The 55,755-nt window shown below is 66.9% G+C and carries 57 protein-coding genes and 3 pseudogenes (1 of these 60 only partly in view); 20 read left to right on the top strand and 40 right to left on the bottom strand.

The features are described 5' to 3' along the window. From M8859_RS11405 to M8859_RS11390, 4 genes are all read right to left on the bottom strand, one after another. Nucleotides 1-35: the 5' end (the start) of an SDR family oxidoreductase gene (locus M8859_RS11405; protein WP_159929385.1), read on the bottom strand. Its footprint begins 745 nt before the window's first position; only the first 35 of its 780 coding nucleotides appear in the window; its start codon is at nt 33-35; its stop codon lies beyond the left edge, outside the window. Nucleotides 36-223: 188 nt separating this feature from the next. Continuing rightward, complete coding sequence (locus tag M8859_RS11400) at nt 224-1,066, bottom strand: SDR family oxidoreductase (protein WP_195070715.1); 843 nt, start codon at nt 1,064-1,066, stop codon at nt 224-226. A gap of 193 nt (nt 1,067-1,259) precedes the next feature. Beyond that, entirely contained in the window at nt 1,260-2,126 is an 867-nt protein-coding gene (locus tag M8859_RS11395) for a helix-turn-helix transcriptional regulator (protein WP_159929381.1), read from the bottom strand. Beyond that, on the bottom strand, nt 2,123-2,626 hold the full coding sequence (locus M8859_RS11390) for an alcohol dehydrogenase catalytic domain-containing protein (protein WP_195070716.1): 504 nt from the start codon (nt 2,624-2,626) through the stop codon (nt 2,123-2,125). Before M8859_RS11390 ends, M8859_RS11395 begins: the two co-directional genes overlap by 4 nt. 335 nt (nt 2,627-2,961) lie before the next feature. Between M8859_RS11390 and M8859_RS11385 the strand changes: the two genes are divergently transcribed. Then, nucleotides 2,962-3,852: a helix-turn-helix domain-containing protein gene (locus M8859_RS11385; protein ID WP_249644194.1), complete on the top strand. Its 891-nt coding sequence runs from the start codon at nt 2,962-2,964 to the stop codon at nt 3,850-3,852. Nucleotides 3,853-3,883: 31 nt separating this feature from the next. Here M8859_RS11385 and M8859_RS11380 read toward each other — a convergent pair whose 3' ends face one another. The 3 genes from M8859_RS11380 to M8859_RS11370 all read right to left on the bottom strand — a co-directional run bounded on the left by M8859_RS11380 (nt 3,884) and on the right by M8859_RS11370 (nt 7,051). Next, a complete protein-coding gene (locus tag M8859_RS11380) occupies nt 3,884-4,168 on the bottom strand; it encodes an NAD(P)-binding protein (protein WP_195070718.1) in 285 nt (94 codons plus the stop codon). A gap of 93 nt (nt 4,169-4,261) precedes the next feature. Then, a complete protein-coding gene (locus M8859_RS11375) occupies nt 4,262-5,881 on the bottom strand; it encodes an MFS transporter (RefSeq protein ID WP_249644193.1) in 1,620 nt (539 codons plus the stop codon). Between the two features lie 159 nt (nt 5,882-6,040). Beyond that, nucleotides 6,041-7,051: an AurF N-oxygenase family protein gene (locus tag M8859_RS11370; protein ID WP_159930982.1), complete on the bottom strand. Its 1,011-nt coding sequence runs from the start codon at nt 7,049-7,051 to the stop codon at nt 6,041-6,043. 198 nt (nt 7,052-7,249) lie between these two features. On the opposite strand from M8859_RS11370, the gene M8859_RS11365 reads away from it, so the two are divergent. Beyond that, nucleotides 7,250-7,822: a TetR/AcrR family transcriptional regulator gene (locus tag M8859_RS11365; RefSeq protein WP_159930313.1), complete on the top strand. Its 573-nt coding sequence runs from the start codon at nt 7,250-7,252 to the stop codon at nt 7,820-7,822. A 310-nt stretch (nt 7,823-8,132) separates the two neighbouring features. Continuing rightward, nucleotides 8,133-8,324: pseudogene (locus M8859_RS11360) on the top strand (pantetheine-phosphate adenylyltransferase); the annotation flags it as partial. Between the two features lie 342 nt (nt 8,325-8,666). Here M8859_RS11360 and M8859_RS11355 read toward each other — a convergent pair. From M8859_RS11355 to M8859_RS11325, 8 genes are all read right to left on the bottom strand, one after another. Continuing rightward, the gene (locus tag M8859_RS11355) at nt 8,667-9,485 is read right to left on the bottom strand and encodes an S-adenosylmethionine:tRNA ribosyltransferase-isomerase (RefSeq protein ID WP_308221187.1); all 819 of its coding nucleotides are present in this window, start codon (nt 9,483-9,485) and stop codon (nt 8,667-8,669) included. A gap of 13 nt (nt 9,486-9,498) precedes the next feature. After that, nucleotides 9,499-9,729 (bottom strand): S-adenosylmethionine:tRNA ribosyltransferase-isomerase, encoded by a 231-nt coding sequence (locus tag M8859_RS37615; RefSeq protein ID WP_372492902.1) that lies wholly within the window; start codon nt 9,727-9,729, stop codon nt 9,499-9,501. Between the two features lie 153 nt (nt 9,730-9,882). Continuing rightward, a complete protein-coding gene (locus tag M8859_RS11350) occupies nt 9,883-10,035 on the bottom strand; it encodes a hypothetical protein (protein WP_159930310.1) in 153 nt (50 codons plus the stop codon). 487 nt (nt 10,036-10,522) lie between these two features. Then, the gene (locus tag M8859_RS11345; RefSeq protein WP_236565755.1) at nt 10,523-11,986 is read right to left on the bottom strand and encodes a DHA2 family efflux MFS transporter permease subunit; all 1,464 of its coding nucleotides are present in this window, start codon (nt 11,984-11,986) and stop codon (nt 10,523-10,525) included. Between the two features lie 5 nt (nt 11,987-11,991). Then, complete coding sequence (locus M8859_RS11340) at nt 11,992-12,606, bottom strand: NADPH-dependent FMN reductase (protein WP_195070720.1); 615 nt, start codon at nt 12,604-12,606, stop codon at nt 11,992-11,994. Nucleotides 12,607-12,887: 281 nt separating this feature from the next. Then, nucleotides 12,888-14,504 (bottom strand): carboxylesterase/lipase family protein, encoded by a 1,617-nt coding sequence (locus M8859_RS11335; protein ID WP_249644192.1) that lies wholly within the window; start codon nt 14,502-14,504, stop codon nt 12,888-12,890. A gap of 143 nt (nt 14,505-14,647) precedes the next feature. Then, entirely contained in the window at nt 14,648-15,154 is a 507-nt protein-coding gene (locus tag M8859_RS11330) for a MarR family winged helix-turn-helix transcriptional regulator (RefSeq protein WP_249644191.1), read from the bottom strand. Between the two features lie 169 nt (nt 15,155-15,323). Next, nucleotides 15,324-15,755, bottom strand: a complete 432-nt coding sequence (locus M8859_RS11325; protein WP_372492903.1) for a serine hydrolase — start codon at nt 15,753-15,755, stop codon at nt 15,324-15,326. Nucleotides 15,756-16,148: 393 nt separating this feature from the next. On the opposite strand from M8859_RS11325, the gene M8859_RS11320 reads away from it, so the two are divergent. The 4 genes from M8859_RS11320 to M8859_RS11305 are packed head-to-tail and all read left to right on the top strand — an operon-like array spanning nt 16,149 to nt 18,433. Continuing rightward, complete coding sequence (locus M8859_RS11320; RefSeq protein WP_159930305.1) at nt 16,149-16,481, top strand: PadR family transcriptional regulator; 333 nt, start codon at nt 16,149-16,151, stop codon at nt 16,479-16,481. A gap of 2 nt (nt 16,482-16,483) precedes the next feature. After that, nucleotides 16,484-16,843: a DUF1048 domain-containing protein gene (locus tag M8859_RS11315; protein WP_159930304.1), complete on the top strand. Its 360-nt coding sequence runs from the start codon at nt 16,484-16,486 to the stop codon at nt 16,841-16,843. Between the two features lie 10 nt (nt 16,844-16,853). Continuing rightward, on the top strand, nt 16,854-17,660 hold the full coding sequence (locus M8859_RS11310; protein ID WP_159930303.1) for an ABC transporter ATP-binding protein: 807 nt from the start codon (nt 16,854-16,856) through the stop codon (nt 17,658-17,660). Nucleotides 17,661-17,671: 11 nt separating this feature from the next. Next, complete coding sequence (locus M8859_RS11305; RefSeq protein WP_159930302.1) at nt 17,672-18,433, top strand: ABC transporter permease; 762 nt, start codon at nt 17,672-17,674, stop codon at nt 18,431-18,433. Between the two features lie 107 nt (nt 18,434-18,540). Here the strand turns inward: M8859_RS11305 and M8859_RS11300 are convergent, their stop codons facing one another. After that, nucleotides 18,541-19,251, bottom strand: a complete 711-nt coding sequence (locus M8859_RS11300) for a cation efflux transmembrane domain-containing protein (protein ID WP_159930297.1) — start codon at nt 19,249-19,251, stop codon at nt 18,541-18,543. Further along, a complete protein-coding gene (locus tag M8859_RS11295; RefSeq protein WP_159930296.1) occupies nt 19,251-19,580 on the bottom strand; it encodes an ArsR/SmtB family transcription factor in 330 nt (109 codons plus the stop codon). Before M8859_RS11295 ends, M8859_RS11300 begins: the two co-directional genes overlap by 1 nt. Before the next feature lie 274 nt (nt 19,581-19,854). Here M8859_RS11295 and M8859_RS11290 point away from each other — a divergent pair, with 274 nt between their 5' ends. From M8859_RS11290 to M8859_RS11280, 3 genes are all read left to right on the top strand, one after another. Further along, the gene (locus tag M8859_RS11290) at nt 19,855-20,688 is read left to right on the top strand and encodes an alpha/beta fold hydrolase (protein ID WP_195070725.1); all 834 of its coding nucleotides are present in this window, start codon (nt 19,855-19,857) and stop codon (nt 20,686-20,688) included. Nucleotides 20,689-20,838: 150 nt separating this feature from the next. Next, the gene (locus tag M8859_RS11285; RefSeq protein ID WP_249644189.1) at nt 20,839-21,177 is read left to right on the top strand and encodes a hypothetical protein; all 339 of its coding nucleotides are present in this window, start codon (nt 20,839-20,841) and stop codon (nt 21,175-21,177) included. Between the two features lie 204 nt (nt 21,178-21,381). Continuing rightward, nucleotides 21,382-22,413, top strand: a complete 1,032-nt coding sequence (locus M8859_RS11280) for a DUF2293 domain-containing protein (protein WP_249644188.1) — start codon at nt 21,382-21,384, stop codon at nt 22,411-22,413. Between the two features lie 12 nt (nt 22,414-22,425). On the opposite strand, the gene M8859_RS11275 is transcribed toward M8859_RS11280, so the two are convergent. Then, nucleotides 22,426-25,752 (bottom strand): protein kinase domain-containing protein, encoded by a 3,327-nt coding sequence (locus tag M8859_RS11275; protein ID WP_195070726.1) that lies wholly within the window; start codon nt 25,750-25,752, stop codon nt 22,426-22,428. A gap of 327 nt (nt 25,753-26,079) precedes the next feature. Between M8859_RS11275 and M8859_RS37610 the strand changes: the two are divergent. Further along, a pseudogene (locus M8859_RS37610) lies at nt 26,080-26,199 on the top strand (three-helix bundle dimerization domain-containing protein); the annotation flags it as partial. 27 nt (nt 26,200-26,226) lie between these two features. Here the strand turns inward: M8859_RS37610 and M8859_RS11270 are convergent. Then, complete coding sequence (locus M8859_RS11270) at nt 26,227-26,628, bottom strand: hypothetical protein (RefSeq protein ID WP_159930290.1); 402 nt, start codon at nt 26,626-26,628, stop codon at nt 26,227-26,229. Nucleotides 26,629-26,692: 64 nt separating this feature from the next. On the opposite strand from M8859_RS11270, the gene M8859_RS11265 reads away from it, so the two are divergent. Then, nucleotides 26,693-27,088 (top strand): DUF3558 domain-containing protein, encoded by a 396-nt coding sequence (locus M8859_RS11265; protein WP_249644187.1) that lies wholly within the window; start codon nt 26,693-26,695, stop codon nt 27,086-27,088. 18 nt (nt 27,089-27,106) lie between these two features. On the opposite strand, the gene M8859_RS11260 is transcribed toward M8859_RS11265, so the two are convergent. Then, nucleotides 27,107-27,460: a cupin domain-containing protein gene (locus tag M8859_RS11260; RefSeq protein WP_159930288.1), complete on the bottom strand. Its 354-nt coding sequence runs from the start codon at nt 27,458-27,460 to the stop codon at nt 27,107-27,109. 120 nt (nt 27,461-27,580) lie between these two features. On the opposite strand from M8859_RS11260, the gene M8859_RS11255 reads away from it, so the two are divergent. Beyond that, the gene (locus tag M8859_RS11255) at nt 27,581-28,579 is read left to right on the top strand and encodes an aldo/keto reductase (protein ID WP_201295399.1); all 999 of its coding nucleotides are present in this window, start codon (nt 27,581-27,583) and stop codon (nt 28,577-28,579) included. 97 nt (nt 28,580-28,676) lie between these two features. Here the strand turns inward: M8859_RS11255 and M8859_RS11250 are convergent, their stop codons facing one another. Further along, nucleotides 28,677-29,918, bottom strand: a complete 1,242-nt coding sequence (locus tag M8859_RS11250) for an oxygenase MpaB family protein (protein ID WP_195070727.1) — start codon at nt 29,916-29,918, stop codon at nt 28,677-28,679. 599 nt (nt 29,919-30,517) lie between these two features. On the opposite strand from M8859_RS11250, the gene M8859_RS11245 reads away from it, so the two are divergent. Beyond that, nucleotides 30,518-30,832 (top strand): hypothetical protein, encoded by a 315-nt coding sequence (locus tag M8859_RS11245; protein WP_249644186.1) that lies wholly within the window; start codon nt 30,518-30,520, stop codon nt 30,830-30,832. A 49-nt stretch (nt 30,833-30,881) separates the two neighbouring features. Here M8859_RS11245 and M8859_RS11240 read toward each other — a convergent pair whose 3' ends face one another. The 5 genes from M8859_RS11240 to M8859_RS11220 all read right to left on the bottom strand — a co-directional run bounded on the left by M8859_RS11240 (nt 30,882) and on the right by M8859_RS11220 (nt 34,239). Next, nucleotides 30,882-31,082 carry a hypothetical protein gene (locus tag M8859_RS11240; protein WP_159930285.1) on the bottom strand — a complete coding sequence of 67 codons (201 nt, stop codon included), beginning with the start codon at nt 31,080-31,082 and terminating at the stop codon, nt 30,882-30,884. Between the two features lie 60 nt (nt 31,083-31,142). Further along, nucleotides 31,143-31,763, bottom strand: a complete 621-nt coding sequence (locus M8859_RS11235) for an AAA family ATPase (RefSeq protein ID WP_249644185.1) — start codon at nt 31,761-31,763, stop codon at nt 31,143-31,145. An 81-nt stretch (nt 31,764-31,844) separates the two neighbouring features. Next, entirely contained in the window at nt 31,845-33,083 is a 1,239-nt protein-coding gene (locus tag M8859_RS11230; protein WP_195070730.1) for a PepSY-associated TM helix domain-containing protein, read from the bottom strand. Between the two features lie 186 nt (nt 33,084-33,269). Further along, nucleotides 33,270-33,476: a hypothetical protein gene (locus M8859_RS11225; RefSeq protein ID WP_223516885.1), complete on the bottom strand. Its 207-nt coding sequence runs from the start codon at nt 33,474-33,476 to the stop codon at nt 33,270-33,272. A 286-nt stretch (nt 33,477-33,762) separates the two neighbouring features. After that, a complete protein-coding gene (locus tag M8859_RS11220; RefSeq protein WP_159930283.1) occupies nt 33,763-34,239 on the bottom strand; it encodes an SRPBCC family protein in 477 nt (158 codons plus the stop codon). A 112-nt stretch (nt 34,240-34,351) separates the two neighbouring features. On the opposite strand from M8859_RS11220, the gene M8859_RS11215 reads away from it, so the two are divergent. From M8859_RS11215 to M8859_RS11200, 4 genes are read left to right on the top strand one after another with little or no spacing between them, the layout of a single operon-like run. Then, nucleotides 34,352-35,104, top strand: a complete 753-nt coding sequence (locus M8859_RS11215; RefSeq protein ID WP_195070731.1) for an SDR family oxidoreductase — start codon at nt 34,352-34,354, stop codon at nt 35,102-35,104. A gap of 44 nt (nt 35,105-35,148) precedes the next feature. Further along, nucleotides 35,149-36,015: a carbohydrate ABC transporter permease gene (locus M8859_RS11210; RefSeq protein WP_159930281.1), complete on the top strand. Its 867-nt coding sequence runs from the start codon at nt 35,149-35,151 to the stop codon at nt 36,013-36,015. Beyond that, nucleotides 36,005-36,826: a carbohydrate ABC transporter permease gene (locus M8859_RS11205; RefSeq protein WP_195070732.1), complete on the top strand. Its 822-nt coding sequence runs from the start codon at nt 36,005-36,007 to the stop codon at nt 36,824-36,826. The genes M8859_RS11210 and M8859_RS11205 overlap by 11 nt, the downstream gene beginning before the upstream one ends. After that, nucleotides 36,823-38,097, top strand: a complete 1,275-nt coding sequence (locus M8859_RS11200; protein WP_159930279.1) for an ABC transporter substrate-binding protein — start codon at nt 36,823-36,825, stop codon at nt 38,095-38,097. The genes M8859_RS11205 and M8859_RS11200 overlap by 4 nt, the downstream gene beginning before the upstream one ends. Nucleotides 38,098-38,152: 55 nt before the next feature. Here the strand turns inward: M8859_RS11200 and M8859_RS11195 are convergent, their stop codons facing one another. The 6 genes from M8859_RS11195 to aztB form a co-directional block, all read right to left on the bottom strand. Continuing rightward, nucleotides 38,153-40,003, bottom strand: a complete 1,851-nt coding sequence (locus M8859_RS11195; protein WP_249644184.1) for a hypothetical protein — start codon at nt 40,001-40,003, stop codon at nt 38,153-38,155. A gap of 59 nt (nt 40,004-40,062) precedes the next feature. After that, nucleotides 40,063-40,743 (bottom strand): hypothetical protein, encoded by a 681-nt coding sequence (locus tag M8859_RS11190; protein WP_159930278.1) that lies wholly within the window; start codon nt 40,741-40,743, stop codon nt 40,063-40,065. A 125-nt stretch (nt 40,744-40,868) separates the two neighbouring features. Further along, nucleotides 40,869-41,774: a class A beta-lactamase gene (gene bla, locus M8859_RS11185; protein WP_159930277.1), complete on the bottom strand. Its 906-nt coding sequence runs from the start codon at nt 41,772-41,774 to the stop codon at nt 40,869-40,871. Nucleotides 41,775-41,841: 67 nt separating this feature from the next. After that, entirely contained in the window at nt 41,842-43,005 is a 1,164-nt protein-coding gene (aztD, locus tag M8859_RS11180) for a zinc metallochaperone AztD (RefSeq protein WP_159930276.1), read from the bottom strand. Between the two features lie 33 nt (nt 43,006-43,038). Then, the gene (gene aztC / locus M8859_RS11175) at nt 43,039-43,956 is read right to left on the bottom strand and encodes a zinc ABC transporter substrate-binding protein AztC (protein ID WP_159930275.1); all 918 of its coding nucleotides are present in this window, start codon (nt 43,954-43,956) and stop codon (nt 43,039-43,041) included. Then, entirely contained in the window at nt 43,953-45,959 is a 2,007-nt protein-coding gene (gene aztB / locus M8859_RS11170; protein ID WP_249644183.1) for a zinc ABC transporter permease AztB, read from the bottom strand. Before aztB ends, aztC begins: the two co-directional genes overlap by 4 nt. 57 nt (nt 45,960-46,016) lie before the next feature. On the opposite strand from aztB, the gene aztA reads away from it, so the two are divergent. Further along, nucleotides 46,017-46,712 carry a zinc ABC transporter ATP-binding protein AztA gene (gene aztA / locus M8859_RS11165; RefSeq protein WP_195070736.1) on the top strand — a complete coding sequence of 232 codons (696 nt, stop codon included), beginning with the start codon at nt 46,017-46,019 and terminating at the stop codon, nt 46,710-46,712. On the opposite strand, the gene M8859_RS11160 is transcribed toward aztA, so the two are convergent. Beyond that, the gene (locus M8859_RS11160) at nt 46,709-47,908 is read right to left on the bottom strand and encodes an MCE family protein (RefSeq protein ID WP_249644182.1); all 1,200 of its coding nucleotides are present in this window, start codon (nt 47,906-47,908) and stop codon (nt 46,709-46,711) included. The genes aztA and M8859_RS11160 overlap by 4 nt on opposite strands. 183 nt (nt 47,909-48,091) lie before the next feature. Between M8859_RS11160 and cyp51 the strand changes: the two genes are divergently transcribed. Then, the gene (gene cyp51 / locus M8859_RS11155) at nt 48,092-49,459 is read left to right on the top strand and encodes a lanosterol 14-alpha demethylase (protein WP_159930272.1); all 1,368 of its coding nucleotides are present in this window, start codon (nt 48,092-48,094) and stop codon (nt 49,457-49,459) included. 52 nt (nt 49,460-49,511) lie between these two features. Here the strand turns inward: cyp51 and M8859_RS11150 are convergent, their stop codons facing one another. From M8859_RS11150 to M8859_RS11120, 7 genes and pseudogenes are all read right to left on the bottom strand, one after another. Further along, nucleotides 49,512-50,738, bottom strand: coding sequence for a cytochrome P450 (locus M8859_RS11150; protein WP_159930271.1), 1,227 nt, complete (start codon nt 50,736-50,738; stop codon nt 49,512-49,514). A gap of 31 nt (nt 50,739-50,769) precedes the next feature. After that, nucleotides 50,770-51,900 (bottom strand): NAD(P)H-dependent amine dehydrogenase family protein, encoded by a 1,131-nt coding sequence (locus tag M8859_RS11145; protein WP_249644181.1) that lies wholly within the window; start codon nt 51,898-51,900, stop codon nt 50,770-50,772. Nucleotide 51,901: 1 nt separating this feature from the next. After that, entirely contained in the window at nt 51,902-53,509 is a 1,608-nt protein-coding gene (locus tag M8859_RS11140; protein WP_195070738.1) for an acyl-CoA synthetase, read from the bottom strand. Between the two features lie 24 nt (nt 53,510-53,533). After that, the gene (locus M8859_RS11135) at nt 53,534-54,784 is read right to left on the bottom strand and encodes a hypothetical protein (protein ID WP_195070739.1); all 1,251 of its coding nucleotides are present in this window, start codon (nt 54,782-54,784) and stop codon (nt 53,534-53,536) included. Between the two features lie 5 nt (nt 54,785-54,789). Further along, the gene (locus M8859_RS11130) at nt 54,790-55,341 is read right to left on the bottom strand and encodes a Cif family virulence factor (RefSeq protein WP_159930267.1); all 552 of its coding nucleotides are present in this window, start codon (nt 55,339-55,341) and stop codon (nt 54,790-54,792) included. Continuing rightward, on the bottom strand, nt 55,341-55,565 hold the full coding sequence (locus M8859_RS11125; protein WP_159930266.1) for a ferredoxin: 225 nt from the start codon (nt 55,563-55,565) through the stop codon (nt 55,341-55,343). The genes M8859_RS11130 and M8859_RS11125 overlap by 1 nt, the downstream gene beginning before the upstream one ends. Nucleotides 55,566-55,626: 61 nt before the next feature. Continuing rightward, a pseudogene (locus M8859_RS11120) lies at nt 55,627-55,755 on the bottom strand (cytochrome P450); the annotation flags it as partial.

Here is a 55,755-nt window from a genome sequence, read left to right as displayed (position 1 = left end):
GCCAGCGGGGTTCCTGTGAGCAGAACACTAGTCATGACAAAGACCTTTCGTGTGTGGGGATGGTGCCCGCGTTCAGTGGCGGGCGGGATGGGCTGCGGTTACGGGAGGGTGGCGGCGGCGTTGTCGACGCCGTTCGCGGGATGCCCTCGCAACAGGTGGAGCCGCGGGTGCTGGACAGTGCGTGGTGCGCTGTGGCGGACTCGGGCCTGCTGGACGCCGCTGGTCAGGCCGCGGCGTCGGCGTGCGCGGTGGCGGCGGACTTGGCCCGCCATGGGGCCACGTCCCTCCCGATCTGCTCCAGCTTGGCCTGCAACCGCTCCAGGGTGTCGGGCCCCAGGTACAGGTGCGTAGGCAGGCTGTCCTGGCAGGTGACCTCGTAAATCAGGGCGGCGCCCTTGACCGGGTCGCCCAGCTGGGTGTGGTTGGCGGTGCCAGCCCAGTCGAGGGTCACGTGGGCAGGGGTGCCGTCGTAGGCGGCGATACGGCCTGCGGGCATCGACAGGGAGCTGGCGTCCAGGAAGTCGGTGCGCAGCACGCCCGGCTCGACCACCATCGACTGGATGCCGAACGGTTCCAGCTCCTTCGACAACGCCTCGCTGATGCCCGCGACGGCGAACTTCGAAGCGCAGTACATGCTCACCCCGGGCTCGCCCTCGAACCCTGACCGTGAGCCGATGTGCACGAGCTTGCCCGAACCCTGCCGACGCATGACGGGCAGCACCGCGCGGGTCATGTCGATCACCCCGAAGACGTTGAGGTCGAACAGGGATCGGGCCTCGACGTCGCTGATCTCCTCCAGGGCGCCGAGCAGGCCCCGGCCGGCGTTGTTGACCAACACATCGAGGGTGCCGAACCGGTCGACGGCGGTCTGGACAGCGGCGGGAATGGCCGCGCTGTCGGTGACGTCCAGGGCGACGGTGAGTACGTTGCCGGCCTTGGCCAGGTCGTCCGGCACGCGGGCCGGGTCGCGGACCGCGATGACGACGTTGTCGCCCTGAGCGAGGGCGGTGCGGGCGATCTCGGCGCCCAGGCCTCGGGATGCTCCGGTGATGAACCAGGTGGTCATGACGGTGTCCTTCGTTCCGTTTCGTTTGGCTGACATCTACAGATTGCCGAGGTCAGCGCGGTGGAAGAAGGTCACGACCTTCCTGGGAGTGATGTACCTAGGAACCGGCCCGAGCGGCACGTGGGCGCGCACGAAGAAGAGGCCGGGGCGGTGCCCCGGCCTCTTCAGAGGGTGTCGTGGTCGTGGTCGTCAGTCAGAGGGTTCGGTCGGCGCCTGGTCGGTGTCCTGCGAGTGCCTGCGGAAGCGCATCGTCGGCCCGCGCCCGCAGCCGTTCGAACGCCTGCGCGGTGGGCGTGCCCGGCTCGGCCTGGTAGACCACCAGCTGCTGGTGCGGCGCACCGTTGACGGTGAAGGCCGAGAACAGGATGTGCAGGTCACCCGCATACGGGTGGCGCAGGTGCTTGCCTTCTAGAGTCTTTGGCTTGACGTCATGGCGGCCCCACAGCTCGGCGAATTCGGGACTGTGGGCCGACAGATCCGACACGACTTCGGCGATGCGCGCATTATCGGGGTCGTGACCGTATGCGGCGCGGATCTCCGCCACGCACGAGTGCGCGGCCCGGTCCCACTCCTGATAGAACTCGCGCCCAGCCGGGTCCATGAACACCATGCGGGCCAGGTTGTCGGGCGTGCGGAAGCCTTCGTGCAGCGCTGCGGCCATGCTGTTGCTGGCCAGGATGTCCAGCGCCGGACCGAGAGCGAAGGCGGGCGAGGTGGACCAGCCGTCCATCAGTTGCAGCAGTTGCGGGCTGACCGTGATGTCCTGGGCCCGCGAGGTACGCGACTCCGGCGGCTGCACCAGCCGCCACAAGTGCTCGGTGGCGGCCGCGTCCAGCCGCAGCGCCCGCGCCACCGCGTCGACCACCTGGGGCGAGGGGCTGGACTCGCGGCCCTGCTCGAGGCGCACGTAGTAGTCGCTGCTCATACCGGCCAGCATCGCCACCTCTTCGCGACGAAGACCCTTCACCCGGCGCCGCCCGTACTCGGGCAGCCCGATGTCCTGCGGCTTGAGCGCTTCGCGACGGGCGCGCAGGAACTCGCCCAGCGGGGTTCCGGTCATGCCGTGCCTCCCGCCGGGTCCTTGGCCGAGGCGGCCTGCATGACCGTACCGACCGCGCTTATGCAGGCTGTCATGTCCGTCCTCTCATCGTGCGGAACTGTCAGAAGGCGACGATCACCTTCCCCTGGCTGTGTTGTGCGGCCAAGTCGACGAGTGCCCGGCGGGCGTCGGCGAAAGGGATGAGTGGCGCCGATCATGACCCGTAGGGCGCCGCGCGCCGCCTGCCCGGCGAGGGCGTCCAGGCGCCCCGGCGCGGGAACGGTGCCTGTATAGACGGCCACCCGGGTTACGACGCCGGTGATGTCGACGCCCGGCACGAACGGGTGCGTAATCGGGAAGACCTTGCGCACCGCAACTGTAACCAATTTGATGTCGATCGGGTTCAGCGCTGCGGCCGCGGCGCGGACCAGCACCTGTTCCGGTCCCGGCACAGGAACGGGCACATCGGCGAAAGACAGCTTCTCCGCCGGCCCGTACGCGCGGGAGATCAGCGCCTTCACAGGTTCCTCCTGCCCCCATCGTCTTTGCTGCAGCGTTGCTGATAGGGACGATACCGGCATCGCCGAAGATTGCTCGTCTACGGACTCAACGTCGCCTTCGTGGAATAACTTCCGCTGAGGCGGGTACCGGGCGCCGTTCGAGCGCCTCCGCGGGGGCGCTGTGCTCACGTTCCTGTCGCCGCGCTCGACTTCCAGATATTCACCGCAGACTCGACATCAGCTCGCGCCGCACGTTGCGATCTCGACCTCGGCACGCGACCCGCGCGGTTGCGGCCGTCAGCCTGGGAGTGATGCACCCAGGCAGCATGCCCGGCGTTTGCCTAACTTCGGATGTTATGAACCGTGAGCGCAACGACTTACTGGGGAGGTTTCTGCGAGAGCGCCGCGCGCTCGTGCGGCCGGAGCAAGCCGGGCTGCCCTCAGACGGCAGCCGTCGGGTTCCTGGGCTGCGCCGCGACGAGGTCGCCCACCTAGCTGGCCTCAGTGTCGGCTACTACGCCCGGCTCGAACAGGGCCGCCAGCATCCCACCCGCCAGACCGTGGAAAGCCTGGCCCGGGCACTGCGCCTCGACGAGCAGGCCATGGTGGAGCTGTATCGGCTGGCCCGGCCCACCGCCGGGCGCCGTCGGCCCGGCCTCATCGAGCGGGTCGCGCCCGAGGTGCTGGCCCTGCTGAACGACTGGACGGTGGCACCTGCCTTCATCCTGGGAAGGTCCTGCGACGTGCTGGTCCGCAACCCGCTGGCGAACGTGCTGCACAGCCACTTCGTCCTCGGCGACAACCTGCTGCGCATGATCTTCCTCGACCCGACAGGGCGGCAGTTCTTCCGCGACTGGACCAGCGCCGCCCGTGCGGCCGTGCACGACCTACGCCAAGCCACCGGCCAGAGCCCGGACGCGCGCAACCTGCGCGAACTCGTCGGCGAACTCGCCATCACCAGCCCCGACTTCCGCCGGTTGTGGGCAGCCCCTGAGCCGCGCGGCGCACTCAGCCCCGCCACCCGCTTCCATCACCCCGACGTCGGCGACCTACACCTGCGCACCGAGATCTTTCCCATCGCCAGCACGCCCGGTCTGCGGCTCATCGCCCATCCGGCCGAACCGGGCTCCCCCTCAGCCCGAGCCCTGGCCCTGCTGGGTACCCTGGCAACCGACATTCGAGGTCCCCACCATCACGCCGACACCGTCCGAGCGGGACGCTCGCCTCGGTCCAGACCAGTGCTCTGATCAGGTATTTCGCGAGCCCATGGCCAGCACTTCACGCCGGTTCAACGCCGCCGGGCGCGTGCGTGTACTCAGCTAGCCGAGGCCGCCCCAGTGCTTGACGCGGCGTCGGATCGTGCGGTCGGAGCAGCGCCGTTGCCCTGAATTCCCTGCGGCCCTGCCTGCGAAAGACGTGCGAGCTGCCACCGAGGACCGAGTACCGCTCCAAGAGCAGCACCTGTTGGCCTGCCGCAGCCGAGTAGGCGGCGGCGGTGCTGTCGCCGAAGCCGGATCCTATTACGATGGCATCGAATTGCTTTGCGTTGGTCAGGTTTTCCATGACAGCCCCTTTTTCAGGTCGGCAGGTATTTGTCCCGGCTCGTTGATACGGTGGCAGCCGAGGATTCGCGTTTTACTGCCTGCCGCCCCCTCTTCATGGCTTGGACTTCTCTTTCCAGACGAGGAGCACGGATTCGTCGGCGGGTTTCCATGGCAGGAAGATGGCTATGGCAACCGCGACGATCAGTGAAGCCGAAACCGTCACATACGACGCGAGTCGGAACCCCTCCATGGACGCGGATTTCATCGCGTAGATCAGTTCGGCCTTCTGGGGGGCGAAGGCCGGGTTGGTGGGGCGCTTGACCATTTCCAGGACGGCGATGACGCTTTCGCGGGCGAAGCTCTGCTCGTTCGGGGTCATCAGGAACTCTGGGATGGCATCGATGCGCGGTCCGACCTTGGTCGTGTACACCGACGCCACGATCGATCCCAGCACCGCGACGCCGAGGGTTCCCCCCGCCTCGCGGGTGGTGTCGTTGACCGCCGAACCGGCTCCTGCTTCGTCGAGGGCGACAGAGGACATGATCGATTCGGTCGCCGGGCCCTGCACAATTGCCAGTCCTAGGCCCATCAGCACCATCGAGACGAGCACGGGACCGACATAGGGTGTCTGCACCTCGACCTGCCCGGCGACGAACATTCCGACACTCATCACCACCAGACCGAGGACGATGACCGCGGTGGTGCCGGTCTTCTGGGCGATCAGCGTGGCCACCGGGGCGCCGACGGCAATGGACACGGCGAACGGTAGCGAGTGCAAACCGAACTCCAGCGGCGACAGCTCCATCACTCCCTGGAAATACGCGGTGATCATGAACAAGAACCCGAACATGCAGAAGTAGCCGACCGCGATCGCCAGCGCGGGCAGGGAGAATCGCCGGATCCGGAACAGGTTCATGTTCAGCACGGGTGCCGCAGTGCGCAATTCCCACCGGAGGAACATCACGAAGCAGACCACGGCGAAGACGAAGCCGGTCAGGCTGGCCGGGGAAAGCCAGCCCTGATGCGGGGCCTCGATGATGGTCCACACCAAGGCGGTGATGCTCAGAAGCGACAGGGCTATGCCGATGACGTCGAGCCTGCCGGTGTGTGTGGCCTTCGACTCGGGAACCAGCAGGCGAGTGAGAACCAGGACGACGGTGGCGACGGGAACGTTGACCCAGAAGACCGAGTGCCAGGAGAAGTGCTCGAGTAGCCAGCCGCCGGCGGTCGGCCCGATCGCGATGGCGAAGCCGGCCATCGCCGTCCACGCCGCGATGGCGATGGCCCGTTCCCTGACGTCGGTGAAGATGTTGATGATCAGCGCGAGGGTCGCGGGGAACACCGCGGCGGCGAACACTCCCATCGCGGCGCGGGCGGCGATCACCTGGCCCAGGTCGGTCGCCAATGCGCCACCCAGAGACATCACCGCGACGCCGGCCAGCCCCAGCATCATCACCGTGCGCCGGCCGTAGCGGTCTCCGAGGTGACCGCACGCCAGCAGCAGGCCCGCGAAGGTCAGCGTGTAGGCGTCGACCACCCACTGCAACCCACTGAAGCCGGCACGCAACTGCACACCCAGAGACGGCAACGCGACGTTGACGACGGTGTTGTCGAGCACCACGAGCAGTTCCGCGACGCAGATGACGGCGAGTGCCGGCCACCGACCCCGCACGCTCGGAACTGCGGAGTGCGCTGCCGGTGCGGCGGGTTCCGCGACAGATGGGTGGGGCATAGGAAATCGACTCCTCGTCATTGCGCTGCGGGCTAACTCGGAAAGGGGTGGCCGCCAGCCCGCTCGGGCACGATGGTTGGCCACCGCGGGCCGACAGCCACAGGGGCGCCGGCGGCGGCTCGATTCCGCGACAGCACCGGCTTTTGCAGGAACGCCAGATCAGGCCGCCGCGCGCCGGTGGGGTTCGGAACGGTAGCGGGTGGTGGGTCCATCGATGCCGAGCAGTTTCCATACCCGGCGGGAGATCTGGTTGATCAACCCGATCTCAGCGGCGAGGGTGCGGACGTCTGCGAAGAAGTCGGCGAAGGCCTGTTTCGAGTCCGGCGAGCGGTAGAACACTTCCTTCCGCACCGAGTCCGGGATACCGGCCTCGGAGAAGAACGCCCGCGGTGGGGTGACGATAGCGCGGCCGAGCGCGAACATGATGATCGGCAAGGCCACCGACAAGCCCAGCCTGTGGATCGGATTAGTCTGCGGCACTCTCTGTTTGAGGAATTCATGGGCGAACGAGATGTGGCGCGCCTCCTCGGCCACGTGGATGGCCATCACCGAGCGCATGATCGGATGCACTTCCTCACCGGAACGCAGGATCGCCTTCTGAATGTGATCGATGGGTTCCTCACCGGCCAGTACGCCCATGAAGAACAGATTGGGGAACAACGCTCCGGCGGGCCCGACCACGTATCCCAGCAGCGTTTTCAACCACGGCGTCATCCCGGGCACATCGATACCGATGCGGTTGACCATCTCCTGGAACATCAGGTTGTGGTTGCACTCCTCGATGATTTCGTGTGTGCAGTACCGGAATTCCGGCGAGCCGTTGGGCAGACGGTAGGCGTGCTGGACCATGCCGCTGATCAGCATCAACTCGAACTGCAACCCGACCTTCGCGATATTGGACTGCCGGTACTTACCGATCGCGATCTGACGCTCCCGCGGCAACGCCCGATACCAGGGATGAGGCCCCAGCATCTCACCGGACACGGTGAGGATCCAACGCTCGGGCGCGGTGTCGGCCTCGAAATCCGGGTGCTCCCAGTCGATATCGAGGTAAGGGTCGAAGCGTCGGTGCACCGAACCCTCCGACAGCAGCGACAGCTTGTCCGCGTACGCCCGGGCCTTGTCGACGACATCGTCGCCGGGCCCGGCCTGGTTCACCTCGATCGTCATCGGCCTCTCCTCGCCACGTTTTCTGTTACTACATGTAACGCTAACATCAGGCTAATAGAACGAGTGGTCTATCGCAAGCAGGTTTCTCGGCCGCGCTTCAGGGAATTCCAGAGCTGCGGCTCCATTAAGAGAACCGAATGGTCTACTCCGGCTCGCCGCTAGGCTGGATCGCCTGTACTGAGGGGAAGAGAGAGGCTCATGGCTGCGGATGCGCGACGGCGCTTGATCGAGAGCGCGATCGAGCTGATCCGACGTCGAGGGGTGGCAGGCACCGGGGTGGCCGATCTGCTCGAGCACAGCGGCACCGCACGGCAATCGATCTACAAGCACTTTTCCGGCGGAAAGACCGAGTTGATCGAGGAGTCCGTGCGGACCGCGGGGGCCTGGATCGAGCAGATGATCGAACAGATGGCCGAGACCCTCTCGCCGCAGGAAATGCTGCAGGCTTTCGTCGAGTACTGGAAATGGGTGCTGGTGACCAGCGACTACCAGTCCGGATGCCCGATCGCCGCCGCGGCATACGGCGGAAGCGAAGCACCTGGCGTCCGGGAGTTGGCCAGCCAGGCATTCCGGCACTGGGAGCACCACCTGGCCGAGAAAGCCATCGCACAGGGCATACCCGCCCGTACCGCCCAAGGCCTGGCGACCACGACAATCGCGGCGATCGAGGGCGCAGTCATGATGTCGATCGCAGACCACAGCATCGCACCCCTCAACCGCACCTACGACCAGCTCCGCCACCTGCTCCAGAACCATCTCGAAGCGCCGTGATCACGCCACCATCAAGCGCCTGCGACAAACGTCGGCAAACGGAAAAACGGAACTGGCGCAGCACAGTTCCACCCGAGACGATGACCATGCCCGCGCTGACCCACAAGACCCGTCCGCCCCAAGACCTCACGCACATAACAACGGCACTCCGGCGACGGGAGCCGGTTCTCGAGCACAGCCCGGTCAGCACCTCACCGCCGTCCAGCCCGAACGGTGTTCCTCCTTCCGCCGAGATCCGTCATCGCGATTCGACCGCGAACCAACCCACCAGTCGGACGGAAACCGGCAGCTCCCGGCCCTGCTCTGCGGCGACTTCGACTACGAGCGATCCATGGCACGTATGAACCACCCACTCACCGGCGTGGACACGGTCTTTATCGCCAGCGACCCGGCTTACGGGTTCGTGTCCAGCTCGTTGGTCAAGGAGGTCGCAGCGGCAGATGGCGACCTCACCGGCCTGCTGCCAGCGCAGGTGCGTAGTCGACTGCTGAAGCGGCTGTAGGTTCAGCCGATCGCTACGGAGACCCCCTCCTACCCTTGTCAGTCAGCAGAATCGGAGGTCCAGTCATCAGTGAACGATTGATTGCGGTGTGACACCAATATTACGAATGAACGTGCTTTCGCCTGGCGATGTCGTTCTAGCACTCTCACACGGGGAACGGTTGGAGAGCTGGCGGGACAGCGAGCTCGGCTTTCTGGGCGATGACAACTACGGAGGCTACTGATCTGCGGCACCGAATCGCGAACTCGGAGCTAGTCGGTCGGAGCCAGGACCGCACGCAAGACCGGCAACGACTGCCCGCGCTCGAAGTTGGTCGTGATGTGCGCGGAGTGCGCGATGCGGCTATAAAATCAGCATGCTGTCGCCGAACATGTCGAACTCAAATCCGCCGTTCTCCAAGATCTCGGAGTAGGAGCGCATAACAAGATCTTTGCCGGCGAAAGCGGCAGTTAATACGATATGGCTGGACCGTGGCCGGTGGAGGTTCGTCAGAAGTGCGTCCACGACCTTGAACTGGAATCCGGGATAAATATAGAGATCGGTCCACGCCGCCTGAGGCCGAATAGCGGCCTTGGGCTCGTTGCGGACTGCCAGTGACTCGAGAGTTCGCATGACCGTCGTGCCAACAGCGACGATGCGTCGCTTCTCGGCTAGGGCTCGATTGATTTTCGCGGCGGACTCATCCCCGACCTCGAAGAATTCGGATCTCACGTTGTGGTCCTCGACCTCCTCCGTGCCGATATGACGAACTGCGAGGATTTCAGTGGCCCCTACATGCAGGGTAATGTATGCAAGCTCGACCCCCTTGTCGGCGATGCGATTCAGCAACTCTTCAGAGAAATGAAGGCCCGCCGACGGAATCTCCAGCGAACCAGGTTTCTCGGCGTAAACCGAGCGATAAGCCTCTGGCGTCGTCCGCCAGTATGTCGGGTCCAAGTGAATTGTCTCGTCGATGCGCCGCCCGTATCGATCAAGTGCCTGCGTCAATCGCTCGGCGGACTCGAACTTCACTCTCCAGAGCTGGCCGGGCTGTGATTCGAGTAAGGCACATGTAAGCAGGCTGTCGTCGATTGATGTCAGGGTCATCCCCGGCTCCAATCGTTGCCCGGCCTCCATTTTGACAATGGTCGCGCCGTCAGGCTCATGACCGTAAACGATCACGTCCACAGTTTCGTTACAACCGAAAAGATAGCGTATTGGACATCATATAGCTATCATTCAATACCAGTAGATCACCCGGCCGAAGATAGTTGTAAATAGTCGAAAATACCGTGTACTCGATCGTCGCCGTAGAACGTTCGAGCACGACCATCCTTCCGTCCTCACGACGTTTGCCGCGCAACTCGACAGGATCGGATGGCATAACCCTTTCCCCCGGATCGAAATCAAATTCTGAAGTCTTCATGATTCGTCATCCTCCTAGTGTGCCGTGATTCCGCTTTGCTTACCAAGGGGTTCGTGATTTGGTCGAGTCAGGCGGTGATGCAGGCCAGGTGTGGGTCATCGGAAAAATCCGCGGACGAGATCGAAACCCGCGTCCCTGGAGCGAGACTCAGTACTAGGCATGGTTGTCGACGAGTTTCCGGAAGCTGGCATAGGGAAGAGCCCCTTCGGCCATGATCTCGCCGACGATGTAGCTCCACACGAACGGCACGGCCGTGGCGTTCCATCGGGTGATGCAGTCGCGGATCTGCGTGATCAGCACCTCCACCGGGCTGAAGAATGCCGCAGCGAAGCGACTGCATCCTTGCCCGTAATCAATTGTAGCCCTTCGTGTTTGGTTTCCACTGAGGATCGGCCGAAAATGCGCCGACATGCGCCGACATGCTCGAAGAGCTCAGACGTCGTACGCCACAGAGGATTCGCCACGACAGCATGGCCAGCGTCGACGTAGCTTCCGACGGTCCGCCGCGTCCTCGTAGTCTGAGCAGCGATAACGCGGAACATTCGGCAGCGAAACATATTTCGAGCTCCGCTGCGGCACTGCTGGTCGGCAGAGGCGGCGTTTCCGTGTCTGACTCGAACTACAGCCTCGAAAGCCGGGCTGTCGTCTCACTCGTCAATCGGGTCGTCAGCACAAGCGACTCCGAGGGCAGGACAGATTCCGGACTGGAATCTTACGACCGTCAGCGTGGTGGTCCGACAACGGGTGGCAGCAGTTCGGCCCACGGCGGCAAGATACTCGTCACCGGCGATGATCAGCGACCACAGCCAGCCGACCGGCGCGGTAGCAGCAAGGCCGGAATCAACGCGAGCGCGATCACGACCGGAGCGATCAGATAGGTGTGCTGGAACGCCTCGGCCAGGGCGGGAGCGATCTCGGTGCGCTGCGCCGGAGCCATGCCGTGCAGCGCTTGCAGGCCGCCGGTCACCGGGAGCAGCGCGCCCAGGATGACCGAGGACACCGCGGTGCCGACCGCCAGGGCGGTGGTGCTGATCATGTTCAGCACCGTCGATCCCGCCGGCTGATCCGCCCGGCTCAGCGACCGGGTCGCGGTGGTCATTACCGGCATCATGGTGCCGCCGCCACCGGCGCCCATGAGCAGCATGCTCGCGCCGAGCGCCCAGTACGGCGCGTCCGCGTCCAGCTGGACGATGAACAGCACGAAACCGGTGAGGGTTACCGTGATCGATACCGGTAGGTAGCGGCCGGGCGGAATCCGATCGATCAACCGGCCCGCTACCTGCATGGTCAGACCGGAGGCCAGCGCGAGCGGGATACCCAGGGCGCCTGCCACCAGCGCTGATTCGCCACGAGCCACCTGAAAATACAGGGGCAGCAACAGCATCGAACCGAAGTAGCCGCTCGCGAACAGGGCCAGCAGCAGCGCGGAGGTGCCGCTGATCCGGTTGCCCAGCACCCGCAGATTCAGCAGCGGCTGCGCGGTGGTCAGCGATCGGTGCACGAAGGCGGCGATGAGCCCGACCCCGGCCAGCAGCGGGATCAGCACGGCGGGTGTGGCGAATCCGGCCTGCTCACCCGCCGCGGTCACCCCGTAGATCAGCAGGGCCAGGCCGGGCGACATCAACAGGAGTCCGGGCAGGTCGAGCGCGTGCCGCGGTTCCGGCGGATCGTCGGGCACGATCCGGGCGGCCAGGACCAGCACCAGCGCACCCATCGGCAGATTGATGAAGAACATCCACCGCCACGACACCTCGTCGATCAGGTAGCCGCCGATCACGGGCCCGAGCAGCGGGCCGACCAGAATGGCCAGACCCAGGGTGCTCATCAGCCGTCCGAGCCGATCCGGCCCGGCCGCGCGCAGCAGGATCGTCATCGCGACCGGCATGAGCAGCCCGCCGCTGGCGCCCTGCACGACCCGGAAAGCGAGGAGCGACTCGATGTTCCAGGCGAGCCCAGCCAGCATCGAGCCGGCCGCGAAGGCGGCGATCGCGGTCAGGTACAGCCGTTTGGCGCCGAACCGGCCGACCAGCCACGCCGAGGTCGGCACCACGGCGCCGAGCGCGAGCGAATAGCCGGTCGCCACCCACTGGATGGTGTTCAGGCCCGCGTCGAACTGCGCGGACAGCGCGTTGATCGAGACATTGACGATGGTCTGGTCCAGTGTGGCCATGATCGTACCGAGCACCAACACCAGGACGATCGTCATCGGGTTGCGGGCGGCGACCGGCGACGCGGGAGCCGTTGCGGTAGTGGCCACGGCCCTCACGCCCCGTACGGGTTGGCGGCACGGGCGGCGCGCAATGCCTCACCCCACCAGGTCAATTGCTTCAGCAGGGCCTTGGTGGCGGTGGCCGCGTCGGTCGGTTCGGCCAGCTCACCCGCGTCGTCGAATCGGCGCCACGGGTTCGTGAAGCTGACGGTGTCGCGGAGAGTGACCGCGTGCAGTTCGGCGAAGACCGGCCGCAGGTGTTCCACCGCGCGCAGACCACCGGAGATGCCGCCGTAGGAGACGAAACCCACCGGCTTGGCCTGCCATTCGACGTGATGTTCGTCGATCAGATTCTTCAGTGCCCCCGGGTAGCTGTGGTTGTACTCGGGCGTCACCACCACGAACGCGTCCGCGCGGGAGAGCTTTTCAGCGGTCTCCGCCCGTGACGGGTGATCGGTGACCGCACCGAAGGCGTGCGGCAGCGCGACCTGTCGGGTATCGACGATCTCGACCTCGAGGGTGTCGTGGCGCCGGAGCTGACCGACGAACCAGTCCGCGATGGTCGTGCCGAACCGGCCTTCCCGGGTGCTGCCGACGACGACCGCGACCCGCAGCGGAGCCGGGACCCGACCGTGCGGCCCTCCGGTATCGACGTGCCAGTTGCTCATGAGGCCCCTCCTTTGGACGATCGCACCAGCGTCGGCGCTCTCCACAGCCTCCAACCTCAACCAATCTTCGGGTCAACCCTCCTGTGATCGAGGCCACATCACCCAGAGCTCAACCAGCTGGTGATCGCCCATGTGCTGCCCGAGGCACGAAATCCGCATTGCCGGACCTCCACCTGAATCCCTCCGCAGATACCGACCTGCGCGTCCCAGCCTAGAACTTCGTTGCTTCGTGCCATTGCTACCCGGAGGGCCGGCCGTGAGAAGCCTGAGATCCGGTCACCCTAGCCGATGCGGCTGATGCCCGACCATAGGTCGCAGTGGTGTTGGTGGGCGAAGGAGTCTGCGACAGTGATGTTGTCGCTGCCGAGTTCGAGGGTTGTGTCCGAAGTCGACGGCCATGGGGTGAAGGCTTGCGTTTCGGGGTTGCCGGTGTGGGCGAATTGTGCCCAGCTTTGCTGCATTTGCCGGGAGAGGCGGTCCGCTGCGGGCGGTAGCGGGATGGGCACACCCAACAGTCCTGAGAAGACGTAAGGCACTTCGGCACCGTGAAAGGCCCCGGGCAGGAGCGGGTTTCGCCCCACGAGCGCATCGTTGAACTGGTATTGCCATACTCGAGCACCGCCGCGACGGGCTGCTTGCGTGGTGAACAGCGCTGGACAAGCGAAGAAACCATCGGTGATCACGTGCTGCTTGGCCTCGGCCGCGGTCGCGAAGGCCGATACGGGGTATCGCTGCAGAACGCGATCGGCGTTGCCGGTGAAGAGTTCCTGAGCCCAGCTCACGTAGTCGGCTGAATCCGGCACTGTAGCGCGAGCGTAGTCGAGCAGGGCGAGGAAGGTCGCACCTTCGTCGGCGTTGCTGCCGACGACAAGCGGAATGTCGCGCACGGCCCCATCGGCCAGGGCGTTCTCCGGCGGGGTGGTGACGACGACGTCGTCGCGCACCGGGGTCCATGTGACAGCCATCGTGTGCAGAGTTGTCGTGGGAGAATCCAACATCCGGTCGGCCGGCAATGCCCGCAGGCACGTCAGGCGAGTTGCGGCCTCGGCGCAGCCGAGACCGGCGGCGTACTCGGCTGATCGTTGATAGGCCTGTTCTTTCGAAGCGGGCGCGAGGGGACTGCGTGCGCAGGAACCGCTTTGGATGATGGCTTTGGCATAGAGACCGCGGGCGGTCGGTGACGCCAGTTGCGTGCAGACGCTCATGCCTCCGGCGGATTCGCCGAACAGGGTGATGTTGTCCGAGTCCCCACCGAAGGCAGCGGCGTTGTCGCGGATCCATCGCAATGCCGCTTGCTGATCCAGGGTGCCGTAAGTTCCGGTGACACCACCCTCGCCCGCGGCGAGTTCGGGTAAGGCCAGGAAACCGAACGGACCGAGTCGGTAATTGGGGATCGCGACGATGACCTGGCCATCCCGGACGAGCCGGGCGGGTGAGTCGTACTGGGCATTGGACCCCAGGACGAATCCACCGCCGTAGAACCACACCATGATCGGAAGTTCGCTCGCGGCGGGATGTTCCGGGACATAGACATCGATGGTGAGGCAGTCCTCGCTCGCGGGTTGCACCGCCGGAATCCACGGCAACGGAGATGATTGCGGGCATTGCGGACCATGCGCAGTGGCCGCGAGCACACCCGTCCATGGCGGGGCCGGCTTCGGCGGCGCGAAACGGTTGACGCCCGCGGTGGAGGCCCCGAACGGGACTCCGAGATACTCGATCATCCCGTCGACGCGCGCGCCTCGGATCACTCCACCGGAAACACTCGTAGCCGGCCCTTCGTCGGCGCCGGCCAGACCGGCGGCGGAGCAGCTGACGACACCGAAGATCGAGACCACGACCGCGACCAACCACCGTAATGGGCTCACACGCTGGGATCTCCCGACGCTGAACGGCATGAGAACACTCCTGCACACCTGAGGTCAACGTCTGACACATCGCCGAGGCACCGACCTGAGGTCAATCTACTTTTGTGACAAAAGCAAGTTACTAGGCGGACGTCGAGCGTGGGGAGGAATCGGACGAATCGGATCGCGGACGGCTATTCGGCGTCGGGACCACTCGTCAAAATGGCCAGCAATCGCTGCAACGCGGGCAGTGCGGACGCGATCGCAGCTCGGTCGGAGGCCGGGAGCCCGTCGAGAGCTTCCCGTAGCATCGCGGCGCTGGCTCGGTCATACCGGCCGAGCAACTGCCGTGCCCGAGCGGAGGCCATCAGTCTCGCGCCACGCCGGTCCGAAGACAGCGGCTTGCGATCGAGCAGCCCCGCTTCAGCCATCGCCTTGACAAGGTTGCTGATCGTAGAGGGCGCCATCCGGAGTTCGCTCGCGGCGCGGGTGGGTGTCAGGCCGTCGGTGGCCACCAGCAACCGCAGTAATTCGATTTGAGGTTCCGGCAGGTCCGGCAAACCTTCGGCGGCCCGCGTGCGATGCAGCACCGCACGCCGCAACGGCCCGAGCAGGGCGCTGAGCTGAGCCTCGAAATCGGGCTCCGGCATCGATCGAGCCCGCACGGCGATGGCGTCCATGAACTCATTGTGCACTTGCATCAGACAAGCACCCGCCGGTTCGCTGCTTGGGACAAGTTGCCGATCTGTTCGGCTCGTCGCCGGCACACGGAACGGCCCGGCCGAGTTCAGCGAGCTCGGCCGGGTCCAGTTCGTGTTCTACCTGATGTAGGGCCCGTGACGTGTCCGCGCCGCCGGTGTGCGGCGCTGGCTAGTGCGTCGGCGCGGCCGGGGCGGAAGGCACGGTTCGGCCGTCGCCGAACACCTCGTCGACCAGGCGTTGCGTCGCCTGCTGGAACGGCACCGCCAGTGAGAGCGCGGCATCGTCCACGTAGTTCAGCGCGGTGGTCAGCGTCTTGCTGCCGTCGGGGGTGCTGAACATCATCGCCGCGTGGCCCGCGGCGCCGCCGTTGTGGGTGATAACGGTGCCGCCCAGACCGGTCTTCTGTACGAAGACCCCCAGGCCGTAACCCATGTTCGGGATGGGCGTCGGGTGCGGGGTGCACATCCGGTCGAGCAGCTCCGCAGGCAGGAGCTCGCCGCTCATCAGTGCGGAGATGAACGTGTGCAGGTCACGGGTGGTCGAGATCATGTCACCGCCGCTGGAGATCCAGGAGGGGTTGTGGCGGGTGACATTGGGGATGATCCTTCAGCTGGGCCTTTGCCGCATGCAGACTCGGCGTGCCGAGGCTGGGCTTCCACGTCCGGACTGGGCCCTTCCGCCCGTGGGTCTTGCACGCGGACCGCGCAGTTCGGCGGCGAGCGAGACCGGCGTGTGCCCTACGCCCGCTGAGGGGCGAAGCGGAGCGGGAAGTGCGGGCGTTCCATGCGCTCACTGGGCAGACACAAGTCGGGCTCGGGGGCATCCATACAGAACTGGCTTGCATGTACGTATATGTCTACTTATAGTGGGGATCCGACATGTACGTACACATATACATATATCCGAGTCGTGAGAACGAGGACTTGCTTGACAGCTACTAAGTGTTACTATCTACTAGTACTCAGCAACACTGAGTAGCTGAAGGGAGTGTTCATGGGCAAGCAAGAGACGGAGATGCTCAAGGGAACGCTGGAAGGCATCGTGCTGGCGATCCTTTTCGGCCGCCCCGCGTACGGCTACGAGATCACGGCATGGCTGCGGGAGCAGGGCTTCTCCGATATCGCCGAGGGCACCATCTATGCCCTGCTGGTCAGGATCGAAAAGCGCGGCTTGGTGGATGTGGAGAAGGTTCCCTCGGAGAAGGGGCCCCCGCGCAAGGTGTATTCGCTCAACACGGCCGGACAGGAATATCTCGCCGAGTTCTGGAGGACCTGGAGCTTCCTCGCTGAACGGCTCGAACAGCTCCGCGAAAAAGGAGGCAGATAGTCATGGATATCTCGGATCTCACCTCGAAGGTGGTCGGCGACCTCGGCGACAAGCGGCGGTGGCGGCAATACAAGTCGCGCGCTAAGCAGCTTCCCCCGAGTTATCGCACTGCGGTCGAGGCTTTCGAGCGATACCTGATGTACGGCGGAGCGGGGGGCGGCGGAGTCTCGATGTTCGAAGACCTCGTCGATCTGTTCGAGCAGAGCGCGGCCGATCGAACCCCGATACGCGAGATCGTCGGAGAAGACCCCGTCGAGTTCATCGAGATTTTCGCGCGCAACTACCACGAGGACTCCTGGCTCAACCGGGAACGAGCACGGCTGAACAGCGCCATCGAGCGCGCCGCCGGAGAAGGAAAGTAGGACCCGTCCGATGACGACACAGCAAGCTCCGGCGATCCATGTGCAGGGTCTGGAGAAGTCCTACGACAAGCTGGAGGTGCTGCGCGGCGTCGACTTCGATGTCGAGCGGGGCAGCATCTTCGCCCTGCTCGGCTCGAACGGAGCCGGCAAGACCACCGTCGTGAAAATACTGTCCACGCTGCTCAAAGCCGACGCGGGCACAGCCAGGGTCAACGGCTTCGACGTCGCGGGCCAAGCGGGCAACGTACGGGAATCCATCAGCCTCACCGGGCAATTCGCGGCGGTCGACGAAATACTCAGCGGCCGGGAAAATCTCGTGCTCATCGCCAAGCTGCGGCACCTGAAAGACGCGGACACGATCGCCGATGACCTGCTCGAGCGTTTCTCGCTGACCGACGCGGCCACCCGGAAGGTCTCGACGTACTCCGGTGGCATGCGCCGCCGCCTCGACATCGCCATGAGCCTCATCGGGAACCCGCCGGTCATCTTCCTCGACGAGCCGACCACCGGACTCGACCCCCAGGCCCGCATCGAGGTGTGGCAGGCGGTCAAGGAACTCGCCGAGCACGGCACCACGGTGCTGCTCACAACCCAATATCTGGACGAGGCAGAACAACTCGCCGACCGGATCGCGATTCTGCACAAGGGCCGGATCATCGTCAACGGGACTCTCGCCGAGCTCAAACAACTCCTCCCGCCCGCCGAAATCGAATACGTCGAGAAGCAGCCGAGCCTCGAAGACGTCTTCTTCGCCATCGTCGGTGACGAAGGCAGCGACAGCGCCCCCGGCGACGACCGCAGCGCGGCACGGACCTAGTAAGGAAAACGATGACCACGCATTTCTTCACCGACACCGCCCTGCTGTTGGGCCGGTCCCTGCGCCACATCGCGCGCAGCGCCGACACCATCATCACGACCACGATCATGCCGATCGCGTTCATGCTGTTGTTCGTCTACGTCTTCGGTGGCGCGATCGACTCGGGATCGGATTCCTATGTGCAGTATCTGCTGCCCGGAATTCTGCTCATCACCGTCGCTTCGGGCATCGCCTACACCGCGTTCCGACTCTTCCTGGACATGAAAAGCGGCATCTTCGAACGATTCCAATCCATGCCCATCGCACGTTCGTCGGTTCTCTGGGCGCACGTGCTGACCTCGCTGGTCGCCAACCTGATCTCGCTCGTGGTCGTCGTGCTCGTCGCCCTGCTCATGGGCTTCCGATCAGGGGCCGGAATACTGGCCTGGCTCGCCGTCGCAGGCATTCTGATCCTGTTCACCCTCGCGCTGACCTGGATCGCGGTCATCCCCGGCCTGTCCGCGAAGACCCCCGACGGCGCGAGCGCCTTCTCCTACCCGCTGATCTTCCTGCCGTTCATCAGCTCGGCCTTCGTGCCCACCGAGACCATGCCCGGCCCGCTGCGCGCCTTCGCCGAAAACCAGCCGGTGACCTCCATCATCAACGCCATCCGCAACCTGTTCACCGAGCAGCCGGTCGGCAACGACATCTGGATCGCTCTCGGCTGGTGCGTCGGAATCCTCGTCGTCGCCTACCTCTTCGCCATGACCACCTACCGCCGCAAAATCTCCTGAGCTATCGGCCACGGCCGGTCAGGGTAGCCGTCGGTCCCGGCGATCGCCGGGACCGACGGCTGTCTTTTTCGTGGCATGGCAGGTTCTTTCACCGGGATTCGGGATTGTCAGTGGCAGCAGTCGCAGTCGTGGCCGGCGGTGCGGTCGGTGGCGCCGAGCGCGACCGGTGCGGGACAGCAGGTGTCGCCTTTCCAGGCCTTGACGCCTTCGCGCACCGCGATCACCGCGATCACCAGCGCGGCGATCGGGTCGGCCCACGACCAGCCGAACAGGCTGTTGAGCAGCAGCCCGGCAAGCAGCACCGCCGACAGGTAGGTGCACAGCAGGGTCTGCTTGGAATCGGCGACCGCGGAGGCGGAGCCGAGTTCGCGTCCGGTGCGGCGTTGCGCGGCTGACAGCACCGGCATGATGACCAAGCTGGCGGTGGCCAACGCGATCCCGATCGGGGAATGCTGCACCTGCCCGATACCGGCCAGCGCTCGGATCGAGTCGACGGTGACGTAGGCGGCGAGAGCGAAGAAGGAGAACGCGACGATCCGTAGCGCGATCTTCTCCCGCTTCTCCGGATCGCGGCCTGCGAACTGCCATGCCACCGCAGCCGCGGAGGACATTTCGATCACCGAGTCCAGCCCGAACCCGATCAACGCCGTTGAGGACACCCGTGCGCCCTCGCTCAGGGCGATGGCAGCCTCGATGACGTTGTAGGAGATCGCGCCCGCGACCAACCAGCGGATCCGCCGCGCCAGGACCGCTTTGCGATCCGAGCTCGGACCGAGCGCGACCGCCGACGGCAGCGAGGGCGTACCGGGCGAAGACATCAGCAGCACGCCTCCGCATCGGCGTCCGGGCAGCAGGCCGGGTCCACCGCCAGCACCAGCCCCAGCAGGTCCTCCAACGCGGCCGCGATCCGGGCGTCGGCCAACTCGTAACGGCTGCGACGACCTTCCGGCACCGCAACAACCAGCCCACACCCGCGCAGGCACGCCAAATGGTTCGACAAGATCTGCCGCGACACCCCGATCCGCTCGGCCAGATCCGACGGATACCCCGGCGCCTGGCTCAGATTGAGCAGGATCTGGGTGCGGGTCGGGTCCGACAACGCGTGCCCGAAACGGGCCAGCGCGTCACGGTGCAGCACGGTTTCCACGCTCTAATAGTACAGATTTTCCTGTATTCAGATGGAACTGGATCATACGACCGGCTCGAACCGGCGTTGTCCAAGATGAATCTCGAGAACGAAAGTTATCCACCGTATCCAATTTCGCGCGCCTGATCAGAACGAACCGGCAGCGCCGGCACGTCCCGAACGGCGACGCTCCTCGAGCGTGGCCGAGCACTGCGGGCCAGGCGTCATTCCGTGTCAGTGGCCGTGTAAGGCTGGTGTCAGGGTGTTGTCAGGTCCGCCGCCGAGAGTGGTCGTCATGACGAACAACAGCACTTTCTCGACCAGTTCGAAGTGGACCGGCATGGTGGCGGTCGACGATACGGCCCTGGCCGTCACCGACACCGGCGGTTGCGGTATCCCGGTGGTCTACCTCAACGGCCAGTTCGCCACTCAGGGGTACTGGCGGAAAGTCATCACCGAACTCGGTCCCGGCTTCCGGCACATCACCTACGACGAGCGGGCACGCGGCAAATCACGGCGTTCGGCGGACTACTCCTTCCAAGCCGCCGTCCGGGATGTCGATGCCGTCCTGGCGGCCAGGGGTGTGGACCGGGCACTGCTGGTGGGCTGGTCCTACGGGGCAGTCGTCGCGGCACACTGGGCCGCCCGTAATCCCGACCGTGCCCTCGGCGCGGTCTTGGTCGACGGCGCGTTCCCCTACGACTGGCTCGACTCGGCCATGGAACAGCGCATCCGCAAGCTGTTCACACGGCTGAGCTTGTTCACCCCGCTACTACGCCCGACCGGCCTGACCCCGCGGATGACCGCCGAACAGATGGCCGACAGCAACATCGAACTCGGCAGGCTCTCCCGCGAACGCGAACTGGGACCCGTGCTGGACGACATCACCGTACCGGTGCGGTATGTGGTCGCGTCGGGGACGTCCTTCGGAAGCCGCGGTGACGAGCAAGAACGGATCCGCGCCGGCCTCGACGTGGTGACCACCCGCAACCGGAACATCCAGATCAGCGCGAAGGTCCCCAGCAACCACGGCGCCCTCCTGCGCAAAGACTTCCGCGCCATCGCCCAAGCCGTACACCAGACCGCAGCCGCCCATCACCCGCACGGTGCGCCGAGCGAAACGCTCTGAACGCCACCCGATACCGACCCGACCGCATTCCACCATCCCACCGTTCGATCGACCCACTCTCAACAGATTCCAGGGAGCACACAACCAGTCACCCTCACCGACCAAGACAACAGCACCCTGCGGACCGCCGCCTACGGGGCCGTCTCGCTGATGGCCGCCGCTGATGCCACCGGCGAGCCCCACAAGGCCGCCACGAACGGATCCATCGCCTTGTCCTCGGCGACCGGCATCCTCGGGCACGTGCTCGCCGCGAAGACCAACGACATCAACCCGCACGGCAAGTCCGCAGCCGAACTCGCCGACCACGTGCTACCGGCCCTGACCGCCGCCATGAGTCTGCTCCAGAAACAAGACCCGGCCGAGGCCGACAACTTCCGCAGCACCGTCCTCGACGCCATCGAAACAGCCACCCGCACCCATCCCGGCCAGCCCAGCCCCACCCTGGACACGATGACCCACAAGATCACCGCAGCCCTCGACGCCGCGTGAAGGGACGCCGAACCGCGCCGCAACAGCCGTGTCTCGCGGCGCCGAAGTAGCCGCCGGATCGGCGGTCCGGTGCTCGTTGCACGATCACCGGTTCTCCGCCGATCCGGCGCAGGCGAATCGCGGTGGCGAGACCGCGGTGGGGATTGGCGGGCTGGTGTGGGCGACCGCCGAGCGCACCCGCGGCGTGCGCTAGGGTTCGAACCCGTGTCCAAGCTGCGGCGGCGAGTGGTCGAGGCTGCGGAAGCAACGCTGGCCCAACGCAAATACGTGTCGGCGGTCGATATCTTCGCCGTTCTGGGGTGGGTGCGATCCAGCCATATCGATCGCTGGCGCCAAGGGCAGGTGCTGTCGTTGGAACGAGTCACGGCCGTCGACGGGCGGCGAATGAAAGAGGCGGCCGAACTGCTGAGCGAGTGGGCCCGCGAACACGGGCTCACCGCGAGCACAGCGGCGTATCTGTCGGGCGCGCGCGATCGCCAGGCGCTGCGATTCGTCGACGACGGCGACGAGGAGGCGTTCCGCGTGCACTGGCTTTCGGCGGAACTCAGCCCGGCCCGGCGCGAACAGATCGTCCAACGCCAGAACCGGCCCCCGGACCTCACGGTGGTCGAGGCCACGCAGCCGTGGACATGCGCCGAATGCGCCGAAACCGGCCCCTACCTGATCACCTCCGCGGCCGGACCGCTGTGCCTGACCTGTTCGGACCTCGATCATCTGGAATTTCTGCCCGCCGGGAACGCGGCGCTGAGCCGGCGCGCCAAGAAGGAAAGCGCCCTCGCCGCCGTCGTGGTCCGCCTCAACCAGCGTCGCAAACGCTACGAACGGCTGGGCATCCTCGTCGAGGAAGCCGCCCTCACCCGTGCCGAGCAACAGTGCCTGGCAGACGACGATGCCCGCACCCGCCGCCGCGAGCGCGACCGCGCCCGCCGCGCCGCCCAGGACGTCGAATACCACGCCCGCATGTCCGAGGAGATCCGCCGACTGTTCCCGGGCTGCCCCGCCGACCGCGCCACCGAAATCGCCGAACACGCCGCCGCCCGCGGCAGCGGCCGCGTAGGCCGCACCGCCGCGGCCAAACTTCTCTCTCCCGAAGCGCTCACCCTCGCCGTCATAGCCTCGATCCGTCACCGCGACACCGACTACGACCAACTTCTCATGACCGGCATCCCCCGCCCGGAGGCCAGGGCCCGGATCCGTCCCACCGTCGATCACGTCCTCGAAACCTGGCGCGGCTGACACGCCGGCGGGCTATAGCTGTGTCTGTTGGGCTTCCGCGACGATCCAGGCGGCGATTTGTGTGCGTGAGTTGAAGCCGAGTTTGGTCAGGATGTGTTCGACGTGGCCTTGGGCGGTGCGTTGGGAGATCATCAGTTTGGCGGCGATCTGCTTGTTGCTGAGTCCTTGGGCGACGAGGTCGGCGACCTGCCCCTCTCGCTTGGTCAGCTTCGTGGACCGGCCGGACGCGGACGACTTGCCGGTGGTCTGTTCCCCGAGCGCGTACGCGACTGCGGCGTCCATGCCCATTCCCTGGCCTTGCCGGAAGGCCGCGTCGAATCCGCGAGCGCCGAGGGCGCGACGCGTCGTTCGCTCACATTGCTCATGAAAGCGCGACATACTCCGCAAGACGGCCCGCACGCTGCTGCCCACCAGCCAGTGGCCCTGCGCGGCTCCCATCAGGACAGCAGCACGCTCGACGTCGCCGTGGTCGGCGACAGTCCAAGCCAGCGCCTCGAGACCGAACGCGACGACCACCGGGCTGTTCGGCCGCCGATTGACGCGCAACGCCTCCTCCAGCAACTGCCGGGCACGGTCCCGCTCACCTTGCTGCCAGGCGGCGACACCCAAGCCACGCAGCGCGGTCGAACGATAGAGCAGTTCGCCCTGCGCTTCGGTGATGGAAAGTACCTGGCCGTAATGTTCGCTCGCTCGTGCGACGTCGCCGCGCAGTTCGAACGACCAAGCGAGGATGGCCAGAGCGCTGACGTACAACTCTCCCGTCCGGTTGGAGCTGAGCATCTCGACAGCTCGTCCGAGGGCGGCCGATGCTTCGGCCACCTCGCCGCGAGCGAGGGCGACGACGCCGGCGGCGTAGGCGAGCTGTCCCTCGATGCTGGGGGTGGGGGTCTGCGCGGCGAGTGCTCGTCCCTCCTCCAGGAAGGCGGCGGCAGCCTGAAAATCTCCCTGTGGCGCGGCGACTTCGCAGGCGGCACGCAGGGCGCCGATGCGGTCGGGTATCGAGTGCGCGCGGGGGTGGGCGAGAACGCGGTCGATCCAGAAGCGGCCTTCGCCGTACAGGCCGCGAAAGCTCCAGAACTCGTGTAGCGCGGCGACGATGCGCAGCCCTGCTTCCGCCGCGTCCTCGGTGTCCTCGGACAAGCAGCATTCCAGCGCTTCGCGCAGGTTGGATTGCTCCCGCTCCAGTCTGGCGATCCACTCGGGCTGCCAAGGGCTGATCCACCCGGCTTCGGCGTCGAGCGCCAATTGCTGGTACCAAGCGCGGTGCCGTCGGCGCAGCTCGGTGTCCTCACCGGACTCACGCAACTTTTCCCGACCGTATTCGCGCAGTGTCTCGAGCATCCGGAAACGCACCACCGCGTCGACTTCCTCCCGGATCAGGATCGACTTGTCCACCAAGGAGGTCAGCGCATCCAGCGGACTTCGCTCGGCGTCTGCGACCGCCTGCTCGCAGGTGAGGCCGGTGCCGCAGATCTGTTCGGCGGCGTCGAGTTCGAAGCTGCCCGCGAACACCGACAGTCTCGCCCACAACCGCTGTACGGCTGGACGGCACAACTCGTAACTCCAGTCGATACACCACTTCAGCGTCTGCTGCCGAGGTGGGGCGGTGCGGCTGCCGCGGGTCAGCAGCGCGTACCGGTCGGTGAGCCGGGCCAAGATCTGATCAGGTGACATCGTGCGCATCCGTGCGGCGGCCAGCTCGATCGCCAGCGGCACCCCATCCAAATGGGCACAGATCCGGGTCACGGCGGATTTGTTGTCCTCGTCGATTTCGAAGCCCGGTACCGCTGCCGCGGCGCGGTCGGCGAACAATGTCACCGCATCGAAACGAGGCATTCCTTGTAACGTCGGCTCCCGGTTGGGGTCCGAGACCGTCAGCGGCGGCACCCGCAGCACAGCTTCCCCGGCGATATTCAGTGGCTCGCGGCTGGTGGCCAGGATCCGCAGATCAGGACAGGTCCGCAGCGCCGTCTCGGTCAACGCCGCCACGGCCTCCACCATATGCTCGCAGTTGTCCAACACCAGCAAGGTCTCGCGTGAGCCCAGAAAGTCGATAACGATCTCGAGCAATGGCCTGGCCCCCGCGTCTCGCAAACCCAGGGCCGCCGCCACCACATCGACCAGCAGCGCTGGGTCGGACACCTCGGCCAGCTCGATCAGCCACACCCCGTCTTCGAAATCGCGGCGCGCACCGGCGGCGGCGCGCAACGCCAACCGTGTTTTGCCGACACCGCCGACACCGGTCAACGTCACCAGCCGCGACACCGACAGAAGATTCTTCACCTCGGACAGTTCACTGCGCCGGCCGACGAAGCTGGTCAGCTCGAGCGGCAGATTGCCACTACGGTCCCGCGCTGCCGCGGTCGGCCTGCGCCACCCCGGCAGTGGTGGCTTCTGCTCGGGATGGTCGAGCTTCTGGTCGTGCGGCTCGTGATCGGCTTCGCTTCGCGACGCCATCTCCCCCACTGCGAACCCCAGGCGCCGCTGCACCTGCCGGAGAGTCTCGCCCAAAGCGGCGGCCGAGGGCCGTTCGTGGCGGTCGCGGCTCATCGCCGATTCCACCACCGCCGACACGTCCTCGGGAATATCGTCCTCTCGCAGGTCCGGCACCGGTTGGGTGGTGATCCGCACGAACTGCGCCACCATGTTCTCGCCGCCGCGCCGCTCGAACGCCGCATGCCCGGTCAACGCACAGAACAGGGTCGCGCCCAGCCCGTAGACATCCGCGGCCGGGGTCGGGTCGTCTCCCTCGAGGACCTCCGGGGCGGTGAACGCCGGTGACCCGGTCACAACACTCGCGGTCGTCCGGAACCCACCCGCGATATGGGCGATACCGAAATCGGTCAACGCGGGCTCGCCGTACTCGGTGAGCAGGATGTTGCCCGGCTTCACATCCCGATGCACGATATCCAGGCGATGCGCTCCTGCCAGCGCCCCGGCGATCCTGACCCCGAGCGCCAACACCTTCTCCAGCGAAAGCGGACCATTGGCGCGGATCCACGCATCCACCGAACCCAGCGGGTGATACGGCATCACCAGATAAGGCCGCCCGCTCTCGGTGGCGCCGGCCTCCAGCACGGTGACGATATTCGGATGCCCGGTCAACCGGCCCATCGCCCGCTGCTCCCGCACGAACCGCGCCTGATTGTCGGCGTCCAGTTCCGCGGACAGCACCTTCACCGCCACCGTCCGGTCCAACGTCGGCTGCCGACAGCGATACACCACCCCGAAGCCCCCGCGCCCGATCTCCACCGCGTCCTCGAAACCAGCCGCGCGCAGCTCCGCCGTGACAGGCCTCATCACCTCACGGCGCGTCCGCGGCAGATCGTCCTCGGTCATCGCGCGGCTGTTATCCCACCACCATGTCTCGAGAGACCGGCAACATGCGTTCACCTTTCGCCGAAGCCCAGCGTATCGCTGCAAACACCGGCGAAGGGCGACACCGCCCAAACAGCTACCGAGCTGGTCTTCCCGGCGAACTGAATCTTCAACCTAGCCACTATTGAGCGTGCCGTTGTATAGCGGTACATTGCTCGTGTGACGCTTAGGGCAGTCTCGGCGCGGTCGGTCCGCCACGAAGTCCCGGTTTGTGAGTGCTACATCCGGGGTCTTGCGACGCAGGGTAGGCGCGCTTCACGCACATGGTCACCGAACAGGGGCTGAGCGATGCAAAATGACGAGGTCAGGCAGATCGGGCGGGTGGTCACGCGACTCGCGAAGTGCCATCCGGAGCTCCCTTCAGAAACTGTCGCGGTGGTGGTGCGACGAGTCCATCAACGCTTCGGGGGAGCTTCGGTCCGGGATTTCGTTCCGTTACTCGTCGAAAGCCGTGCGAGCAGAGAACTGGCCGAGATCCCCAGACGCGACCCGTCCACTGACCACGCCGACCGGGCACAGGCGGGAATGTTCTTCGAGTTGCTCGTCGCGGAGGCCGAAGAACTGGACTCGTTCATCAAAGCGATGGCGCGGACAGGGGCGAATCCGGTGCAACACGCCACCGAATTGCGTCGGCTCCGGACCGAACTTCACGAAGTTCTGCGTTGCATCGCGCAGCTTCGCCGCCGCTTCCCTGGGATAGCCGCTGGGGGATCGTCCTCCGCGAGGGAAATAGCACCCGATGTCGCGGTTGCGACATAGAGCGCCGCGGCCGGGGAACCAAGCCTGCTCACCGACCCGACGAGTGGATCTGGAAACGCCGGATCCGAGCGTCGGCAATGCTCGATCCGTACGACTTCCGCCGGGGTCGTGTAACTCTGATGTGATCGAGCGGGAGGGGACGGTGACGCGAAAAGTGCGACGCGATCGGGCGTGGCTGGTCGTCGGGGCGGTCGTGGTGGCGGTGACCGGGTGCGACACTCCCGCTGCGACCGAACCCGCGGCCTCGCCGAGTTCGGCGACGACACCGGCGCTGGGGCCGCCGCCGTGGACGGTCGCGGAGCTGACCGATCATCCATGCGCGGTGCTGGGCCCCGACGAGATCGCCGGTTTCGTGCTCGACCCCCACGAGATCCGCCCCGACGGCCGCAACGGCGGATGCGGCACCCACGTCTCGGTGCCCTCGGGCGGTTCGTTCCACCTCGGGATCGTCGCCCCCGGCATAGCCACGGGTGTCGACTGGGACGTGTGCGCCAAGACCGTCGCGGTGGCCACCGCCATCTCCGCACGCCTGCGCTGAACTCCGCCACCAGGCCGCCTACCCGGCCGGGTAGAAGACGAACAGTGTGCAGCCGGTCGTGGTCGCGGGCACGTGCCAGGACCCGGCCGGGGCGTGCAGGAACGTTCCGGCCGGGTAATCCCGCGCGCCGTCGTTGAACGTGCCCGCGACGACGTAGACCTCCTCCGGGCCGGGCTCATGGACGTCGCGGCGCGGCCACGACGTGCCCGGGTCCATCTCCAGCACGTTGGCGTGCGCGCCACCCGGTCCGGTCCAGAGGGGACGCAGGCCGATTCCTGGAAAGAGTTCGCGGACAGGTGAATCGGCGACGAATACGGAGGTGTAGCCCTCGGCGGTGAACCTGCGCCGCCGCTTCCGCGACCAGGTGGGCACGACCCCGGGCGCCTACCGGCGCACGTTCAGGAGGCCATAGCGCGGAGAGTGGACGCGGCGCCGGCTTACTGGCACTGCCACGGCCTGTCTACGGCCGCGTCGGCGAGGCATGCTGCACTCATGATGCGATATCGACTGTTCGGCCGAACCGGTCTGCGTGTATCCGAACTCGCGCTGGGCACCATGGCGATCGACGACATCGATGAATACCGGCGAATCGTGCACGTGTTCGCCGACGCCGGAGGCAACTTCATCGACACGGCCTCGGCCTACGGTGCGAGTGAGGAGATGCTCGGCACGGTGCTCGACGACCGCGACCGATTCGTCATCGGCACCAAGTACACGTTGACCCGCGATGCGAGCGACCCGAATGCCTCGGGCAATCACCGCAAGAACCTGATCAAATCGCTCGAGCAGAGCCTGCGACGCTTACGCACCGACTACATCGACGTGTACTGGGCGCACGTCTGGGACCGGCACACGCCGATCGAGGAAACGATGCACGCGCTCGATGACGTGGTGCGCGCCGGCAAAGTGCTGTACCTCGGCATCTCCGATGCCCCCGCATGGGTCGTGGCCCAGGCCAACACCCTGGCCGAATGCCGGGCCCGGACACCGTTCTCCGGCTTGCAGGTGCCCTACAACTTGCTGCAACGCGATATCGAAAGAGAACTGCTGCCGATGGCCGAGGCGTTCGGCATGACCGTGACCGCCTGGGCACCGCTGGCCCGCGGGATCCTGTCCGGCACCACAGGGCGACGCACCGACCCCGGCCGATACACCGAACGGGAGCACGCCGCAGCCGCGGCTGTCGGCACCGTCGCGGCCGAACTCGGTGTGCCCCCGGCGCATGTGGCGCTCGCCTGGACCCGCCACCGGTCGCCCGCCGTCCTACCGATCATCGGAGTCAGCAGCGCGGCCCAGCTCACGCAGAACCTCGACGCCGCCGCCCTCGCGCTACCGGCCGACGCGGCAGCCACGCTGGAGGCGGCAGTCCCGTTCGAACTCGGATTCCCGCGCGATTTCATCGTCGAATGCGACCGGTCCGCACATGTTTACGGCGACACGGTGTCCAGGGTCGACGCCCGACCGATAGTCCCGTCCGGATACGGCGCATGATCTGGCACGGCCTACAGATTCCGCTGTTCTCGCCGCACGGAAGGTTCGACGAGCCGGTCAGCTACAGCGGCAGGCGAAATCGTTCACCACACCTGGGTCAGCGGGGTGGTCGGCTCATGTCTCGGTTCATCGTCGGGAGCTCGATGCTGATCGGCATTCGTAGTTCGGCCAGGTAGATCAGTGCTGCTTGACGAAGGAATTCGTCGAACAGCCAGTAGGCGTCCGGCGCGAGCGGGACCACGGGCAGCAGGCCTTCGCGCACGGCGATGAAAGGGCCCCAGCTCACCCGCAGCAGCGGGTCCCAGACCGGTTCCCTGGCGATGGCCAGCCCGTCGGCGATCTTGTCGCCGAGCAGGAAGCGGGTGAACGCGCCGAGCACCGGCTTGCTGAGAATGGCCAGGTCGAGGTTGACGCCCAGGCGCAGGAGCCGGTCGGCCAGTTTGGCGCCTTCCGGGGTCGGCGCCAGTATGGGATCCAGGACCTGCGCAGCCTGGGAGTTGGCCTCGGCCCAGGAATTGGGGATGTACTCGTCGCGGATGCCGAGCATGTGCGCGCAGACCTGCCACGAGTGCAGGAATGCCTCCGACTCGTGCGCCGGAATCGGCACCTTCCACGCGGTCAGGTGCCGCATGACGGTCGTCGGCAGGCTGTGCCAGGTGACCATCATGTCGTTCTGGCTGATGGGGATGTCCTCGTCGGCGGAGTGCACCCAGTGTGGGGACTGCGGCAGCAGATGACGCACTGCCGCGTGCACCAACCGGGTCTTGACGCAGGTGACGACCATCTCGCCATCGGGGCCGTAGGCATTCGCGGTTCCGATGTCGTAGCCGAGTTTCGCGGTCTTGAGGATGCGGTCCTTCAGATCGTGACCGCCCTTGGAGTAGTAGACCGCGCGCGCCTCCTTGGGAATGACCGTGCTCATCATGCCGCTGGCCAGCCCGTAGAGCACACCCAGATACAGTCCCCGCTTCTTGTTGAACTCGATCGCGGTGCCCAGCTTGCCCTGATCGGCCCAGGGTGGCAGCCGACGGGCGTACTCCATGAAATCCCGCAATTCCGACGGCAGACCAGCAGGCAACGGCTGACCGTTCCTGGTCCAGGTCCGCAACAACCCATTGATCATGGGGACTTCACCCCGGTCGATCAACGAAGCCACCAGCTCGTCGGCTTCGGGATCCCACACGGTCATCGGATCGGCCCCTGCACCGGTACCGGCCACCGAACCCTCCGGGGACCACGTCCACGGCTCCGCCCGTGCGGGACTCACCATCGCCAACGCGCCGAACGCACCCAACACGCCACCGGCCTTCAACGCGTTGCGCCTACTGAGGTCATCCATGTTTTCGCTACTCCTCATTGAGCCCGAGCGCGACCGCGATGATGCGACGAAAGTTGGCTGCGCTCGTTCCACTCCGTCGCAGAGTGATAAGAACAGTCATTAACTTATCAAGCAACCGCGCATGATGTCAGGACTTTCCGCAACTTGCTCGTACTTGACCTCCCCGCAATCCGAATCTGGCTCACTCGGTGGAATCATGCAGGTTGAACAGCACATCAGCGGCAATAATTGTTGGCTCACACCCGTCGGCGCCGTCGGGGAGGGCAAGGCGAGTTAGCGTCAACACGTCCGACCTCCAGTTACTGACAGGCACTAATAGACAGTTACATAGCTAGCAGATGACACCGCAGGTCTCGGTGCGGCACTTCCCGTGCTGTTCGAAGTACTGTTCGGGGTCGGCACGATCGCGGCGAGCGTCGAGATAGCGCTGAATCGGAAACCAGCGCGCGAACATTCGGGCTCGTGACGTCATCACGGCGGTCGGTGCCCGCTAGCGCCGACGCGGTGCATCGGGCCCGGTCGCGTCGGAAGCCATACCGGGAGTGCTGAGCGGACGTGTTGATGCGCGAGGGCGATGCGTACGGGGTTGGTTGAATCCTGTGGCGCTGCGGCCTATCTGTTCGTCGAACCGGGGCCGGGGAGAACAGCTCGGCAACCGCATCGAGGAGGTGCGCCGTATCGCGGCGGGCCTGTTCTACCTGATCGGCATCCCGTTGAGCATCGCGACGCTGCCGCTCTGGCCACTCGGTGGCGGTGCCGGCGCAACGCGATCACGGCTCGGCTCTTGCTCCGCTGCGCGGACATCGGGCGCTGCTCGATCGGCTCACCCGATGACGCTGATCGGACTGACGACTTCGAGCCTGGTGGCTGTCGTGCCGCAGCGGCCGGCGCAGCCGGTTGCGGCGAATCGTTGACACAAAACGGGCCGGGCGGTTGTTCCGCCCGGCCCGTGTTCGATCGGTGTCAGCGATTGGCGTGGCTGTGCTCGCCGCCACGCACCTTGGCTTCGGTGGGCTGAGCTTCGGCGCCCTTGCGTCCGGCCGCGCTGGGATCGGCGGAGTTGCTGTCGCCGAAGCTGCCGGTGCTGGCCTGGCCGCCGCGGCGCGCCTGCTCCTCGGTGTCGGAACGGTTGCCGAACTGCCCGGGGTTGTTCTTGTCTGCCATCACTTGCTCCTTTCGGTAGCGGATGAAACCGACTGTGGCCCTTTGCGCCACATCCGCGTACTACCCGGCTCGGGGTAGGCGAATCAGCCTCGAGGCTTCTTCACACGATCGAAAAGAACTGTCCGGATAGGACTGCGGCGCGGACACGCCCGTTTCACGCCAAGCGGTGTTCGCCTGCGGCGAGGACACGCCGACTTCGGCGGCTGTCCGTTCCGCGTCGTGGTGCCCGGTGTCGATCGCGTGGCGGTCGAGGTCTCCGAGTCGCTCGAACGCGGTGTAGAGGCCGGTGATCGCGTCGATATCCTTCAGTTCGTGGTCGGCGCGCCGCTGCGCGCGTGACAACGTGATGTCCAGGTCGGGCCGCAGAACCACGTAAGACAGGGCCAGACCGTCGCGTTCGGCGGCCGCACGAAACGGCGGCAGGAACCACGGCCCGACGATTCCGTCGACCACGACGTCGTAGCCGCCGCGGGCGAACGTCGCGACGGTTGCGACGATCGCGTCCACGACCACTTCGTTCTGCCGTTGCGCTTCGGGCAGGTAGGGCAGGACGAATCCGGTGCGGATCGAGCGATAGAACAAGTCGGGCGTCACGTGCACTGCCGGAACATGCGCGTCGGAGGCCAGGAGCTCGGCCACGGTCGTCTTCCCCGCTCCGGGCGGGCCGGTCAGGATGGTCACTGCACGGTTCCCGATCCGGAAGTTATCGGCGAATGCTCTGCCGCCGAGTGATCCAGCCCTCGCCGCAATTCGGATGAATGGCTATGTTCTCGCACGTTCGCGGCGGTGTCGGGTTCGACGCCGCAAGAGCCAGGTCGACAAGCCGGTGACAGCGAGCGCGAGCGGAGTCAGGCCGAAGGCCAGCCATACCAGTCGCCACCACCCGTTCACCATCCAGCCGAAGTGCGCGGGCTCGAAGACCTTGGCGTAGAAGGTATTCGCGAGCGGCCGGTCGTGGCTGGCGTCGACCACCTTGATGTCGGACTCGTCGTAGACGTTCACATACACCATGACGTCACCGCTGTAGAAGAGGCGGTGTTCGCGGGGCGAGTAGGCGCCGGCGACGGTGGCGCGATAGTACGGAGCGGCGTCCGTGGGTAGCAGCAGGTAGGCCAGTCGGCCCGGCGCGGCTCGGTGCACGATCGCACCCACCTCGCCGATGGGTATCGGCGCCCGGCCGGTGTCGACCGAACGCGGCACGAAGAACTTTTCGGTCCGAAGGAGATTCGCGTTGCCACCGGTCGCGACGAGCCAGGCCCGCTGCACGGCGGGCAATTCGATGGTGATGCCGGTGATCCCCCACATCAACAGGAACGGCACGGCGAGGACGCCGATGACGTTGTGCAGGTCGCGGTCGCGTGCGAAGCGGCCCTTCCGCCATCGGACGCGAAACCCGTGGCGCAGCCGTTTGAGCGACGGCCACCAGATGACCGCACCGGACACCGCGAGCGATACCAGCAGTAGGCCGAGCAAGCCCAGAATCATTGCCGCCCAGGTGATGTCGATGAGCGGAGCCTGGTTCTCCAGCATGGGTATCACGCCCGAGTAGCGCGCGCAGCCGAAGGCGCAGTCGTGCAGATTGACCAGCCAGCCCAGCACACCGTCGGTCAGGTTCGCCCGCTCGTTGATCCGCCCGGTACCCGGATCCACCGAGTACGCGGCGGTGTACTGCGCGTTACCGATGACGATCACACCGCCGTCCATGCCGACCCAGCCGACGTCGAAACCTGGATCGGTCTCCCGCACCAGCGTGACGGCTCGCTCGGTATCGATCACCGGCGGCGCGTCCGTGTGGTGATAGAAGGAGGCGTGCCGGGCTCGGAACAGTTCGGCGCGGTAGAGCAGGATCGCGCCCGACGTCGACTGGACGACAAGGACCACGCCGAGAATCAACGCGGACCAGCGATGTATCGAGATCAGTTTGCGCCGCAGCGGCTTTCGGGACCGCTTCGATCGGACGGCCCGCGGGCCCGGCTCGTGTACCACCGCCGTCGCATTCATAAGGGTAGGCTAACTTGAAAAGCAGGCCTTCCCAGCGTGGGCAGCAGGTCGACCGCCCGCCCTCGGCGTTCTTTCCGCCCTGCGGACCGGGCCGCACGCGCCCGACGCCCTCAGTCCGGCCGGGCACCGGTATCGGCATCGGCATCGGCATCGAGCCCCCGTGCCTACCTACGGCTTCGGCTCCCGTTAGCCGGCACACGGCGCGGCGAGCCTCGGGCGCGGTGACGTCCCACCCGCGCGGCGCGCACCGCGCTGATCCGGATCCTCCAGCTTCTCCGCGATGAGAGCGTCGAAGCCGCTCTCCGCGAAGACCTCCCGTGCCGCCTGGATCAGAGCCGCCCGGTTGCCGGCCGCCGCCTTCGGCCCCCTGTTCACACGGCGTGGCGAGGTCATCGGGCAAGGTTACCGGACCACCACCGACCAGCCGCATGCGCGCCGAACGCCCGGCTCGAACGGGCATGCGGCCGTGACGTGATCGCCCCGATCGACGCACAGCGGTGATTTCGCGCCTCTTCCCGGGGGGTTACCTGCCGTGCAGTCCGCGCCGAGTCACGCTCGTGAGGTCAGCCCGGACGACCACGTCGTGCCTGTGCACGCCGTTCGGGCACCAGATCGAGACCTGTATCGGGCCACGGAAAATTGGCGACGAACAGGTTGCATGGGGCAGGGACCGCGAGGCTCACGGTGTCGCCGGATTCGCTTCCTGTTCGACCAGTGCCGCGAGGCGGTCGAGCGAGGCCGAGAGCTTGTCGGCGGTGGTCGCACGGGCGCGGACGAGGCGCTTCTCGTCGGTCAGCGATGTCCAGTCATAGGTGTGGGTCACCCGGGTGCGGCCCTCGCCCACCGGTTCCAGCTCCCAGCGCCACAGGTGGCCGGGCGGCTGACTGCCGGGCTCCGACGGGCGCCACGCGATTCGGCTGCCCTCCTCGAACTCCACCACGTGGTTGTCGCGCACGGCGCCGTTGGTCAGTGTCGTGCTGAACACCGACCCGGCTTGCCGCACTCGCTGCCCGGTGGCGGCCTGCGCCAGATTGTCGTTGCCGTCCCAGCGCGGCTGTTGGGCCGGATCCGCGATGAGCTCGAAGATTGCCGCGGCGCTCGCGCCGATCTCGCGGCTGGCGCTGACGATGCGGGGTACGTCGTTCTGGTCGGTCACCTGGCGATCGAATCACCGGGTCGACCGCCGAGCAAGCCTTCTGCTCGAGAATGTGGTAATTCAGCGGTGCGGAATGACCGCCTCGACATCCGATCGACGAAGGGACGCGCTCATGGCCGAGCGAGTTGCAGTAGTGTCCGGCGCCGCACGAGGAATCGGTGCGGCGATCGCCAAGCGATTGGCGGCGGACGGGCTTCGGCTCGGCGTGCTGGACCTCGATGCGGCCGCGTGCGCCGACACCGTCCGCGCGATCACCGAGGCCGGCGGGCGGGCCGTCGCGCTCGGCGCAGACGTGTCGAACGAGGAGTCCGTCGCCGCCGCCGTCGGGCGACTGGAGGATGAGCTGGGCGCGCCGACCGTCGTGGTGAACAACGCGGGCATCCTCCGGGACAACCTGTTGTTCAAGATGAACGTCGGCGACTGGGACGCGGTGATGAACGTGCACCTGCGCGGAGCCTTCCTGCTCACCCGCGCGGTGCAGAAGTACATGGTCGAGCAGAAGTGGGGCCGGGTCGTCAACATGTCCAGCACCTCTGCGCTCGGCAATCGCGGCCAGGCCAACTACTCGGCGGCCAAGGCGGGCCTGCAAGGTTTCACCAAGACCCTGGCCTTCGAGCTGGGCAAGTTCGGCGTCACGGCCAACGCGATCGCTCCGGGGTTCATCGTCACCGATATGACCGCCGCCACCGCCGACCGCGTCGGCGTCTCGTTCGAGGACTTCCAGAAGGCCGCCGCCGCGCAGATTCCCGTGCAGCGTGTCGGCACTCCCGAGGACATCGCGCACACCGCCTCGTTTCTCGTGAGCGAGGGCGCTGGTTTCGTTTCCGGCCAGGTGATCTACGTGGCGGGCGGCCCGACCGACTGACGCCCGCCGGGCGGCGGCGGGCGGGGGCGGTAACGTCGCAGCACATGAACCGGCGTGCGGCTCGTCGTAGCGTGACGAGCTATGTCCTCCTGCTGCCGAGCCTGATCGGCGTCGGGGCGTTCCTGCTGCTGCCGATCCTGGTGGTGGCATGGCTCAGTCTGCACAGTTGGAACCTGTTGGGGCCCAGGGAGTTCGTGGGCCTGCGCAATTGGCGCTCGGTGCTGGGCGACGCCGCGTTCGGCCATGCCCTGCTGGTGACGCTCGCGTTGACGGTGATCGTGGTGCCCGCGCAGACCGTGCTGGGTTTCACGATCGCGGCTCCGCTCGCGCGACGGCGCGGCGCGCGGAGTCTGCGGGTGATGTACGCGCTGCCGTGGATGTGCGCGCCGGTGGCGGTGGGTGTGGTGTGGCAGTGGATGTTCGCGCCGACCGGGGGCGTCGTCAACGCCGTGCTCGGGCGGCGTATCGAATGGTTGTCGGATCCGGCGCTGGCGCTGCCGTCGGTGGCCGCGGTGAGCGTGTGGGCGAACTTCGGGTACGTGGCTCTGTTCTTCGTGGCCGGGATCCGCGCGATACCCGGCGAGATCCTCGACGCGGGGGCGCTGGACGGGGCGACCGGCTGGCGCCGGACCCGCTGGCTGATCCTGCCGCTGCTGCGTCCCACCATGTTCTTCGTGCTCGTCACCGGCGTGCTGAGCGCGTTCCAGACCTTCGACACCGTCTACGCGTTGACCAAGGGCGGGCCCGGCGATCGCACGGATGTGGTCGCGATGCGCATCTTCTCCGAGGCGTTCGACGCCGCACGGCCGGGCCGGGCCGCCGTCATGGCGCTGGTGGTCTTCGCGGTGATGTTCGCGATCACCGTGGCGCAGCACCGCTACTTCCGGAATCGGACCACCTATGAGTTCTGATCGCCTTCGTTCGGCGGCGGCGTACGCGGCGCTCTCGGCAGCGGCGTTGCTGACCGTGGCGCCGCTGCTGCTCAGCGCGCTCACGGCGGTGAAGACGCCGGACCAGTTCGCAACCGGGTCACCGCTGGCCCTGCCGCATCCGGCCACCACGGACAACTTCCGGACCGTGCTCGACTACGGATTCGGGCGGGCGGTGCTGGTGACCGCGCTGATGACGGTGTTCGTCACGGGCGGCCAGCTGATCACCTCGGTGCTCGCGGCTTATGCGTTCGCCCGCACCGACTTCCCGGCCCGTGACGCGCTGTTCTGGGTGTATCTGGCCACGATGATGGTGCCGCCGATGGTGACGTTGATCCCGCTGTATCTGATGTTCGCGGAAGTGGGCCTGCTCAACACTTTCTGGGCGCTGGTGCTGCCGTTCGTGTTCGGCTCGCCCTACGCGATCTTCCTGCTGCGCCAGTACTTTCGCGCGATTCCGCAGGAGTTGATCGGTGCGGCGCGGCTCGACGGCGCCAACACCCTGGACATCATCGTGCACGTGATGGTGCCGATGAGCCGGCCGGTGCTGGCGACGCTGACGCTCATCACGGTCGTCTCGCAGTGGAACAACTTCATGTGGCCGCTGGTCGCGAGCAGCGGTCGCTCGTGGCAGGTGCTGACGGTGGCGACGGCGAATCTTCAGACCCGGTACAACGCGCAGTGGACGTTGGTGCTGGCAGCCACGACGCTGGCCATCGCGCCGCTGGTGGTGCTGTTCGTGGTCTTCCAGCGGCAGGTGCTGCGGTCGATCGCGTGGACGGGGGTCAAATGAGAACCTCGACCCGCCTGGCGCTCGCCCTCGCGCTCGCCGCGGCCCTGCTGGTCGCGGCCGCCTTGTGGCTCGGTCGCGGCGGCGACGGGTCCGGCCGCACGGTGGTGGGGTTGCGGATCTGGGACGAGAGTTTCGTTCCGGTTTACCGTGCCTCGCTCGCGGAGTTCGAGCGGGCGAATCCGGACGTCGAAGTGCGGATCACGGTGGTGCCGTGGGCGTCCTACCAGCAGAAGTTGCGCCTGGACGTCGCCGGGGGCACCGCCGACGACTTGTTCTGGACCAACTTGTACGAGGACTACGCCGATGCCGGGCGTTTGATCGACATCGGGGCGGCGCTGGGTCCCGAAGCCGCGCGATCCTGGGACCCCTCGGCGGTCCTGCGCTACACGCGCGGCGGAAAGCTCTGGGCCGTACCGCAATTCGTGGATGCCGGCACAGCGGTGTACTACAACCGGGAATTGCTTGCGGCCGCGCACGTCGATCCCGCGGAGCTGACCGCGGTGCGGTGGAGTCCGAGCGACGACGACACCTTCCGGCCGCTGCTGCGCAAGCTGGCGGCGGCCTCCCCGTGGGCGTACAACGCGGGCCACGACTTCCAGTCCATCGAGCTGCCGTTTCTGGGTTCCGCGGGCGCCGCTTTCCAGGACGACCGGGACCGCTTCGTCTTCGACAGCCCGCAGGGCGTATCGGCGTTCGCCTATCTGGTGCGGTTGATCGCCGACGGGCTCGCGCCGGCACCCGCGGATACGAACACCAACCCCGAGTTCGCGAAGAATGCCTTCCTCCAAGGCAAACTGGCGCTGCTCCAGTCGGGGACGTTCAATCTCGCGCAGATCTCCCAGCAGGCCCGGTTCGAGTGGGGCGTAGCGCTGTTGCCGGAAGGGCCGACTGGGCGAGTGAGCACGAACAACGCGATCGGCGTGGCAGGCAACGCCGCCACCCGCCATCCGGACGCGGTGCGCCGGGTGCTGGCCTGGCTCGGAAGCGGCGCGGGCAATCGCCACCTGGCCGAGAACGGCGCCACCATCCCGGCGGTCGTCGCCGAACAACAGCGCTATCGCGACTACTGGCGCGGGAAAGGGATAGACGTCTCCCCCTTCTTCGATGTGCTGCGCGGCCCGCGCATCTCTTCCGGTGGCGGTCCAGGTTTTCCGGCCGCACTCCGCGCCGTCGAACCCCTTCTCGCCGAGATGTATCTGGGCCGGATCCCGGTGCCGGAGGCGCTGTCGCGCGCCCGCACCGCGGCCGAGGCCGCCGTCGCCGGGAACTGAGCGAGCACGTGATCGCCGGGCCGCGCCGCTTGCGATATGACGCCGCGGTGGTGGTTCAGTTGTCGTAGGAGGCGACGCCGACCGGTCCGACGCCGACGCACAGATCCAGTCCGGTCGTCCGGGAGGCGATCCGAAGTGCGGATCCGCCTCCGACGAGGCGGACGAACACGGTGTTGGGCCCCTTCCGGACCGGCGCCGTCACCGCTTCGCCGTGTTCCAGAGCGACGGTTATCCGACCGTCACGGCTCGCGAGGTAGTTGAGTTGCGCCGTCCATTTGTTCTCGAGCATCGGACCGTCGAGCAGCAAGCGGGCCTGCGCTGCGCCGTGGATCCGGTACCCGCAGCCGGGCTCGGGGCCGGGGAGGATGATCCGGTTCCACCACACCGCCGCCTCGACGATCCGACCGTCGTCGGTGATCATGCGCAGGTCGGGTGTCGAGTCCGCGAACGTGCCGGGAGCGGCGATGGGCGCCAGCACATTGCTGGTGAGATTCTGGGGATAGGCCAGGGGGTTCAGCACAGTCCACGGGACCTCCTGCTCCAGAAGGGGTGCGCCGTCCCATGCGCTCAGCGCCGATCGCACATTCGTTAGATAGGTTTCGGTCGGACCCGCACGCCACGATCGCACGAACGTCCAGGTGGACGACAGACTGCTCACGAGGAAAACCACGGTCACCGCGACCGTCACGGGTCCGCGCGGAAGCGCCACGCGCGTCGGGCCACTCGACGGCCGGGGACGGGCGCGCAGCATCAGCGCACCGGCGGCGGCCGACACCACCGCCATGTCGGCGACGTAGCGCAGCGACTGCATCAGCTCCGCCGCGGTGTTCGGCCCGCCGCGAGCCAGGGCCACCGCCAGCTGAACGACCAGAACGTACGCCGCGGCCGTCGACCAGACCGCCCCGACCCGCTGCCTGACGCGGATCGTCAGCGCCACCACGACCAGCAGCGCCAGCCAGGCCGACACCACCGCCCATCCGGGCGGATCCGCCCACGGCGTCGACGGTAGCCACCGTTCCCACACCCAGGGCCCGCCGAACAAGGCGGGCACGATCCCCAGAGACGCCGCACCGGGCAGTAGGTCGCGCAACTCCTCCCACCCATCGGGTAGGCCGGGACCGTCCACCACCACGAAGTATCCGATCGACCAGCAGGCCAGCACCGCGCCCGATCCGATCCACAGCGCCGCGCCCCTGCGCAGCACCGTGCGTATGGCGCCCTCGCCGCCGTCGACGTAGTGGGCCAGCGCCGTGACGGCGAACGCGACGAACGGCACGATCACCGACTTCTCGAAGAAGAGCAGCGCCACGGCCGTCACCGCGACCCCGGACAGCGCGTATCGGCGCCGCCCGCCGCGCACCAGCAGCACCGCGTCGCCGATCACCCAGGCGAGGGCGAATTGCAGCGGCAGCGCGTTCAGAGCGGCTGCCCACCAGGCGAAAGCCGGGATGGTCAGTGGACAGAAAAGGTAGAAGACCAGCGGGAGCAGGATCGGCCACCGCGGGCCCGCCACCAGCAGCAGCATGCGAACCACGGCCACCGACGCGCCGAGCTGCATGACCAGCAGCACCACCACCGGCCCGGCCCAGGCCAGGGGCGCCACCGCGTTCACCGCCCACGCCGTGGCGAAAGCCAGCGGCATGAAGTGTCCGTCGTGGTCGTACAGCAGCAGGTCCGTTGACCACAGCCCGTATCGAGCCGCTCGGCCTGCCAGGATGAGATCGTCCCAGTAGAAATAGCCGCTGTCGGCTACCCACCAACGGATCGCCAGCTGCGCTACGACCAGACAGCAGGCCACGACAACCACCGGCTGCGCTTTCGAGATGCCACGGAACCGGACGCGCGCCGACGCCCCGGACCGAGGGGCGGGCGCGGACTCCGGCAGGGCCAGCACAGCAGTGTCCATGTCATCCCACCGTAGCGTCGGTCAGGCCGGGATCGCGTCCCTTCGGGTCGCCGGACAGTTCAGGTCCGGTCCCGCCAGTACGGCGGGGAGTCCGACGGCTGCGTCTCCTCGACGTCCAGTGCCGCGTCGGCCCGCAATGCCTCGATCAGCGCGGCGCTTCCCGCGACGCCGGTCCAGGGCAGATCGATCTCGGTCGCGACGAACCACGCCCGGTCGGCGGGCCAGATGAGATTCGGGCTGTTGATCGGTCGTGACCAGCCCGGAAGCAGGTCCGCGGCGCCCCACTGCCCGGCCTCGCGCAACGGCCCGCGGAACAGCAGGTAGTCGCGCGCCGGAATCCGCACCCGGGGGCCGTCTATGACCTCCGGCGGGAAGGCCGGTGCGACGCTGGGTGCGGCCGCGAGATTCGTGGACGAGTCCATACTGAACGACACGACGACCGACGAGCCACCGTAGATGTCGCCGAAGCCGTCCCAGAGTCCGAAATAGCAGTCGTCCGGCGTCTCGGTGTGCCCGGCGAGGATGTTCGACAGCCGCTGCAGGACCTCGGAGTCGAGGTCGCCCGCGCGGTCTCGCAGCGCATCCGGATCCGACGGGTCCTCATCGGGTGTGGCGGGGTGGAACAACCGGGCATACCGGGTGAACCCACTGGGACCCATCGAACACAACTGCGTCCATGGATCGCCACGCTCGGTGAACCAGTCAGCCTTGGAGACGTCCGGTTCATGTCGCAGTGGCATCGTGCCAATCTAGCTGCCGCGCAACGTTTTCCCGCCAGCGCGAATAGCGGGAGCCCGAGAACTCCGACTCGGACATCGCGAGGTTCCCTCCGGCACCCGATCGAGAGCGCGGGCACCCCATCGGTCTAAGTGAGGGTTTCTACGACGTACGCGGCGGCCTCGGCGAGGAGGGCTTGGTCGTAGGCGGCGTCCCGGGTGGCTTTACCGGACATGATGGCGACGACGAGCGGCGCCGAGTCCGGGGGCCACACGATCGCGATGTCGTTGAGGGTGCCGTAGTCACCGGTTCCGGTCTTGTCGGCCACCTTCCATCCCTGCGGTACGCCGGCCCGGATCCGCTGCGCACCCGCGGCCGTGGCGTTGCGTTCCAGAAGGTCGCGGAGGAAGTCGCGCTTGTCGACCGGCAGGGCGTCACCCAGCACGATCCGGTCGTAGACCTCGCCGAACGCTCTAGGAGAAGTCGTGTCGCGCGGATCGTCAGGGGTGGCCTCCGTGATCGCGGGCTCGATCCGGTCCATCCGGGTGACCATGTCGCCGAGACTCCGCGCGTACGCCGTCAGCTCGGCCGGTCCACCCAGATCACGGAGCAGGAGATTGCCGGCGGTGCCGTCGCTGTAGCGGACCGCGGCGTCACACAGCTGACGGATCGTCATTCCCGTGTCCACGTACCGCGGGGTCACCGCGGCGTTCTTCAGGAGGTCGTCGCGGGTGTAGGTGACGACGGTGTCCAAGTGCGACAACGGATTACGCTGGAGCACCGCCGCCGCGGCCAAGCCCTTGAACGTCGAGCAGAACGCGAATCGTTCGTCCGCGCGGTGGGCGATGGTGGCGCCTGTCCCGGTCGCGCGGGCATACACGCCCAGGCGTGCGTCGAACTTTCGTTCCAACTCGATCAGGCGATCGTGGCGCTCGTCCGCTTGGACGGTGGGGGCAGAGGACGGGGTCTTCTCCCGTGCGCACGCGGCCAGCGGTAGGAGCGCTGCCGCGGCCAGCAGAGTGCGGCGACCGATGGTCGAGGGCGACAGCGTCATACTCGTCCTTTCACCGAACTCGTCATCGCGGTCATCATCCTCTGTCCCCACCGACGAGAGCCAGGAGTCAGTGAGCGACCACACCGCTCATTTCGTTCGGGGTGCTCGGCAGCGTGACACTCGCCGTCTTCGCTCCGGTCTCCAGCTCGATGCGGTGGACCTGCTTGGTGGCGGGGTCCGAGACGTAGGCGGTGCCGCCGCGAACGAACAGCGCGGGCCGCGGCTTCTGCCATTCCAGCGGTTCCTGCCAGGTCCCCGTGACCGGGATCGTGCGCACGACGGCGCCCGCGACGGGATCGATGACGTGGATGCGGCCATCGGTGCCCAGGACCAGGGCTTCGCCGCGCGGGCCGCGGGCCAGCGAGCGGAAGGTGTAGCTGGTGCCGATATCGACCAGACGCAACGCGCCGGTGACCGTGTCGATCAGCGAGATCTGCTGCGGTCGTTCGAGTTCGGCGTCCTTGTCCTGCTTGTAGTCGCCGAGGACGATGGGCGAGGTCTCGCTGCCCGCCTGGTTGCCGATCCGGCCGTACTCGGTCGGGCTGGTCACTTTGGTGATCGTGCCGTTGCGGTAGACCAGCACGCCGTTCTGGCAGCCGATCACGACGGCCTCGCCCGCGGCGGTCGCCTCACCGTGCACGCCGGGGCAGTCCTCGTTGCGCGCCTTCTCGGTGCGGTTCTTGTCGAGCACCACGATCCCGGTCCGCTTCTCCTCGGTGCCGAGCGTCACGACGAGGTCTCCGTTGGCGAGTTCGATCGCGACGCCGTGGTGCGGGGCGGCCGCGCGGTAGGTGGAGGTCTTCGGTTGCCCCTCGGTGAGTTCGGCCGAGTCGAAAGCGACCACTTCACCCGTTCCGTCGCTGAACAGCACGGTCCGTCCGGCATGCCGCACCACGTGGCCGGGCTCGGGGGCGGGGAACGCGGTGCCGGTGAATTCGGCCGCGGCGGCGTCGAGGACTCGGAAGCCTTCTTTGGTCGAGACGATCAGGTGGCGGTCGTCGCCCGCCGGGTTGAGCCGGTTGAAGCCGTCGAGGTCGACCGTGCTCGCGAGTCGGAGGGTGGTTCCGTCCAGTACGTGGATTCCGCCGTCGTAGGTGACCGCGACAGGCTCGGCGATCTGTTCGCGCCGAGAGTCCTGCGCCGGGGAATCGTCGGCGCCGCATCCTGCGACGGCGAGTGTCAAGGTCAGCAAGCCGGTCAGGGCAGCCGATTTCGTGGTTGGTGACCGCATGGGTGACTCCGTCTTTCGTTCTGTGGGTGGGCGCTAAGGGGCGGTGAGGCCGCGCACGATGGACTCGGTGTTGGCCCGCATCATTTCCAGGTAGGTGCCCGCGCCGCCGCCCGGTTCGGTGAGCGACTCCGAGTACAGGGGGATCACCTGCACGTGCACACCCGCTTGGTCGGCGAGCACACGCGCCAAACGGTCGGGTTGCGAAGAATCGGCGAAGATCGCGCCGACCCCGGCGGCCCGGATGGTTCCGGCGAGGGCGGACAGATCCGACGGGCTCGGCGAGGCCAGCGTGGTTCCGCCCGGGATCACGGCGCCGACCACGTCGAAGCCGAATCGCTGCGCCAGGTAACCGAAGACGTGGTGGTTGGTGACCAACTTGCGCCGCTCGGCAGGGATCGTCGCGAATCGCTCGGCCATCCACTGGTCGAGTCGATCGAGTTCGGCGAGGTAGCGGTCGGCGCCGGTGCGGATGGCCGCCGCGTCGACACCGTCGACATGCTCGATGATCCGGTCCCGGATGACCTCCACCGCCCTGCGCACACGGCGCGGATCGGTCCAGAAGTGCGGATCCGGCCTGCCGTTCCCATCGTCGGCGGAGTAGTTGATCGGATCGATCGCCGCGCCGACGGAAACGCCTGCCACCCCGGACTTTTCGGCAGCCTCGACATTGCGCAGCACGCTCTCCTCAAGACCGAGACCGTTGTAGACGATCAGGCTCGTGCGTTCGAGCAGGGCCGCCTGCTGAGCGGAGATCGCGAAGAAGTGCGGGTCCGCGTCAGCCTGCATGAGCACGGTGACCTCGACGGTGTCGCCCGCGACGGCGCGGGTGAGGTCACCGAGGATGTTGGTGGTGACGACGATTCCTTCGCGGTTCGCGCCGGAAGTCGAGCATGCGGTGAGTGCGAGCAATGCGACGCCGATCAGCGCGCACAGCCGTGCGGTGAGTTTCATCGGCCGGTCTCCACCATCGTTGTCGGGTTGATGTCGAGGTCGAATGTGCGTGCGGTGCGCAGGTTGTCGGTGTAGTCGATCTCGTGGACCGCACGCCCCGCGGGATCGTTGACGTAGGCGCGGTGCTCGTCGACGAGGATCAGCGGCGCAGGCGCACCGGGGCGTACCGGCGCGGTGAGTGGTCGCGCCGCCGCGGACTCGCGGCCGGACGCGGCGTCATAGCCGTGCAGGAGGCCGTCTTCGGTGAGGGTCAGCAGCGCGGCGCCCTCCCCCGCCGTGTTCGCCGCTACCACGGGCCCGGTGTCCACCGAGGTCCAGGTCTTGCGCCTGACGTCGAGCACCCAAACGCCCCGCCGACCGGCCTTCGCCACCAGCGTCGCGCTGCCGGGGCGATGGAAGAACTCGACCGCGCGGTCGGCCTCGGCGGTCCCTTGCGGATAGGGGATCTTCTCGCCCGTGAACTCCGCGTTCCGTGCCGTCACCACCAATGCCCCATCGGCGCAACCGAAGACGACGCCGCGCCTGGTCACCGCCGAGCCGCGCGGATGCGGGCAGCGTTGCGCCACGACCGCGACCTGCGCGCCGTCCCGGGTCCGGACCTCGATGTGCTCACGGCCGGGCACGGCCACGAGCAGGTGCTCTGCGTACGGCACGGCGGCTCCGTCCGCGATCGCGCCGCGTTCGGTCGGCGACCCCGCGCCGAGCGCGGAGCGGTCCAGCAGCCTGGTGCCGCCCGTTTCGAAAGCCACTGCCGTGACCGCGCTGTCACCGCGCGTCGCGGCCACCGGACCGCCGGTGAGCGTGCCCACATCGCGGGCGGACGCGCGGTAGTAGTGCACGTGGTCGCCGTGGTCGACCGTCCACGCGCCCGCGTCCACGATCCGCACCCCGCCGCGGGCGGACAAGAAGGCGAAGCGCCCGTCGGTGCTCACGCGGTCGACGCCTTCCATCCTGCCGAGATCGATGACGTCCTCGGTGATGAGGTCGAGCACCCGCACGGCGCCGGTCCCGTTGTCGGCCACGACCAGACGCGGCTGCGCTTCATCGGTCTCCTCCGCGCCCGCCACGTATCCGTGGGGCGTCGGCGCCGCAGGTGGCGGGGATTCGGTGGTCCCGCAACCGATCAGAGGTGTGATCGCGGCGAGGACCAGCAGCAGTGCCAGTGGTCTCGGGGTCGCGCGCGCGGAGCGGACCCGATCGCGCAGCCAGGCCGACAGCGCGGAGACGAAGAACAGAGCGACGGCGGTCGCCGCGATGGTCGCCCCCGCCGCGGTCCCCGCGTGCCAGGAGATCAGCAGCCCGGCAACGGTGGCCACCGCGCCGAGCGCCGCGGCGGTGAGCATGATCAATGGGATGCGATGCACCCAGTAGACGGCCGCCGCGGGCGGCGCGATGAGCAGACCGAAGACCAGCAGCGTGCCGACGATGTGGAAGGACGCCACGATCGCGAGGGTCACCAGGCCGATCAGCGCCACGTTGGCCACGCGGGGACGCATCCCGAGGGTGTGCGCCTTGCGTGGGTCGAAGGTGAGTGCGACGAACGCCCGGTAACCCAGCACCGAGACCACGAACGCGATGACCAGGGCCGCAGCCAGATACCACAGGTCACGCTCGCCGACAGCGAGCACATCACCGAAGAGGAAGCCGGTCAGGTCGACCGCGAACGAGGGCGAACGCGACACGATGATCACGCCCGCCGACAGCATCCCGACGAACAGCAACCCGATGCCGGTGTCCGCGGCGAACCTGGTGCTGCGGCCGAGCACCGAGACGCCGACCGCCATCGCCGCGGCGCTGCACGCCGCACCCAGCAACAGGTTGCCGCCGAGCAGCGCGGCGATCGCGACGCCGGGCAGCATGCCGTGCGCCATCGCGTCGCTGAGGAAGGCCATGCCGCGCACCACCACCCATGTTCCGGCCAGCGCGCACAGGCACGACACGAGCAGTCCGCCCCACAACGCCCGCTGCACGAACGAGACCTCGAACGGGGCCAACCACTCCATGACGCATCACTCTACAATGAGAATGATTTTCATTTCAACGAGGAGATCGGAGTAGCCATGCCGCCGCCAGCTGTCCATGTCGCCGGGGTGACGGCCGGGTACCGGGGACGCCCCGTCCTGCACGAGCTCACCGCCACGATCCCGGGCGGACAGGTGACGGCGCTTGTCGGCCCCAACGGGTCCGGAAAGTCCACTCTGCTCGGCATCCTCGCCGGAGTCATCGCGCCCACCGTGGGCACCGTCCACCGGGAGCATCTGCGGCGCCCGGCATTCGTCGTGCAGCACAGCGGCGTTCCCACGACTCTGCCGATCACCGTCCGGGAAACGGTCACCATGGGTCGTTGGGCACACCGCGGCGCATGGCGGCGCCTCACCCGGCAGGACCGCGCCGTCGTGCGCGCGTGCCTCGACCGGATGGACATCACCGACCTGGCCGAACGCAGGCTCGACACCTTGTCCGGGGGGCAGCGTCAACGAGCGCTGCTCGCCCAGGCGCTCGCGCAGGAATCGGATCTGCTCTTGCTCGACGAACCGACCACCGGCCTGGATTCGGCCGCGCAGCAGGAGATTTCCGAGGCCATCCGCCGGGTGGGAGCCCAAGGCGTGACGGTCGTACACGCCACGCACAGCCGCGAGGACGCCCTGCGCGCCGACCATTGCCTGCTGTTGGACGACGGTCGCGTGACCGGCCACGGTGATCCGCACACGATCTTGCACCAGGACGCCGAACCGGTTCGCGCCGCCGTCGACTAGCGCGGCACTCCGGGCATGCCGGCGAACAGGATCTGAAAGACCTCGGGTGGATTGGGCGTGACTACGGTGGACGGCGCGAAGGGCGCGCCCTCGTTCGTGTCGGTGACCACGTAGTCGGCATGACTGCCGGGGACCCGGTCGAGGATCCCGGCGCAGCGTGGCCCGCCGGTCGCGTTCACTTTCGGCAAGTCATCGGGGTATTCGTAGGGTTGCGCGCCGTACATGAAACTGGCGTTGAAGATCGCGCCGGGCTTGTTTCCTCCGATGATGGCCTCGGCCGCGGGAAGCGCTGTCGCTATGCCGACGACTACGCAGTACAGCACGGGTGAGTACGTGTCCAGCAGCGCACTGGTAGGCCGCAGGATCTCCAGCGCGGTGGTGAGCTCTCGCTCGTTCTCCGCGAGCGCCGACCGGGTGGTGCCGGCCAAACCGATGAGGTTGAGCAGCACGGCGTCGAGGTCTCGCGAACCGTGAGTGAGCGTCCCGCTCGTCGTGATGAGATTGTCCGCCGTACGCAACAGATCGGGTGCGGTGTCGGCATACAGTCCGGTGACCTCTCCCGCGGCCGACAGATCCCGCCGCAGCGCGGGCAGGCTCGGGTTGAGCTGCCGCAGGTAGTCGTCGGTGCGGGCGAGCAGATCGCCCAGCCGGTCGCCGCGCCCGTGCAGTGCTGTGCTCAGCGCGGCCAGAGTGGCGTTGAGTTCGGCCGGTTCGACCTCGGCCAGGATCTCGCTCAGGTGCTGGAACAGCGTGTTGTATTCGACGGTGACCGATTCCGCGCGGATCGTCGCGCCCGGTCGGATGGATGTCGGCGCGGGAATGTTCGGCACGACGAAATTGACGTATTTGGCGCCGAATACGGTGGTGGAGCGGATATCCACCGTCGCGTTGGCGGGCACCAGCTCCAGGAGTTCCGGGTCGAGCGCGAGACGTAGGCGCGCCTGGTCGCCACGAGACTCCACCGCGCTCACCCTGCCGAGCTCGACACCCCGGATGCGCACCTTGGCATCGGTATCGAGGACCAGTCCCGAACGCGGTGTCTCGACGGTGACGGTCACCGTCGAGCGGAACCGTCCGGCGTACATCGAAACGGCGACCACGACTATCGCGCCGATGAGCAGGATCATCCCCGCACCCGCGACTTTAAACCGCACCAGCCGCCACGTCACCACAATGGTCTGTCTGCCGAAATTCATTGTCGAATCCACCGATCACTTCTTGTCGCGGGCTGTGCGGAGACGGCGGTGCGGCACAGCTGCGGCCCCGAGCCGTCCGGCCTGGGCGACGGCGATCGCCTTGCCGGACGGTCGCTAGCCGTAGTACTGTCCAGACACGTGTCCATCATAAAACTTGGACACTTATCTGGGGAAGGATTTCCAATGACTCTGGTGAAACCACGTCGGGTATCCGGAGGCGACCACGAGCACGGTCATCTGGAGGAGTTCCGCGTCGACCCGATCGGCCTGATGCGCCGGGTCCGGGAGGAGTGCGGCGACGTCGGATCGTTCGATCTGGCGGGGCGTCAGGTGATCCTGTTGTCGGGCGCGGAGGCCAACGAATTCTTCTTCCGTTCCGGTGACGAGGACCTCGACCAGGCCGCCGCCTACCCCTTCATGAAGCCCATCTTCGGCGACGGCGTCGTCTTCGACGCCAGCCCGGAGCGTCGCAAGGAAATGCTGCACAACCAGGCGTTGCGTGCCGAGCACATGCGCGGGCACGCCGCGACCATCGCCCGTGAGGTCGAGCGGATGCTGGCGCGCTGGGGCGACGAGGGCGAGATCGACCTGCTCGACTTCTTCGCCGAACTGACCATCTACACCTCCTCGGCGTGCCTGATCGGCGTGAAGTTCCGCAACGACCTCGACGACCGATTCGCCCACCTCTACCACGACCTGGAACGAGGCACCGACGCGCTGGCCTACGTCGACCCGTACGCGCCGATCGAGAGCTTCCGCCGCCGCGACCAGGCACGCGCCGAGCTGGTCGAGCTGGTACAGGCGATCATGGATCGCCGGGCGGCCGACCCGCCGACGGGCAAGGACGACCGGGACATGCTCGACGTGCTCATCTCGATTCCCGGCGACGACGGCAAGCCGCGATTCAGCGCCAGCGAGATCACCGGCATCTTCATCTCGATGATGTTCGCCGGCCATCACACCACCTCCGGCACGGCGGCCTGGACGATCATCGAACTGCTGCGCCATCCCGAGGTGCTCGGCCAGGTCGTGGCCGAGCTCGACGAGCTCTACGCCGACGGCTCGGACATCAGTTTCGGAGCGCTGCGGCAGATTCCGCACCTGGAGTCCGTCCTGAAGGAGACGTTGCGCCTGCACCCGCCCCTGATCATCTTGATGCGGGTGGCCCGAGGCGAGTTCGAGGTCTGCGGTCATCGCATCGAACCCGGCGACCACGTCGCGGCCACCCCCGCGATCTCGAACCGGATTCCGGAGGACTTTCCCGATCCGGACGCTTTCGATCCCGGCCGCTACATCGATCCCAACCAAGAGGACATGGTCAACCGCTGGACCTGGATTCCGTTCGGCGCCGGCCGCCACCGCTGCGTCGGCGCGGCGTTCGCGCTCATGCAGTTGAAGGCGATCTTCTCGTTGTTGTTGCGCGACTGGGAGTTCGAGATGGTCCAGCCGTCGGAGAGCTACCGCAACGACCACTCCAAGATGGTCGTGCAACTGGCCCAGCCCTGCACCGTCCGCTACCGACGGCGCCGCAAGGACGACGACATCCGCTGATGGGCCCGGCGTGGGCTCCCCGCCGGCAGCGCCGGGGAGCCCGCACCCGAAGCTATTCGTATCGCACCCGCCAGCTCTTGATGCCGTTGATCCACCCCGACCGCAGCCGCACGGGTTCGGATACCTGACGCAGATCGGGCATCACGTCGGCGATGGCGTTGAACATCAGATCGATCTCCAGCCGGGCCAGATTCGCCCCGACGCAGTAGTGCGTGCCGGTGCCGCCGAAACCCACGTGCGGGTTCGGATTGCGCAGGACATCGAAGGCGTACGGATCCTCGAAGCCCTCTTCGTCGAAATTGGCCGAGCTGTAGAACAGTCCGAGCCGCTGGCCCTGCCGGATGGACTGCCCGCCCAGCTCCAGATCCGCTGTCGCGGTGCGCTGGAAGGCCGTCACCGGCGTCGCCCAGCGCACTATTTCGTCCGGCGCGGTGCGCGGACGCTGTTGCTTGAAGGTCTCCCATTGTTCGGGATTGTCGATGAAAGCCTTCATCCCGTGCGTGATGGCATTGCGGGTGGTCTCGTTGCCCGCCACGGCGAGCAGGATGACGAAGAAGCCGAACTCGTCGGAGCCGAGCGCCTCGCCGTCGACATCGGCGTGCACGAGCTCGCTCACGATATCGCCCACCGGACAGGCGCGGCGCTGCTCGGCCATGTTCCAGGAGTAGCCGAGGATCTCCGCCGAGGCCATGGCGGGATCGCCGTACTCGGGATCGTCGTAGTTGAGCATCTGGTTGGACCAGTCGAACAGCTTGCGCCGATCCGACTGCGGCACACCGATCAGCTCGGCGATCGCCTGCAACGGAAGTTCGCAGGCGACCTGTTCGACGAAGTCGCCGCCACCGGCCTGTTTGGCTCCGTGCACGATACGAGCGGCGCGTTCGGTGAGTGCGGCTCGCAGGTTCTCCACCGCGCGCGGCGTGAATCCCTTGGAGATGATCCGCCGGATCTTGGAGTGTTTGGGCGGGTCCATGTTCACCAGCAGCGCGCCGGTGACCGCCATCTGATCGGGCGTGATGTCGCCGGGCAGGCGGATGATGGCGCCTTTGCGCTCCGAGGAGAACAGTTCCGGGTGCTTCGAGATCTCCTTGATGTCGGCGAGTTTGCTGACCACCCAGTAGCCACCGTCGCGGAAACCACCGGATGTCTCGTCGGATTGCGCGTTCCACCACACGGGTGCGGTTCGCCGCAGCTTCGCGAATTCCTCGACCGGACGACGGTTCTGCCATAACGCCGGGTCGGTGAAGTCGAATCCGACCGGCAGTGCCGGTGCTGCCATAGCTACCTCCTAGATGAAACGTGCGAGCCGATCAGCGCGCCGAACGGCGTTGTGCGGCCGTGTGTTCCGGACGGACGGACGAAAGGTCGGCCGCCTCGTCACCCTCGGCTCCGCACAAGGAGGCGGCGGCACGCCCCGCGACGAGCGGCAGGTCGAGATAGGTCCGCACACCCGGTTCGGCGGCGACGACGTAGGGAATCGAGTTCACGCAGTGCATGGCCGTGGCGACGATGCCGGGATTGCGGGCCAGACCGGCGGCGGTACTGTGGGCGTGCATGCCGGTGAACGTCACCGTCGCGCCGGGATCGCCGACGATTTCGACCTCGTAGCGCTCACCCGAGGGCCCGAACGTCCACGGCGGATCCAGGTTCTCGGTGCCCATGAACCAATTCACCGCGGCCGTGATCACCGCCTCGCCGTGAACGGTCCCCTGCCAGCGGAATCGTTGCGCGGCCACGCGTCCCGGCGCGATCGGGCCGATGGGCGAATCGATCGGCGCGGTGGCCACCGCCACCTCGTGCGTCACCCGCAGCCGTTCGTCGAGCGCGATGCCCAGCGCTTCGGCGATCATCCACACCGACTGGCTGTAGCCGCCCGCGAGCACGTTCGCCATGACACTGGTCGCGGCCTGTTCCGGCGTGGCGCCGAACAGCATCCAGTCGCGGACCACCTCGGGCGCGCCGTAGGTGCGGATGTCGGAGAACTCTTCGGCGCGCACTTCGGTGATCGCGCCCGACAGCGCCGATACCACCAGCGGGATTTTCTCGGTGATCCCGCCGGGATGTATCCCGGTGCCGTGCAGGGTCACCCCGGCCGCGCGGCACAGCTCGTCGTAACGCTGCCGCTCCGCGCGCCGCGGATGAAACCAGCCCAGCGGAGTGACGATGTTCTTGCCGGACCGCAGGATCGCGCGCACCGTCTCGGTGTCGGCCATGAATGGGCTGTACAGCACGCAGTCGGCCGGCGTGGCGAGCAAGCGGTCCACGTCGGTGGTCGCCCGCACCCCGATCGGCGGGCGGCCGACCAGCTCGCCCAGATCCACGCCGTCCTTGCCCACGCTGTGCACCCAGGCTCCCACCAGCTCCAGCTCGGGATGGTCGAGGACGCCCTCGATGGCGGCCCGGCCGACCCCGCCGGTCGCCCACTGGATCACGCGGATCATGTCAGTCCACCTTGTGATCGGGTCCGCGATCGGCCACATACTGTTTGGCCCACCGGTAGTCGGGTTTGCCGCTGGGCGCCCGCACGATGGCGTCCGCGACCCAGATCTGTTTCGGCACTTTGTATCCGGCCAGGAAGTCGCGCACGTGCGCCTGCAGGTCGCCGAACTCGACCGGCCCGGGGCCGGACAGCGACACCACCGCGGCGACCTGATGCCCCCAGCGCTCGTGGGGCACTCCGATCACCACCGCGTCGTCGATCGCGCCGTGCGCCTTCACCACGCTTTCGACCTCTTCGACGAACACTTTCTCGCCGCCGGTGTTGATCACCATGTTGCCGCGGCCGATCAACGTGATCGAGCCGTCGGTCTCGGCACGGGCTCGGTCGTCGGTGACGACCATGCGCAGGCCGTCGACGGTCTTGAACAACTTCTCGGTCTTGCCGGGATCCTTGTAGTAACCGATCGGCACGTTGCCGGTCTTGGCCAGCCAGCCTTCCGATCCCGGGGCGACGGGGTGACCGTCGTCGTCCACGACGACCGCGCCGCGGCCGGTCTGCACGCGGGGTCCGCGCGCGGGATCGTCGTGCTTCTGGGCGAACCCGATACCGCCGAAACCGGTTTCCGACGATCCGATGGAGTCCGAGACGACCGCCCAGGGAAACAGTTCCAACAGCGTGTTCTTCACCGGTTGCGACAGCAGCGCGGCGCCGGAGGCGATCGCCAGCAGCCCCGAGGCGTCCACCGGCTCGCCTCGGTAGGCCTCGATCAACGGTCTGGCCATGGCGTCGCCGGTGATCACCATGACCTGAGGTCGTTGCTCGGCGACGGTCCGCCAGACGCGTCCGGCGTCGAAGCGGGACTCGAAGATCACGGTGTTGCCCGACCACAGCGCCGTGAAAGTGGGCATCATGGCGGCGGCGTGGATCAGCGGCGGCAGCACCAGCCAGGTACCCGGATCGTTCCGGGCACCGGCGCGCGACTGCTGGAACTCGTCGGCGACCGGTTCGCCGGTGTAGAAGTCGATGCCGCCACCGAGGACCCGCCACATGTCCTCTTGCCGCCACATGACGCCTTTCGGCATGCCGGTGGTCCCGCCGGTGTACATCATGAACAGGTCGTCCCCGCTGCGCGGCACCACCGGGCGTTCCGTCGGCCGGGCGGCGAGGGCGGACTCGTAAGCCGTCGCCGCGGCATCGGCCACGCCGGAGAATTCGTCGGCGACGCAGATCGTGTGCCGCAACGTGGAGGTCAGCGCAGCGGCTTCCCGGACGGTTCCGACGTAACAGGAGTGGTGCACGAGCACCTCGAGATCCGCGTTGTCGTAGACGTAGGCCAACTCGGTGACGCCGTACCGGTAATTGATGTTGATCGGGACGGCGGAGAGTTTGAAGCACGCGATCAGCGTCTCCATCGTCTCGATACTGTTGTGCATCTGGAAACCCACGTGGGTGCCCGCGCCGACGCCGATGCTCGCCAGATGGTGCGCGAGCTGGTTGGCGCGGTCATCGAGTGCACGGTAGGTCACCCGGCGGCCGGACTGGATCAGAGCCACCCGTTCGGGCATGGCGTCCACGGAGTGCTCGAAGAGGTCGGCGAAGTTGTTGGCCATGGCAGTCCATCTCTGAGTGGGCGGTCACACGACGGTGAGGGGAAGGGGTATCCCCCGGTCGGTGAACGTGAACGCGGCGCCGGTGCTGAACCGGGTGATCGCGACCTCCGTCGCCTCCCGGATCGGTTTCTCGCCGAGCGTGACGGCGGCGCTCCAACCGTGTTCGCCCGCCGCGACGACCTCCGCGCTGAAATGCGGATTCACGCCGCGTACCAGGGCGTTCAGCGGCTCGATGTGCTCGGGGGCGAGCATCGACGGCCAGGTTCCGTCGGTGTGCGCGCCGCTGGCGGACGGGAACGCCACTGTGACGGTGTTGTCGGTCATGCCGATCTCGACACCCGTGTAGGGCAACGGGTTCAGGGCGGGATGCAGGCGCAGTACCGTCGCCAGCGCGGCGGCGTCGTCGCCGAGGCCCAGGCAATTCCGCAGCCGCTCGCTGGTGATCCCGGCGATCCCGGCGAACTGTTTGCGGCCGATCTCCAGCGCCGCCGCCGCGTCTGCCCGCGCGCGCACCGCGATCATGAAACCGAGGGTGAGCAGATGGTGTTGCAGGCAGACCTCGTCGGCCAGACGCACCAGCGCGGATCGGGAGAAGTCCGCGAAGCGCACATCGCTGAGCAGTGGACCGGAGTAGTCCGCCCGCCCTTCGTCGTCGCGGTCGATCGCGGTCAGCTCCAGCCCGGCCGCCGCCGATCCGGCGACCAGGTCGGCGTCGGGCGGCACCGGCGGCGGCACGTGAGCGGGGTCGATGACGACCGTCCACGCGCACACCGGTTTCCGGTCGGCCGGCCGTCGCGGCGGGCGGTGGATCGGCCGGACCTGAGCGTGCGGGTTGGTGGCCAGCGCGGTCGCGTCGAAAGTCGGGTCCTCGATGTCGTGGCACATCGACACCACGAAGTCCTCGCCCATGGGTTCCACGTCGGCCAGTGCGCCGCAGTGGTCGAGCCAGAACTCTCCGCGGTGGTCATCGTCGACCCGGAAACGGAAGTCCATGAACTGCGGTGGAGCGCCGATATCCAGTTGCAGGCCCTTGAAGATGGTCTCCACGCCCTCACCGGCGAAGCCGAGCGCTCGCTGCATGCGCCGGGTGTAGACCGGGCTGGCCACCTGCCACTCCGCGATGGCGATCTCGGTCATGCCCTCGCGACCGAACGCGCCGAGCGAGTGCGCCATGCCGGAACGGTCGATGAGGTGTCCGCACAAGAGCAGTTCGGGAAGCAGCGCGGCCAAGGTGTCCCGACCCAGGTCGGCGAATCGGCTGTGTGGTGCAGTCATGTCGGTCACCACAGCGCGACGGGCGATTCGCCGACGCGATACCAGCCGGGCAGCGGCTTGCCGGAGGTCGAGCGCTCGATGCGCTTCTGCATGCCCGGCGTGAGCGCTTTGTTCGTGATCATCTCCAGGAACAGCGCCGAGACGTTGCCGAAGTCGAAGAAGTCACGCTGCCAGGACCATTGGAAGTCGCCGCCGTAGCGGAACCAGCTGCCGCCGATGCCTTCCGGCGAATAGTTGCGCCCATCCGGTCGTTCGGCATCGCTGATCTGCTTCCAGAATCCGATGACGTTGCCGGTGCGTTCGTCGACCACGAATTCCTGATAGGGGTAGGTCCAGCCCTCCAGCCCGGCCATCTCCTGGCCGAGTGCGAGTTCGCGGATCTCCTCACGTCCGACGGCCATGAATTCCTGGGTGGGACCGTAATTCCACCCGTAGGTGGCGTCCTCGGTATACATCTGCGCGAGCGGCTTCCAGTCGCCCTTTTCCTCGCAGCGCTGGTTCTCCACGATCCAGCGCTGGATCATTTCGTCGAGCTCGGCGCGATCGAAATCTGGCATCAGTCGGTACCTTTCGGTGCGGAGTCGGTCGCGCCTTCAGCGATCGACAGGGCTTGGGTGGGGCAGTAACGGATCGCATTCGCCACGGCGGACCGCAGGTCGGCGTCCGGGGCGTCGTCGAGGATTTCGACCTGGCCGCGTTTGGGGACCGTGAACACCTTCGGCGCCTCGGCCTGACAGACCGCGTGTCCTTGGCACAGATCGAGGTCGGCCCGGATTCTCATGATCGGCTCCTCGCGGCCGGGCGCGGACACCTCGGCACACGGATCCGGTGGGATCGACGGCTCATCGGGTCTCCACGGTGATGGGCAGGTGCGCGAAACCACGCACGTTGGACGAATGAACACGCACGATCCCCGACTCCACGACCTCGAAGGACCGCACCCGCGACGCGAACTCCCCCAACGCGACCCT

Source organism: Nocardia sputi, assembly GCF_023501985.1.
This window is presented reverse-complemented; position numbering and strand designations above follow the sequence as displayed.

What these genes read in the sequence shown, in the direction of transcription:
- aztD (WP_159930276.1), bottom strand. Translation starts at nt 43,005, where the DNA reads ATGCGGTCACCAACCACGAAATCGGCTGCCCTGACCGGCTTGCTGACC.
- M8859_RS11400 (WP_195070715.1), bottom strand. Translation starts at nt 1,066, where the DNA reads ATGACCACCTGGTTCATCACCGGAGCATCCCGAGGCCTGGGCGCCGAG.
- M8859_RS11160 (WP_249644182.1), bottom strand. Translation starts at nt 47,908, where the DNA reads ATGAATTTCGGCAGACAGACCATTGTGGTGACGTGGCGGCTGGTGCGG.
- M8859_RS11395 (WP_159929381.1), bottom strand. Translation starts at nt 2,126, where the DNA reads ATGACCGGAACCCCGCTGGGCGAGTTCCTGCGCGCCCGTCGCGAAGCG.
- M8859_RS11285 (WP_249644189.1), top strand. Translation starts at nt 20,839, where the DNA reads ATGGCCGCCGCTGATGCCACCGGCGAGCCCCACAAGGCCGCCACGAAC.
- M8859_RS11365 (WP_159930313.1), top strand. Translation starts at nt 7,250, where the DNA reads ATGGCTGCGGATGCGCGACGGCGCTTGATCGAGAGCGCGATCGAGCTG.
- M8859_RS11145 (WP_249644181.1), bottom strand. Translation starts at nt 51,900, where the DNA reads ATGATCCGCGTGATCCAGTGGGCGACCGGCGGGGTCGGCCGGGCCGCC.
- M8859_RS11250 (WP_195070727.1), bottom strand. Translation starts at nt 29,918, where the DNA reads ATGGATGACCTCAGTAGGCGCAACGCGTTGAAGGCCGGTGGCGTGTTG.
- cyp51 (WP_159930272.1), top strand. Translation starts at nt 48,092, where the DNA reads ATGACTCTGGTGAAACCACGTCGGGTATCCGGAGGCGACCACGAGCAC.
- M8859_RS11205 (WP_195070732.1), top strand. Translation starts at nt 36,005, where the DNA reads ATGAGTTCTGATCGCCTTCGTTCGGCGGCGGCGTACGCGGCGCTCTCG.
- M8859_RS11380 (WP_195070718.1), bottom strand. Translation starts at nt 4,168, where the DNA reads ATGGAAAACCTGACCAACGCAAAGCAATTCGATGCCATCGTAATAGGA.
- M8859_RS11200 (WP_159930279.1), top strand. Translation starts at nt 36,823, where the DNA reads ATGAGAACCTCGACCCGCCTGGCGCTCGCCCTCGCGCTCGCCGCGGCC.
- M8859_RS11240 (WP_159930285.1), bottom strand. Translation starts at nt 31,082, where the DNA reads ATGGCAGACAAGAACAACCCCGGGCAGTTCGGCAACCGTTCCGACACC.
- M8859_RS11305 (WP_159930302.1), top strand. Translation starts at nt 17,672, where the DNA reads ATGACCACGCATTTCTTCACCGACACCGCCCTGCTGTTGGGCCGGTCC.
- M8859_RS11375 (WP_249644193.1), bottom strand. Translation starts at nt 5,881, where the DNA reads ATGCCCCACCCATCTGTCGCGGAACCCGCCGCACCGGCAGCGCACTCC.
- M8859_RS11210 (WP_159930281.1), top strand. Translation starts at nt 35,149, where the DNA reads ATGAACCGGCGTGCGGCTCGTCGTAGCGTGACGAGCTATGTCCTCCTG.
- M8859_RS11255 (WP_201295399.1), top strand. Translation starts at nt 27,581, where the DNA reads ATGATGCGATATCGACTGTTCGGCCGAACCGGTCTGCGTGTATCCGAA.
- M8859_RS11315 (WP_159930304.1), top strand. Translation starts at nt 16,484, where the DNA reads ATGGATATCTCGGATCTCACCTCGAAGGTGGTCGGCGACCTCGGCGAC.
- M8859_RS11230 (WP_195070730.1), bottom strand. Translation starts at nt 33,083, where the DNA reads ATGAATGCGACGGCGGTGGTACACGAGCCGGGCCCGCGGGCCGTCCGA.
- M8859_RS11290 (WP_195070725.1), top strand. Translation starts at nt 19,855, where the DNA reads ATGACGAACAACAGCACTTTCTCGACCAGTTCGAAGTGGACCGGCATG.
- M8859_RS11130 (WP_159930267.1), bottom strand. Translation starts at nt 55,341, where the DNA reads ATGCCAGATTTCGATCGCGCCGAGCTCGACGAAATGATCCAGCGCTGG.
- aztA (WP_195070736.1), top strand. Translation starts at nt 46,017, where the DNA reads ATGCCGCCGCCAGCTGTCCATGTCGCCGGGGTGACGGCCGGGTACCGG.
- M8859_RS11340 (WP_195070720.1), bottom strand. Translation starts at nt 12,606, where the DNA reads ATGAGCAACTGGCACGTCGATACCGGAGGGCCGCACGGTCGGGTCCCG.
- M8859_RS11195 (WP_249644184.1), bottom strand. Translation starts at nt 40,003, where the DNA reads ATGGACACTGCTGTGCTGGCCCTGCCGGAGTCCGCGCCCGCCCCTCGG.
- M8859_RS11135 (WP_195070739.1), bottom strand. Translation starts at nt 54,784, where the DNA reads ATGACTGCACCACACAGCCGATTCGCCGACCTGGGTCGGGACACCTTG.
- M8859_RS11310 (WP_159930303.1), top strand. Translation starts at nt 16,854, where the DNA reads ATGACGACACAGCAAGCTCCGGCGATCCATGTGCAGGGTCTGGAGAAG.
- M8859_RS11385 (WP_249644194.1), top strand. Translation starts at nt 2,962, where the DNA reads ATGAACCGTGAGCGCAACGACTTACTGGGGAGGTTTCTGCGAGAGCGC.
- M8859_RS11125 (WP_159930266.1), bottom strand. Translation starts at nt 55,565, where the DNA reads ATGAGAATCCGGGCCGACCTCGATCTGTGCCAAGGACACGCGGTCTGT.
- M8859_RS11320 (WP_159930305.1), top strand. Translation starts at nt 16,149, where the DNA reads ATGGGCAAGCAAGAGACGGAGATGCTCAAGGGAACGCTGGAAGGCATC.
- M8859_RS11370 (WP_159930982.1), bottom strand. Translation starts at nt 7,051, where the DNA reads ATGACGATCGAGGTGAACCAGGCCGGGCCCGGCGACGATGTCGTCGAC.
- M8859_RS11150 (WP_159930271.1), bottom strand. Translation starts at nt 50,738, where the DNA reads ATGGCAGCACCGGCACTGCCGGTCGGATTCGACTTCACCGACCCGGCG.
- M8859_RS11140 (WP_195070738.1), bottom strand. Translation starts at nt 53,509, where the DNA reads ATGGCCAACAACTTCGCCGACCTCTTCGAGCACTCCGTGGACGCCATG.
- M8859_RS11225 (WP_223516885.1), bottom strand. Translation starts at nt 33,476, where the DNA reads ATGACCTCGCCACGCCGTGTGAACAGGGGGCCGAAGGCGGCGGCCGGC.
- aztB (WP_249644183.1), bottom strand. Translation starts at nt 45,959, where the DNA reads ATGGAGTGGTTGGCCCCGTTCGAGGTCTCGTTCGTGCAGCGGGCGTTG.
- M8859_RS37615 (WP_372492902.1), bottom strand. Translation starts at nt 9,729, where the DNA reads ATGAAGACTTCAGAATTTGATTTCGATCCGGGGGAAAGGGTTATGCCA.
- M8859_RS11300 (WP_159930297.1), bottom strand. Translation starts at nt 19,251, where the DNA reads ATGTCTTCGCCCGGTACGCCCTCGCTGCCGTCGGCGGTCGCGCTCGGT.
- M8859_RS11335 (WP_249644192.1), bottom strand. Translation starts at nt 14,504, where the DNA reads ATGCCGTTCAGCGTCGGGAGATCCCAGCGTGTGAGCCCATTACGGTGG.
- M8859_RS11275 (WP_195070726.1), bottom strand. Translation starts at nt 25,752, where the DNA reads ATGACCGAGGACGATCTGCCGCGGACGCGCCGTGAGGTGATGAGGCCT.
- M8859_RS11190 (WP_159930278.1), bottom strand. Translation starts at nt 40,743, where the DNA reads ATGCCACTGCGACATGAACCGGACGTCTCCAAGGCTGACTGGTTCACC.
- aztC (WP_159930275.1), bottom strand. Translation starts at nt 43,956, where the DNA reads ATGAAACTCACCGCACGGCTGTGCGCGCTGATCGGCGTCGCATTGCTC.
- M8859_RS11215 (WP_195070731.1), top strand. Translation starts at nt 34,352, where the DNA reads ATGGCCGAGCGAGTTGCAGTAGTGTCCGGCGCCGCACGAGGAATCGGT.
- M8859_RS11330 (WP_249644191.1), bottom strand. Translation starts at nt 15,154, where the DNA reads ATGCAAGTGCACAATGAGTTCATGGACGCCATCGCCGTGCGGGCTCGA.
- bla (WP_159930277.1), bottom strand. Translation starts at nt 41,774, where the DNA reads ATGACGCTGTCGCCCTCGACCATCGGTCGCCGCACTCTGCTGGCCGCG.